The following is a 45,333-nucleotide window of genomic DNA, read 5'->3' as shown; positions in this document are numbered from 1 at the left end:
GCCGCCGCCAATCCTGCAAAATCCCCGGCCAGATCGAGTTCTGCTACGGCTGAGTTTCCCCGGACAGCCCTGCGTAAGAACGGGGCGAGGGAGCGAGAGGGTGGTGCGTCCCTGACGAGGCAACTTCACCTCACCGTAAACTCCACCGGGATCGAAAAGCTCATCGCGCCGTTCTTGATCTCGTCCGGGATCGGCGGAAACGGCGAGGCCTGGCGGATCATCGACATGGCCTGGGCGTCGAAGGCGGCAACGCCCGACGAACCACCGAGACGGCTTGATGTCACCTGCCCGCTGCGGCTGACGGTGAAGCTCAGCCTGGCGACGCCGCGCGCGCCGCCGCCGCCCGATGGATATGAATGGAAGCGCATCAGATGCGCCCGGACGCGTTGATTGTAGGACGCGATTGCTGACGCGACCGCGCCGGCGCTCATGGCGGGTGCCATCGGCGCCTCACGCTCGGCCCGCGGCGGCGCGCTGGTGCGTGGGGCAGGCGTCGCGTCCAACGGCTTCTTCGCCTCGCGACGGACGACCTTCGGCTTCTCTTGCGCGGGCTTTTCGACCGGCACGATCTTCGCCGGCTCCGGCTTGGCCGGCGTCGGCTCCAGCTTCTGCTCAGGCGGCGCCACGACGTCAGGCTTTTCCTGTGGTGGTGTCGGCGTGATGGTTTCCTCGACGGCTTGTCGCTGCACCGGCTCCGGCGGCGAAGCGTCGGCCTCCTGCATCAACGGCCCCGGCGCGACGTCGTCTTGCGTTGGCTGCGGCGCCGACGTCGCCGGCGACATATCGATCATGATCGCCGGCAGGGTCACGCCCTGCTCCGGCTGCGACCTGATCCAGCTCATCGCCAGCAACGCAGCGGCAATGTGCAGCGCCACGATCACCGCCGCCGATACACCCCAGCGCGTAGCCTGGCGTTCGCCGAGCGGCTCGTGCAGCGCAAAGGCGTTCGCCGCGGCCATCAGCTGCGTCCGTCGAGGCCGACGAGGGCGACCTTGAGATAGCCGGCATTGCGCAAAATGTTCATCACCTCCATCAGGTCGCCATAGCTCACCGCCTTGTCGGCGCGGAGATAAATGCGTTCGTCCTTGCGGCCTTTGGTGACGGCATCGAGTGCGGCTGCGAGACCGTCGCGGGCCATCGTGTCTTCGCCGACCGCAATTGTGAGATCCGGCTTGACCGTGACGAACGTCGGCTTGTCCGGCCGCGGCGCCGGCTCGGCGGCGGTCGCCGGCAACTCGACGCCGATGTCGACGGTGGCGAGTGGGGCTGCCACCATGAAGATGATCAGCAGCACCAGCATCACGTCGATGAACGGCGTCACGTTGATCTCATGGGTGACGTCGAGATCGCCGGGGTCGCCGCGCCTCAGCGGCGATCCCCCGCGTGCGCCGAGTTTCGCGCCCATGGCCTACTCCGCCGCCCGCGACAGGCGGAACTCTCTGTGGTCGCGCTGGCGGCTCACCAGCAGCATCAGCTGCGCCGAGGCGTCGCCGAGCAGCGCGCGATAATTGACGATGCCACGGACCAGATGGTTGTAGATCACCACCGCCGGAATCGCGGCGACGAGGCCGAGCGCGGTCGCGAGCAGCGCCTCCGCAATACCGGGCGCGACCACCGCGAGGCTCGTGGTGTGGCTCTCGGAGATGCCGATGAAGGCATTCATGATGCCCCAGACGGTGCCGAACAGGCCGACGAAGGGTGCGGTGGCGCCGATCGTCGCGAGAACACCGGTGCCGCGCGCGATCTGCCGCGACATAGCCGCCTCGACCCGCTCGAGCCGCAGCGCCACGCGCTCCTGAAGGCCGTCATCGACAATGCCGCCGGAGAGCTCGGCTTCCTTCGCGCAGGATTGAATGAGCTGGGCCACCGCATCACGCGCGTCGCCGGCACGTTCGGCAGCCTCGGCTAATTTGATGTTGCCTTCCAGCGCACGCGTGCGCCGCATGGCAAGCGTGCCCTTGCGGCGCAGCTCGATGGACTTGGCGAGCCACACCGTCCACGTCACCAGCGAGGCGATCGCGAGCCCCACCATCACCGTCTTCACGATGATGTCGGCGCCGAGGAACATGCCCCAGGGCGACAAATTGCGCGGCAGCAGCGCTTCGTCGATCGCGAAGGCCGGCGCCGGCACGAAGGCCAGCGCGATTGTTACGATCATTTGCCGAAGCTTCGAAACGCCCTGCATCCTGATCTCCCGACAGATAATAAGCTACACCACGGGCTGCGCCGCGATCCGCTCCGCGAGTTGCTGAAACCGCACGAGCTGATCGCTGCGCAGCGCGCGGGTCTCGTCGCGGCCGACGAACACCTTGAACATGATGCCGCCGTCGGCATTGACGAAGGCGACGAAAGCAGACGTCTTGCCCATGAAGGGACGTTCGACGAAAGCGACGGCCGCACAGCGCTCGTGACGGAGATGGCCGTGCAAGCCCTTCGGCTGCATCAGGTTGAAATAGCCGCGGCCGATCTCGCCCGCGGGAATGGGACCCGTGAACTCGAAGATCGCATCATCGGTGTGGACGATCAGCGTGACCTCGCCCCATTGCGCGATGTCCTGCATGGCGGCGGCGAAATGCTCGCCGCCTCCCATCCGCACCATGGACGACGGCAGCGCCTCGATCACCGCGCGCGGGGCGAGCTTGCGCTCGCGCGCAACGTCCTCGATCACCGCGCCGGGGTTCTCAGCCATGTACGCCTTGAGATCGGCGAGATCGGTGCTCAGCATGTCCAGCTCCTTATCGACGCCATCAGGCGGCCGCGGCCTTGCGCTCGCTCTGGATCACCTCAAAGCCCTCGAACTTGGGATGGCCGAGATAGAGGCTCGCGCCAGTCGGATTGTCGGCGCGGGCATGGGCACGACGGAATTGGTCCGAGCGCGTCCAGGCTTCGAACGCCGCCTTGTCGACCCAAAGCGTGTGCGACGAATAGAGCGTGTGGTCCTCGGCCTCCGGGCCTTTCAACAGATGAAACTCGACGAAGCCCGGCATGCTGCCGAGATAGGATTCACGGGTAGCCCAGACGGTTTCGAACGCGGTCTCCGCGCCCTTCTTCACCTGGAAACGATTCATGGCGATGAACATGAGAGTCTCTCCTTCTGATTAAAACGAAAATGCGTCGAGGCCGCGCTGGAGCATCAGCGCGGCCAGACGGAATTGCTGGTGTTGCGACGCCTATCGGCTACGCACCTCCAAAGTGAATCTTCAGGCCGGCCTTGTAGACCCTGCCCGCCCCTGCGCTCGTCCACAGCACGTCATTCTGCGTGGTGCCGTCGGTCGAGCTGCCGGGAATGGCGTAAGGCCGGTAGTACTGGTTCAAGAGGTTGTCGATCGAGGCCGAGAACACGATGTCCTTGGTTGCGGCGTAGGTCATGTAGAGGTTGACCAGTTCGTAGCCGGTCGAAGGGACATAGCCGATGGGCACATCGTTGTTCGCACCGTACGATGCCCACTGCGCCGACAGGATCAGGGTGCGATCGAGCAGGCGAACACCGCCGGTGGTGACGACCTTGCGCGGCGTGATGGTCGCGAGCCCGATATTGGTCTGGACGTTCTTGCCCTGGATATAGTGTCCGGCAACACCGACGAACCAGTTGCCGGCATCGTACATCGTCTCGGCCTCAAAACCCTGGATGCGGGCGCTGGCGATGTTCTGGTACTGGTAGTACTGGCTCGCCGAGATGCCGAACGGGGTCGGCACCGGCGCCGAAGCGACGAGGTCGATGTAGTCGCTGACGTCGTTGCGGAACAAATTGATCTTGCCGCGGAACGAGTCTGACGCGCTGAAGATGTTGTCGTACTTCAGATTGAAGCCCACTTCCTTGTTCTTGCCGACTTCAGGACGAAGGTTCGGGTTGGGCAGGAAGCAGAACAGGCCAGTCGTTCCATCGGGACAGGGGAAGAATGCCGGGCCGCCGCCGGTCGCATGCGCGCCTGATATCACGGTCTCGGTGATCGAGGGCGCGCGATAGCCTTCGGCGTAGCTGACATAGGGCTGGAAGCCTGCGACCGGCGTGACACCGAGGGTGATCTTCGGCGAGAAGCGGTCGCCGCCGGTGTTGGTGCTGCCCGATTGCAGATTGTAGCGGTCGTAACGGATCGCGCTCACCGCCTCGAACCAGGTGCCGTAGTTCTGCTTCAGCTGGAGGAAGCCACCCGACACGGTACGGATGCCGCTCGGCGTGGTGATGTTGGAGTTGCCGCGGCTGTCGGTCGTGATCACGTCGTCCTGGAACGCATCGACGCCGTAGGTCACGGCATTGCGCCAGTCGCCGACGTTGAAGCGCGTGGTATTATTGGCGTCGAAGCCAAACGTGTCGAGCGAATAACTGCGCTTGTCGCCGACGCAGCCGGAGATGTTGTTGCCGACATTTCCGGCGCCGCAGTAGGCCGCGCCCGAGGTCGAATAGTGATAGGTCTTGGTCTGGTCGTTGTCGGTGCGGTTGCCGTAGACCGACACGTGCGAGTCGAACAGATTGTCGCTCGGCAGCGAATAGTTCCAGGTCACTGTGCCGGTGTAGTTCTTGGCGTCGGACGAATAGACCGACGAGCCCTGATAGAGCGCGCGCTGGGCGGCGGTCGCCACCGGACCGGTGTTCATCTGACCGATCGTGTATTGATAGTCCTGGAAGGTGGCGCCGAACTTGACCTCGTGACCGAGGGCGGGGCGCACCGTGAGCTTCAACAGCCCGGCCTCGACCTGGTTGTTGGTGTTGCCGATCTCGGTGCCGTTGCCGTCCTTGTAATTGCTCTGCGTGCGGTAGACCGCACCGCCGAAGATATCGACATCGGGCGTGGCGCGCACGCCGCCGAATACCGAGCCGAGGCCGCGATTGTTGTTGGAGCCGTAGCTGCCGGAGAGATCGACGCCCCAGCGCTCGCCGGGACGCAGCACGTCGTTGATGTCCTTAGTGCGGAACGAGACCAGGCCGCCGATCGCACCGGAGCCGTAGATGTTCGCGGTCGGACCGCGCACGACGTCGACGCCGCCGATCAATTCAGGATCGAGGAAGAAGGAGCCGTTGGCGTTGTGGCCGGTGCGCTGATAGTTCTGCCGCGCGCCGTCGACGACGACCGCAACGCGGCCGAAATCCTGCAAGCCGCGAACGTTGATGACGGTCGCGGGATCGTCGCCGCGCTCCTGGAACGACACGCCGGGCACGGCATAGAAGATGCCCGACAGCCGGTTCGGCTGAAGCCCCTGGATCTGGTCGAGCGAAATCGAGCTGACCGGCGCGAGCGAGTCGATCGCGCGCTCCCTGGTCTTCGTTGCAGCAACCGTGATGGTGTCGAGCGTTTGAACGGACGCCGTGCCGGCCTGGGCGCGGGCGTTCATGGCGTCGGGCGTCGGCTGCTGCGCAACTAGCGGCTTGGCCTGTTTGCGCTTGGCCTGCTTCGGCCGTTCCGCCGACGCATTATCAGCCTGTGGCTGAGCCGTCTGCGCAAAACTGCTTTCCGTCGCCAATACTGCGATTGAAACCACCGACGCGCCCAAAATCAAGGCGCGCGAATACCTAGCCCCGTCAGCCATAACCCCAACCCAATCATCTATCTTAATTTGGCTGGCGTGCGCCGCACGAGGCGGGCGACTGGCTGGCTATTTGTGGTGCAGGCTCCCCGGCCCGCATTGCCATATTTGGTTACGTGGCAACACTCGGGCGGTCAATGTCATCAGGTTGCAGTTTATATCGATTGTAAATCGCCGCCGTTGGAATGCGCCCGATGCCGCCTGTACAAGCAGGAACCATCTGAAATTTCGAAGGCGCATCACACCAACAATGTCAGCAGCATCCGGAGACAACCACGGCGATGCCGCAGGGCCGACGCAAAGCCCTTCTGCAACAACGAGAACGCTCACCATGCGGGGGAGCCGGATCGACAGCCGCGAGCTGTTTGCGGCCGAGCGCGAGATCATCATCGCGCATGGCGAGGATAGCTATCGCCTTCGCCTCACCTCGCAGAACAAGCTGATCCTGACCAAGTAACCTGCCAAGTAACCTACAATGACATTTTGCCGCACCCTCACGCAGCTCCTTCTTACCGGCACGATTGCGGTTGCCTCTGCCGCGCACGCCGCCGGCATCACGGTGCATGACGCGCGCAACCGCGATGTCACCGTTGCCGACTTCGCCCGCACGGTCTCGATCGGCGGCGCCATCACCGAGATCCTCTATGCGCTCGGGCTGGAAAGCCGGCTGGTCGGCGTCGACACCACGAGCCTCTATCCGGCGGCGGCGCTGCACGACAAACCCAATGTCGGCTACATGCGCCAGATTTCCGCCGAAGGCGTGCTCGGCCTCAATCCGACGCTGATCCTGGCGATCCAGGGATCGGGCCCGCGCGAGACCATGGAAGTTCTGGAGACGGCGAAGGTGCCGCTGGTGCTGGTGCCCGAGACCTTCACCGAGGACGGCCTGATCGAGAAGATCAAGCTGGTCGGTCACGCCATGGGCGTCGATGCGCGCGCCGAGTGCCTCAGCACCGCGGTCGGTGCCGATCTCGCCCAGCTCCGCGCGCTGCGCACCAAGGTGACGAAGCCGGTGCGCGTGATGTTCGTGATGTCGCTCCAGAACGGGCGCGCGATGGTCGCCGGCCACAAGACCGCGGCCGACGAGATCATCCAGCTCGCCGGCGCCGCCAACGCGGTCGAGGATTACGACGGCTACAAGATCATCGGCGACGAGGCGATCGTGGCGGCCAAGCCCGACGTGGTGCTGTCGATCGAACGTGGCAAGGAATCGCTCCAGGCCGACGCGGTCTACACCCATCCCGGCTTTGCGCTGACGCAAGTCGCGGCCAACAAGAGTTTCATCACGATGGACGGGCTCTATCTGCTTGGCTTCGGCCCGCGCACGGCCTCGGCGGCGCGCGATCTCTCCGTCAAGCTCTATCCGGCATTGGCCGACGGCGGCGCGTTCAAATCGGCTCTGTCAGCAGCGAATTGCCGGCAATGAGCGCGGCGGCCGGGACCGAGGCGCGGAGCCCGCGACGCGCGGGCGCGGGACGGCGGTTCACATCGATTGCGATTCCCTTTCTGCTCGCAGTGGTGGTTGTCACCGCCATCGTTGCGCTGACGGTCGGCGCAGCCGGCATTCCCCTCTCCCGCTTACCCGCCGCACTCGGCTTCACCGGCAACACCACCGCCGATGCCATGACGGCGCGCGACCAGCTCGTGCTGTGGTCGATCCGCATTCCCCGGATCGCGGCGACGGCGATGGTCGGCGGCCTGCTCGCCGCGGCCGGCGCGATCATGCAGGGGCTGTTTCGCAACCCGCTCGCCGATCCCGCACTGGTCGGTGTCTCCAGCGGCGGCGCGCTGGCGGCTGCAAGCGCGATCGTCTTCACCGATTCGCAGCTCGGCGAGACGTTACGTTTCCTCCAGGCCGAGCTGTTGCCACTCGCGGCCTTCGCGGGATCGCTGGCCACGACCGCCCTCCTCTACGGCATCTCCAGCCGCGCCGGGCGCACCTCGATTGCGATCTTCTTGCTCGCCGGCGTCGCCATCACCGCCATCACCAATGCCGGCATTGGGCTTCTGGTGTTCATCGCCGATGATCGCCAACTCCGCGACATCACGTTCTGGCTGCTGGGCTCGATGAGCGGCGCGACCTGGACCAAGGCCGCCGTGCTGGCGCCGATCCTCATCGTCGGGCTTGGCGCCTGCGCGTACATTGCCCGCGGCCTCGACCTGCTGGTGCTCGGCGAGGCCGACGCCTTTCATGGCGGTGTCGACGTCGAGCGCCTGAAGCGGATCTCGATCGTCATGGTCTCCGCCATGACCGGCGTCGCAGTGTCGATCAGCGGCGTCATCGGCTTCGTCGGCATCGTCGTGCCGCATCTGCTCCGCCTCGTCATTGGACCTGCGCACCGGCTGCTGCTGCCGGCCTCGGTGCTATCAGGCGCGATCCTCATGGTCGGCGCCGACACGCTGGCGCGCACCATCGTGGCGCCGGCAGAAATGCCGATCGGTATCTTGACCGCCGCGGTCGGCGCCCCGGTCTTTTTGGGCATCCTGCTGCGACAGCGCGGGCTCGGCTCGCTATGAGCGCGGTGATCGAGGCGCGGCGCTTAAGCAAGCGCGCCGGTCGCGCGACATTGCTCGACGGCGTCGGCCTGACGGTTGGAGCGGGTGAGATGGTCGCGATCATTGGTCCGAACGGCGCCGGCAAGTCGACCTTGCTGCGGCTGCTCTCCGGAGATCTCCGCCCGAGCGAAGGCGAGGTGCGGCTGAAGCAGCGCGACATCAAGAGCTACGCGCCGCGCGAGCTTGCCGCACGCCGCGCGATGCTGTCCCAGCACATCAATGTCACCTTCCCGTTCACCGTCGAGGAGATCGTGCTGATGGGGGCGGGCGAGCGCAACGCGCGCGACGCCGGTGCACTCGTCGACGCCGCGCTTGACGAAGTCGGCCTTGCGCATTTCCGCGAACGGCAATTGCCGACATTGTCCGGCGGCGAGCAGCAGCGCACTCATTTCGCCCGCGTGCTGGTGCAGCTTGCCTGCGGCGAAGCCGAGCATGGACCGGGGCTTCTGCTGCTAGACGAGCCGACCTCGAGCCTCGATCTGCGCCACCAGATTGACCTCGTCGAGGCCGCGCGCCGCCGGGCCGCCAATGGCACCGCCGTCATCGCGATCCTGCACGATCTCAACCTCGCGATCCGCTTTGCCGACCGGCTGATCGTGCTGAACGGCGGCAAGCTCGCGGCGGACGGCCCGCGCGCGGACATCGTGACGCGTGAGATCATCCGCGACATTTTCGAGATCGACGCCGTCGTCCATCAGGCTGACGACGGCGTTCCCTTTGTATTGCCGCAATCGATGCGCGCGGCCCCGCCTGCGACGAGACTCTAACCCGCCGGCACGATCACCACGCTCTTGTCCTTCGGCCAGCGGATGCGCCAGGCGAAGTTGATGTCGCGGACCTCGCCGGGCTTGGCGTCGAACGACCATTCCAGCACGCCGCGCTTGTCGCGGATGTTGCTCGCGGTCGGCGGCGTGGTCGCAGGCAGCATCTCGACCGCGATCTCCTCGCTCTCGCTGACCGGCAGCTGATCTTCGATCGCGACGTGAATCGGGAAGTCGTGACCGTTGCGAACGGTCGTCTTGAACGAACGCTCGTCGGTCTTCGATGTCGTGACGATCAGGCCGGCCGAGCCCTCGTTGCGCTTGAGCACGGCACGCTCGACCTTGACCTTGTCATCGGCGCCGAAGCCGAGCCGCACGATGTCGTCCTTGGCTGAAGCCGAGAGCTTGCCGCGGCCGACGAAGACACCGTCGCGATAGATCGCGACCTTGCCCGGCAGCAGCGTCGTATCGTCGGTCTGCTTGAAGCTGGCTTCGAGGAAGGCAGTCGGGTCCATCACCGGCGCCGCGCGCACCATGAGATCGGCGGGCACGGTCATCGCAGCGATCTTCAGGCTCTTGGCGCCCTCGGCGGCGCCGAGGCTGACGCGGCCTGGAATTTTGAAGGTGGCCTGGAAGTCGCCGATCTCCGCGACCGCCTGCTGCTCGTCGGCGCGTACGGGCATATCGGCCTGATCTGGGGGCACGGCCATGGCGGGTGATTGCATCTTTCGCTGCATCGGTGCTGACCGCGCCTGTTCTTGCATCGCGCCCACCGCCATCGGCTTCGGGACTTGCGGATATTGCGCCACCAGCGAATTCAGCTCCGGCGCGCTGCCGCCGCGGCCGATGCGAACCGTGGAGACGCCGAGCGTGACGTTAGACCAGTCTTCGCCGGTCGACTGTGTGACTTCGGCGCGGCGGACCAGCTCAACCTGCGGCTTGCGATCCTTGGCGCCGGTGTCGAGCCGGGCATCATAGAGCGGCAGCCAGCGCGCATTGCGCACGGCGTAAGTCACCCGCAGCGTCGCCTTGGTCGCGGCGGCCGAGGCGACGTCGATCCGCACCTCGAGCTTGCTCGGCGGCTTGGCCGAACGCTCGGCTTCGAGTTGCGCGATCTGGCGATCGATCTCGCGCTGCTTTCGGAAGGCGTCACGAATCGTGGTGTCTGCGGCTGCGACCTCTTCGGCGACCGCGGTAAAGGCCGCGCGCCATTCAGTGATCGGCCGCGCCTCGCCCTTCTCGCCAAGCCCAGCAGGAGACGCCTCGGCAAAATGCTGCGCGAACTTGCGCCGCGCGTGGGCCGCGTCGATCGCACCTTGCAGATCGGCGCGCTGATCCTTGAGTGCTTCGATGCGCTTGTCGAGCTCGGGGAGATTGACGGGCGGGGCCGCGCGCGGCGGCCGCGCATCGATCGTGCCAATGGTCAGCTTGGCACCCGCCTCGCCTTCGACGCGGAGAGAGGACGGATCGAGCGAGAGAGGAAAGTCCTTGGCGACCAGCGTGCTGTCGCCGGAGGCAAGGTCCAGCGACATGACACGGGTGACGGTGGCGCCATCGGGATAGACGGTGACGGTGTCGATGGCCGATGTGGCGTCCACATCGGCGGCCCATGACGGCGACGCCAATGCCGCGGTCACCAGGACCAGACTCGTCGTTGCCAAACATCTTGCGGTGATGCGCATAAAAGTCCCTCCTGCCGTATCGACGCGCCGCCAGCCGAACGCGCGAAAAGATGCCTCGCCAACATGGTTGGACGCGGCAGGGAAGGAACTGGTTCGATTGGGGTTTCCGTGGGGCGCCGCTGCGGCGGCACCATGGCCGCGGAACGTGTCGTGGTCCCGCGGCGGAGCGTCACATTTGAGAGGGCGCCCCCTGGCCGAAGATGCGGCGGAGCAGGTCGGTCACGTTCTTGGCGCCGGCCTTCTTCAGGATACCGGCGCGGTAGCCCTCGACCGTCCGCGCGCTCAGATGCATGCGCCGGGCGATCTCCTTGTTGGTGAGGCCGTCGGCAAGGTGTTCGAGCACGTCGCCTTCGCGCCCTGTCAGTGATCCGCAGCCGGGCAGCCAGCGCTGCCGGCTCGCGCCGGGCTGCGCGACTTCGTCGATGGCGGCATCGATCCGGCCAACGATATCGTGGGTGCGGAACGGCTTTTCGATGAAGTCGGTCGCGCCGCTCTTGATCGCGTCGACCGCCATGGCGATGCTGCCGTTCGCCGACGTCACCAGGACCGGCGCCATGCAATTCTCCTCGCGCAGCCGCTTGAGCACGTCGAGAGCCGAGCGATCCGGCGGCATCTCCAGCAGCACGCAGGCCGGCATTCGCGCCTTCGCCTCCGACAGCAGCGAAGCGCCGTCGGCGAAGCAGATCAAATCATAGGCGCTCTGTTGGAGCGCGCTTGAAAGTTGTTCGCGGGAGGCGGCGTCAGTTTCAATGACGAATACCTCACCCTTGGAAAGCATGTTCCCCGGCATAATCCCGATCCAGCAATGTCTTGGTCAAATGAAAAGAGACGGCCCGGGGGCTCCATCGCGCCCCGCCGTCCATGAGCACGGCATTCACGCCCGTGCTTCTGTCCTCCTTATGTATGTTCCGCGCTGTTCCCGGATTTGACGGATCGGGACAGAAACTTTACATTTCGGGACATCTGCCGGGATGGTTGACGGGAACAGGTCGCATGACCGACCTCATTCGCAGCGCAGGCTTGAGCTGTTACCCGGAGGTCGCCCGGTCGGTCGGGCTCGACCCCAGACAGATGATGCGCAAGGTCAGGCTACCGCTGGCCTGCCTCGACGAGCCCGACACCCTCATTGCGGTCTCAGGCCTGCGTCGCCTGCTTGAATTGTCGGCAGAGGCGTCCGGTGCCGAAGATTTCGGCTTGCGGCTCGCCGAGCGCGGCGGGTTGACCAATTTCGGCGCGGTCGGCCTGATCGTACGCGAACAGGCAACCGTCGGCGAAGCGATCGACGCGTTCTCGCGCTTCATTCATATCCATCACGACGGCATGAAGCTCGACGTTATCAGCAACAAGCAGACGGTGACCATCACGCTGCATCTGCGCGGCCGGCAGCCGACCGCGCCGCGGCAATCGATCGACATGGCCTTGGGCAGCATCCACCGCATCATCCAGTCACTGTTCGGCAGCGATTGGCGGCCTCAGGAGGTGCATCTGCATTATCCGCCGCCGCACGACCGCAAGCGCTATCGCGACTTCTTCGGCTGCCGCGTGACGTTCAACGCCGAGGACGATGCGGTCCTGCTGTCGGCGCATGACATGGAGCGCCGGATTCCGAGCGCGCATCCGCTGATCGCGAGCTATCTGCGCAAGCGGATCGAGGCGATCGAGACCCGCCCCGCAAGCTGGGAGGGGAAGGTCGACGAGGTCGTGCGCAGCCTGCTCGCCACCGGCGACTGCACGGTCGAGCGCGTGGCCGAACACCTCGCCTGCACCCGCCGCACCATCCACCGGCATCTTGCTGAAGCGGACACCAGCTTCTCGGCCATCCTCGACGCACAGCGCGCCGATCTCGTGATCCAGCTGATCGACGATCCCGACAGGCCGCTGGCCGATATCGCCGCGCAGCTCGGCTTCTCTGCGCAAAGCGCGATGGCCCGCTGGTTCCGCGGCCGCTTCGGCTGCACCATCACCGCATGGCGCAAGGGTGTGCGACCGCTGAGCAAGCCCGACAGCGTGCCGTCAGCCAGCGCGGCTTAAGCTCATCTCTGAATCAGGCGTGCTTGAAAGGGCCGACTTCGCGGATGACCTTGCAAATTTGCAGGAAGCCGCTGGAATAAAATTCGGCATGCCCCCGCTTCATGGTCTCGACATGCTCCGGATGAGTCCGCCAGGCTTCGAGCGCCTCCTCCGAGGCGAAGCGAAACACCGTCAGTTCCTCGCCGTCATCCGCCTTGAACGATTTGAGCGACAGAAAACCCGGAAGACCGCTGACAATGCCGTACATGCGCTCGCCAAGCCGGTCATATTCCTCGGCCTGCACGCCATCCCGCAGCTTGAGATCGCCAATCACAACGACTTCGCCAATCATTTTCGATCCATTCCTCAGTCGCGTTTCCACGCCCGGGCCAACGGCCGGCGTGCCTCGATGGGAGTTTCGGATCGACGATGGCGTTTGTTACGCCTGCAGGAATTTCAGCGCGCCGGGGCCGGCACGCCGATGATGGCGAGTGCGCGCCGGGGGCTGCCGGCGAGCAGCGGGCCGAACGCGATCGCAAAGCCGAGGAACGCGACGATCCAGCCGCAGGCGGCGATGTGCAAGAGCGCGTCGCTATGCGTCGAAAATAGGACGGCAGCGACACGCGCCAGGGCCGCGACGATGATCGCGGCATAGATGGCTTGCGTCGCCGGTGAAGCCGTCAGCGCCTGTCCGGTATGGCCGAGGCTTGCGCGCGTCATCACCGCGAGCGTCATGGTCCCGGCAGCCCCCGTCATCCAGGCGTGAATGCCGGCGCTCGGCGGCAGCACGCCGAAGCCGGCCAAGGCGTTCAGCAGGAAACCGAGCGGCACGAAGACGTAGCCAACATGAAGGATCAGCAGCAGCCGCTCGCGCGTGGTGCGGTCGCCGGCCCAGCGCGCAAGCCGAACCAGATGCAGCGCGCCGACAAGCGCCATCCCCACGCCGGTGACCATGTTCAGCGGCGCCGCGATCCATGCGATCAGCGCCAGCGCGCTCAATCCGACCACCGCGCCGTCGAAGCGCCCGAACGGCACCGGCAGGCGGCCGGCATTGAACTTGACCAGCCAGTTGCGGGTGAAGCTCGGAATGATGCGGCCGCCGATCAGCGAGATCATCAGCACGACCACACTGACGCCGACGCGGATGCTGACATCCGCCGCGCCCGCGTAATGCGCTTCGAGATGGAAGCCGACATTGCCGGCGAGCAGCATGAGCACCAGGACCACCACCGGGAGATTGCGCCAGTTACCGCCCGCGATGATCTCGCGCGTCGCGGCGGCGACGACCAGCGCCAGGAATGCGGCATCGACGATCAGTGCAAACGCCCAACCGATCTCGGCAGACAGGGTCACTGCGGCACGCCCGGCGAGCCAGACCACCAGCAGCGCCCCCAGCGAGGCGCCCTGGATCGGCAACCGCCCGGTCCAGTTCGGGATCGCCGTGAACAGGAACCCGGTGATGACAGCCGGCAGGAAGCCATAGAGCATCTCGTGAACGTGCCAGTCGCGCGGCGCGAAGGCCGATGTCACCGACAGCTCGCCATAAAACATCGGCAGCCAGACCAGGATCGACAGCCCGGCCTGGATCGCGGCGAGCAGGAAAAAGGGCCGAAAGCTGTTCGCAAACAGCGGCCAGCCCTCAAAATTGCGGGATCGGGTGCCAGCCATGGGGCAACTCCTGTGAATTCGGACTGTTGCCTGGAAAAATACTGCAGTCCGGCCGGCCCGTTTTGCGCTATCGCAAACACCCTGACGATTGCAGGTGCCATCACACTCCCGAGCGCCGAGGAGACGGAATGGCCAAGGTCGACACATCGCTGGTTGCGCATTTGCCGCTGTTCGCCGGCGTCAAGCCGGAGGACCTCGAGGAGGTCCTGCGCGAGGCCCGCTCGGCGCGCTATCCCAAAAACACCGCCATTTTCGAGCAGGGCGCGGATGCGCAGTCCTTCTTCCTGCTGCTGCACGGCCATGTCCGCGCGGCCAAGACCACGCCGACCGGCGAGCAGATCGTGGTGCGGTATGTCGCGCCCGGCGAGACTTTTGGGCTCGCGATGGCGATTGGCGCCGCGCATTATCCGGCGACCGCGATGGCGGTAGACGACAGCGTGGTGCTGATCTGGCCAGTTTCGGCCTGGCCGCGGCTGATCGAGCGGTTTCCGGCGATTGCCGCCAACACGATGCAGACCGTCGGCAAGCGGCTGCAGGAGAGCCACACCCGCATCCTGGAAATGTCGACCCAACAGGTCGAGCAGCGCGTCGCGCATGCGCTGCTGCGGCTCGCAAAACAGTCCGGCAAGAAGCTCGATCACGGCATCGAGATCGACTTCCCGATCAGCCGCCAGGACATCGCGCAGATGACCGGCACCACGCTGCACACCGTGAGCCGCATCCTCAGCGGCTGGGAAAGCCAGGGCCTCGTCGAGAGCGGCCGCCAGCGCATCATCCTGCGCGACCCGCATGGGATCGTCGTGCTGGCGGAACGAAACCCGGACAGCGGCGCGGCATAAAAATAGGAGTGAGGGCGCTTCCGCTTACGGCGGAAGCTCGCCCTCACCCAGGGATCCGCGCGCGACCCGCGCGAGCCCCAACTCGCCTCACGCCGGCACGCAGTCGCACAGCGCGGAGAGGAATTTGTCGCGATCGATGCCATGCTCGCGGCAGGCGTCGTCCACGGTGTGGAAGGTCGCGATCGGACAGCCGACACAGGCCATCCTGAAAGCGAGAAACACCCGGATCGTGTGCGGCGCCGTACGCATGATGTCATCGACCAGATCGTCGGATCGGAAGGGCATGGACAACTCCGTTCCGAAGCGACGATAGCGGAGCGGGGTTGGGTTTCTTTGTTGAAGCGCAAGCTGTCCGTCGCTTCTCTGGCGGCGAGGCCTGAGCAAGCGCCTCGTCCTTCGAGACGACCGCTCCGCGGTCTCCTCAGGATGAGGCTGACCGGCTACTGTGCCCGTCGAAATTGCGACTACGCGCTCCGTCCTCATCCTGAGGGCCCGCCGAAGGCGGGCGTCTCGAAGGATGCGCCACGGGGTGAACTACACCGCCCGGCTATGCAATTGCCTCGCCGGGTCCAGATGCGCATCGAATGCGGCCGCAACGCTGCGGACCAAAAACCGTGAGTCGTTCGCGACCGCGAGGCGGTCGCCGTCCAGCCTCACCACGCCGTCCGAGATCAGCGGCCTCAGGCGCGAGGCCGATTGCAGCATCGCTTCGGGCTCAGCACCATGACGCGCGCAGATGTCACCGAGATCGGCGCTGAACTCGCACATGATGCGCTCGATGATGTCGGCACGCAGCCGGTCGTCATCGGTGAGGCCATAACCCTTCACGGTGGCGAGGCCGCCGGCGGCGATGCGCTGTGCATAGGCGCCGATCTGCACCTCGTTCTGGACATAGCCCTGCGGCAGATGTCCGATCGCGCTGGCACCGAAGCCGAGCAGGACCTCGCCCTTGTCGGTCGTATAACCCTGGAAATTGCGCCGCAGCGTGCGCTCCGCGAAGGCCACGGCCATGGCGTCGTCGGGACGCGCGAAATGATCGAGCCCGATCTGGACGTAGCCGGCCTCTTTCAGCGCATTGGCGATCGCGCAAGCCTGGTCGTGTCGCGCAAGGCCGTCGGGCAGGACCGCCTCGTTGATCATCCGCTGATGCTTCTTGAAAGCAGGCACATGGGCATAGCCGAACACCGAGAAGCGATCGGGTGCGAGTTCGAGCGAACGCCGCACGGTGTCGAGGCAGGAAGCAACGGTCTGGTGCGGCAGCCCGTAGATGAGATCAAGGTTGATCCCGTTGACGCCGGCACGCTGGAGCATGTCGACAACGGACGCCGTCTGCTCAAAACTCTGCACGCGGTTGATCGCACGTTGTACGACCGGATCGAAACTCTGCACGCCGAGGCTGGCGCGGTTAACGCCCGAGAGCCGCATCGCCTCGACCATGTCTGCGGTCAGCGTCCTCGGATCGATCTCGACCGCGATCTCGGCCGAGGGCAGCACGAAGAATGCGTGGCGCATCGCTGCCATCAATTCCGCAAAGGCCTCGGGCGCCATGATCGTCGGCGTGCCGCCGCCGAAATGGATGTGCTCGACCTTGATGCGGCGGCCGATGGTCTCGGCGACCTGCGCAATCTCGCTGCGCAGCGTCCGCAGATAGGCAGCAATTAACTCGTCGCGGCGGACGATCTGGGTATGACAGCCGCAATACCAGCACATCTCACGGCAGAACGGCACGTGCAGATAGAGCGACGCGCTGGCTCCGGAGGACAGCCCGGACAGCCACCCTGCGTAGGTGTCCGCGCCGATCGCCGGCGAGAAATGCGGCGCGGTCGGATAGCTCGTGTAGCGCGGCAGACGTTCTTCGCCATAGCTCGCTGCGAGATCAGTCCTCATGTCTTACCCATTCGTAAATCGACGCCCGCAAGACGGCGTCGCGGCGCGGATAGCATTGGATTACCCGTTTTCCGGATTGGCGACCTTGCGCTCGCTCAAAGTCTGCGCGCCGGATTTGGCCGATGATGATGTTTAATGATTTGCTTTCTGGAGATAGGCCATGGCGTCGCTCGCGCTCGATCTCGTTCTCTGGCTCACCGACGTTCGCGGCCATATTCCGCACTTTGACGATTTCCGTCCTGTCCCCGCCGCTCCCACCGCCGGCGTCAGCCATACCGTGCGTGTCCTGGCGATCACCGCTGCCGTCCTTGCCGCGCTATCGCTCGCGCTCTGGGGCACGGTCTGGATTGCGATCCAGCTTTTCTGATCGACATAACCATACATTCAAAATCAAGTGCATCTGAACATGCGAACGATTTGCCGCTGGCGCGGCTGATCTCGCGCGATGCGCCGTCCTGTTGCTCGCATCGCCAATGCGAGCCTCGGCATACCTCTTAAGGAATCTACCGGAGGCGAATTCGGCAAAAGCTTGTCGCAGCGCAAACACACTTGCCGGGAACGGCGCACACTGCATCCGTCATCAAAACCCTTTCAGATGAAGGATGCTTTACGATGTTCACCCGCAGAGCCGCATTGATCAGCGCCGCCGCGACCGCCCTGATGCTGGCGACCCCCGCGTTCGCTGCCGACGAACTCAAGCTGCCGCGCCAGAAGGTCGATCTGGTCGCTCCGCCCTTCGTGCATGCGCACGAGCAGGCGACCAAGCAGGGTCCCAAGATCATTGAGTTCAAGCTCACCATTGAGGAGAAGAAGGTCGTCATCGACGAGAAGGGCACCACCTTCCAGGCCATGACCTTCAACGGTTCGATGCCGGGACCTCTGATGGTCGTGCATGAGGGCGACTATGTCGAAACGACGCTGGTCAATCCCGCGACCAATAGCATGCCGCACAATATCGACTTCCATTCCGCGACCGGTGCACTCGGCGGCGCCGCGCTCACTTTGGTCAATCCCGGCGAGGAAGTCGTGCTGCGCTGGAAGGCGACGCGGACCGGCGTGTTCGTCTATCACTGTGCCCCGGGCGGCCCGATGATCCCCTGGCACGTCGTCTCCGGCATGAACGGCGCGGTGATGGTGCTGCCGCGCGACGGACTGAACGACGGCAAGGGCCACGCGCTGAAATACGACAAGGTCTATTATGTCGGCGAGCAGGACATGTACGTGCCGCGCGACGAGAAGGGCAATTTCAAATCCTACGATTCGCCCGGTGATGCCTTCACCGAGACCGAAGAGGTGATGAAGAAGCTGATCCCCTCCCACGTCGTATTCAACGGCAAGGTCGGCGCGCTCACCGGCAAGAATGCGCTGACCGCCAATGTCGGCGAGAACGTGCTGATCGTGCATTCGCAAGCCAACCGCGACAGCCGTCCGCATCTGATCGGCGGCCATGGCGACTATGTCTGGGAAACCGGCAAGTTCTCCAACCCACCGGAGACCGGCCTCGAGACCTGGTTCATCCGCGGCGGCTCGGCGGGAGCAGCGATGTACAAGTTCCTGCAACCCGGCATCTACGCCTACGTCACGCATAATCTGATCGAGGCCGCCGACCTCGGCGCCACCGCGCATTTCAAGGTCGAAGGCAAGTGGAACGACGATCTGATGACCCAAGTGAAGGCGCCCACGGAGATACCGGCCGCAAAGACCAACTGAGGCGACGAGGGGCCGGCCGATCGCCGGCCCCTTCTTCTTTCGGGGGGACGACCATGCTGATCGCATTCAAACTGAAACTGGCACTGGCCTGCGTCGCGGGGCTCGCAGGGCCGATCGCAATGGCGCCGCTGGTCTCGGACATGGCGGTGCATGGCACGACCGCAGAGCCTGCGATCGTCAGCATCGCGCCCGGCAGTTTCTCCTATCGCGAAGCCGGCGATTTCACGCGCGCCGGGCGGCAGGCGGAAGCGCCGCTGCGCGCGATGCGATTTGCGAAGCCGCTGCACATCATGCGCGAGCAGGTTTCTTCGTCGGACTATCAGCTTTGCGTGCAGGACGGCGCCTGCCATGCGCTCGATCGCGGCGTCGCGATTGCATCCGATCGTCCTGCGGTGCAGGTGAACTGGCATGATGCGCAGGCCTATGCGGACTGGCTGTCGCGCAAGACCGGTCACACTTACCGCCTGCCGAGCGACGCGGAATGGGCCTTTGCGGCAGGCACAAGGTTCAGGGATGACGGCGCGCCGGTCGACGTGGACGATCCTGCAAAACGCTGGATCAGCCGCTATGAGCGCGAATCCGAACGCGACCTCTCCGACACCACGGCCTACCCGTTCGGCAAGTTCGGCCTGAACGAGCACGGCATCGAGGATCTCGCCGGCAATGTCTGGGAATGGACCTCGACCTGCTTCGTGCGCTCGCGGATCGACGAAGCCGGCAAGGCCGGCCGTCCCACCGTGAACTGCGGCGTGCGTGTCGCCGAAGGCGCGCACCGCGCCTACGTCACCGACTTCATCCGCGACGCCCGCGCCGGCGGCTGCGCGCAGGGCGTACCACCCGCCAATCTCGGCTTCCGCCTGGTGCGCGAGGAGACCTCGTGGGTCGCGAGCGTGTCGGCGCGGTGGGGCAAGGGATGGGCGGCGAGGACGTAGCAGGCCGTCATTGCGAGCGCAGCGAAGCAATCCAGAATCTCTCCGAGGAGACAGTCTGGATTGCTTCGTCGCAAAAGCTCCTCGCAATGACGATGTGGAGACAGTGTGCGCTGAGCACGTTCAAACGAAAATGGCCGGGACGAAGCCCGGCCATCTCACGATTATCGCGAACGCGACCTTAGGTGTTCTTCAGCGCAACCCGGAATTCGGCTTCGGTCTTGGCCTTGACCTCGTCGATCGAGACGCCGTCGGCGAGCTCGATCAGGGCCATGCCGCCGTCGCCGTGCTTGTCGATGGTGAAGACGGCCAAATCGGTGACGACCATGTCGACCACGCGCTCGCCGGTCAGCGGCAGATTGCACTGCTTCAGCAGCTTCGAACCGTCCTTGGCCGAATGCTCCATCACCACGACGACGCGCTTGACGCCGGCGACGAGGTCCATCGCGCCGCCCATGCCCTTGACCATCTTGCCGGGGATCATCCAGTTGGCGAGATCGCCGTTCTGGGCCACCTGCATGGCGCCGAGGATCGACAGGTCCATGTGGCCGCCGCGGATCATGCCGAAGGAATCCGCGCTCGAGAAATACGAGGTCGTCGGCAACTCGCTGACAGTCTGCTTGCCGGCGTTGATCAGGTCGGCGTCTTCCTCGCCCTCATAGGGGAACGGTCCCATGCCGAGCATGCCGTTCTCGCTCTGCAGGCTGACATCGACGCCGTCGGGGATGAAGTTCGAAACCAGCGTCGGGATGCCGATGCCGAGATTGACGTAATAGCCGTCACGCAATTCCTTCGCGGCGCGCGCAGCCATCTGTTCACGGGTCCAGGCCATGTGGCTCTCCTGATCTTAAGCGGCGTTGCGCGGGCGGGTGTTGCGGAATTCGATGCGCTTCTTGGCCGTGCCGACCTCGACGATGCGCTTCACGAAAATGCCGGGCGTGTGGATATGGTCGGGATTGAGCTCGCCGGCGGGAACCAGATGCTCGACCTCGGCCACCGTGATCCTGGCGGCGGTCGCCATCATCGGGTTAAAGTTGCGGGCCGTCTTGCGGTAGATCAGGTTGCCGGCGGTGTCGCCCTTCCAGGCATGGACGATGGCGAGGTCGGCGTACAGGCCACGCTCCATCAGGTACTTCTCGCCGTCGAATTCCTTCACTTCCTTGCCTTCGGCGATCAGCGTGCCGACGCCGGTCTTGGTGTAGAAGGCCGGGATCCCGGCGCCGCCGGCACGGATGCGCTCGGCCAGCGTGCCCTGCGGGTTGAATTCGAGTTCCAGCTCGCCGGCGAGGAATTGCTGGGCGAACAGCTTGTTCTCGCCGACATAGGACGAGATCATCTTCTTGATCTGCCGGGTTTCCAGCAGGCGGCTGAGGCCGATGCCATCGACGCCGGCATTGTTGGAGATGACCGTCAGGCCCTTGACGCCGGACTCGCGGATCGCATCGGACAGCGCCTCGGCAATGCCGCAGAGGCCGAAGCCGCCCGACATGATCATCATGTTGTCTTTTAGAGTGCCGTCGAGCGCCGACTTGGCGTCGGGATAGACCTTGTTCATGCAAAAACCCTCGAACCTTCGGCTTGCAGGCCGTCGCGCCTTATTGGCGGCGATTATTAGGCGAAATCGTCCGAAGCCGTCAATGATACGGGTTCTCCGCTGCACGGGGTGGTGGTAGAAGCTGCCCACGCGGTGGGCAGAACCGCCCGCGGCCTTGAAAGCGACAAGAAAACCCATCAAGTTGCGGCACTTAACATAACAGGACTTGGACAGGATCTTGGGCGCGAGGGCGCGCAGGTTTTCCGGCCCGCCCTTCTGGCTCCAACGACCAACCCGATCAGGACATGCCATTGACCATGGCCCAAGGAATGAAGCGCCTCGGGACGCCGATCGCGGCGCTGCTCAGCGTTGCGCTGATCGCCCTGATCGCGACCTCCTGGCTCATCAACCGCGACACGTTGCGCAAGGCGGTCGAGGCGCAGATCCGCGACGTCACCGGGCTCGAGCTCAGCGTCGCAGGCAACATCGACATTTCGGTGCTGCCGGCGAGCTACATCTCGTTCCATGACGTCGGCCTGAAGGGCGGCGGCACCAGCGACCCCGCGCTGCATGTCGACGTGCTCACCGCCAATCTGCGGCTGCTGCCGCTGCTGCTCCAGCGCTTCGAGATCGCCGATTTGACGCTGCTGCGGCCCCGCATCCATGTCAGCCTGAAGCCGGACGGCGAGAGCAACTGGACGCCTTTCATCCAGACCATCGCGCGCACGATGAAGCCCGGTGCCGACAGCCAGGTGTCGTTCTCGGAGATCAGGATCCAGGACGGCGTGCTCAATTACGAGGACGCCGCCACCCACGCCACCGAGCAGTTCGACGATATCGACCTGTCGCTGGCCTGGCCCTCGATCTCGCGCTCCTTCGCCGCAACCGGGCAGTTCGACTGGCGCGGCGAGCGTGTCGACGGCTCGATCAGCTTTGCCGATTTCGTCGCCGCGCTCTCCGGCGACCGCTCCGGCCTGAAGGCGCGGATCGCCAGCACCCCGCTCAAGCTCGCCTTCGACGGCAGCGTCGCCAACCGGACCAGTCCGATGATGGAGGGCACGCTCACCATCGACAGCCCCTCCTTGCGCAACGCGCTGCGCTGGACCGGCCAGCCGCAACCCGGCAGCGGCGGCTTCGGCCGCTTCGCGCTGAAGGCGCGCGCCAACGTGGTCGGCGCCTCGATCGCGCTCACCAACGTCAATGTCGAGCTCGACGGCAATACCGCCGAGGGCGTCATGACCTACGCCAATAACGGCCGGCAGACGCTGCAGGCGACGCTTGCCGCCGACGCGCTCGATTTCACGCCCTATATCTCGACCTTCCGCCTGCTCGCGAGCGGCGCACGCGACTGGAACAGGCAGCTGTTCGATCTCAACGGATTGTCGACCACCGACCTCGACATGCGCCTGTCGGCAGCCAAGCTGACGGTCGGGCCGACGAAGCTCGGCCGCACCGCGATCGGCGCCAATTTGCGCAACGGCACGCTGGCGCTTTCGGTGGGCGAAGCCCAGGTCTATGGCGGCATCGCCAAGGGCTCGTTCGGCATCGCGCGCTCCGACACCGTCGCCGACATCAAGGCGCAATTCCAGTTCACCGACGTCGACCTCCAGGCCTGCGCCTCCGAACTGTTCGGCCTCAGCAAGCTGTCCGGCCGCGGCAACATCAACGTCTCGCTTTTCGCCTCCGGCTCGAGCCCGTTCGGCCTCGTGCAGTCGCTCGACGGCAGCGCCACCGTCACCGGGCATGACGGCGCGATCGCGGGCTTCAACGCCGAACAGTTGTTGAAGCGGCTGGAGCGGCGGCCGCTGTCGGGCGGCGGCAATTTCCGCAACGGCTCGACCCCTTACGACAACCTCACGATCGCGGTGAAATTCTCCGACGGCGTCGCCACTGCCGAGGACATTCGCATTGAAGGGCCGGCTGCGAAGATCACGATGACCGGCACCGCCTCCGTGCCGACACGCGAATACGACATGAAGGGTGTGGCGAGCCTCAACACGACGTCCGGCTTCGAATTGCCCTTCGTCGTACAGGGCCCCTGGGACGATCCCCTGATCTTCCCCGATTCGGAAGTCCTGATCCGCCGCTCGCCTTTCGGTGCGCAACTGCTCAAGCCGCAGAAGGACGATAAGACTGGCGACACGGTGCGATCGGTCATCGAGAAGATCACCGGCGTCAAGCGCCCCCCGCCGGCAGACTCGCCGACGGCCGAGAACGCCAGAGAAAACGCCAAGGACACCGCCAAGGACAACGCGAAGTCCAACTGACGACGGCGCTTGTCCGGCGCGGCACGATCAGCTGCGAATTGATCTGCCCGAATTGATGCGGCGATTGGATCGATGCACGCATTAAGCACCTCCTCTCGCCCGACACCCCACGACCGAGGTCTGACAAGATGCGTTGATTGCGCTACCACCATGCGCTAGTGTTTTCTCCGACCGGCTAAAACACCGGCGGCTTGAGGGAGAAAATCGTGAAATCCAAGGTTATTGGCGCAGTATCAATGGCGGTCGCTGCGGCCGGGCTGTTTGCAGCCGCTGCACCCGCATTTGCGCAGCAGAAGACGATTACGGTCTGGTGGGGCAAGGGCTTCTACCGCTCCGAAGACGACGCATTGCTCGACACAATCAAGAAATTCGAAGCCAAGACCGGTATCAAGGTCGAATTGTCGCAGTACGCGATCCAGGACATGATTCCGAAGACGGTCGCAGCGCTCGACGCCGGCACCGTGCCCGATGTCGCCTATTCCGACAGCTACGACGTGCAGGCGCAGGGCAAGTGGGCCTATGAGGGCAAGCTCGAGGATCTCTCCGAAGTCATGGAGCCGATCAAGGGCCGGTTCGTGCAGAACACGCTGGACGCCTCGATCCTCTATAACGACGTCACCAAGAAGAAGGCCTATTACGGCTTCCCGCTGAAGCAGCAGAGCATGCATGTCGAGATCTGGAACGACATGCTGGAGAAGGCCGGCTTCAAGCTCGCCGACATCCCGACCGACTGGGCGGGCTACTGGACGTTCTGGTGCGACAAGGTGCAGCCGGGAATCCGCAAGGCCACCAGCCAGCGCATCTACGGTGTCGGCCAGCCGATGGGCGTGGAATCGACCGACGCCTTCCAGTCGTTCTACACCTTCATGGACGCCTATCACGTCAAGCTGGTCGACGACGACGGCAAGCTCACGGTCGACGATCCCAAGGTGCGCGAGAACCTGATCGGCGCGCTGAAGGACTACACCGACACCTATATCAAGGGCTGCACCCCGCCGTCCTCCACGACCTGGAAGGACCCGGACAACAACGTCGCCTTCCACAACAAGACCATCGTGATGACCCACAACTTCACGATCTCGATCGCGGCGAAGTGGTTCGAGGATTCGCAGAACCAGGCGCTCACCCAGGAGCAGCGCGACGCCGGCAAGAAGGCCTATGAGCAGGACATCGTCACGGCGTCCTTCCCGAAGGCGCCGGATGGTTCGACCATCCGCTACCGCTCCGACGTCAAGACCGGGCTGGTGTTCACCGCGGCCAAGAACAAGACCGAGGCCAAGCAGTTCATCAGCTTCCTGCTCCAGGAAGAGAATGTCCGCCCCTATATCGAGGGCGCGCTCGGCCGCTGGTTCCCGGTGACCAAGGCGAGCCAGGACAGCCCGTTCTGGCAGGCCGACAAGCACCGCAAGGCCGTCCACGCGCAGTTCACCGGTGGCACCGCGGCGTTCGACTTCACCAAGAACTGGAAGTTCACGATCCTCAACAACGAGAACGTCTGGGCCAAGGCGATGAACCGGGTCGTCAGCGAGAAGGTCCCGGTCGACAAGGCCGTCGACGAGCTGATCGCCCGCATCAAGCAGGTTGCAGGCTAAGTTCTCTTTCTTCCTCTCCTCGCTGGCGCGAGGAGAGGCGAAACGCTAATACCGGCCGCCTCGTGCGGCCGGAAGTCCTTTCAAAGAGTCCCGAAGAATGGCGATTACACTCTCTGGCGATCAGTCGATCCCCACTCCACCGCTGTCGTCGCGGCTGACCACGACGCAGATTTGGGGCATCGCGCTGATCGCGCCCTATCTGCTCGTCTTCCTCGCCTTCGTCGTCTATCCCGTCTGCTACGGGCTGTGGCTGGCGCGGGCCCCGTCGAACTATGTCGCGCTCTACAACGATCCGATCTTTGCGCGCGCCGCGGTCAACACGCTGATCTTCCTGGTCATCGGCATCAACATCAAGATGCTGATCGCGCTGTTCCTGTCCGGTTTCTTCGCCCAGCAGCGGACCTGGATCAAATGGCTCTCGGTGGTCTTCATCCTGCCCTGGGCGGTGCCGTCGATCCCGACCATCCTGTCGGTGCGCTTCATGTTCAATCCCGAATGGGGCGTGGTCAACCACCTCATCTTCAATTTCACCGGCGACGACGGCCCGAACTGGCTGAACGACCCGACGGTGGCGCTGACCATGGCGATCGGCGTGCACATCTGGAAGTCGCTGCCGTTCTGGACCTTGATCCTGATGACTGGCCGGCTCGCGATCGCGCAAGATCTGTTCGAGGCCGCCGAGGTCGACGGCGCGAGCTGGTGGCAGAAATTCCGCTTCATCACCTGGCCGTCGATGCAGACCCTTTACATCACCTGCACGCTGCTCTCGATGATCTGGACGCTCGGCGACTTCAACAGCGTCTATCTGCTCACCGGCGGTGGCCCGGCCGACCTCACGCACGTGCTGTCGACGCTCGGCATCCGCTATCTCCGGCTCGACCAGCTGTCGCTCTCGATGGCTTCCATCGTCTGCGCGATGCCGTTCGTCCTGCCGCTCGTTTATTACATGATGAAACGGTTGTCGCGATGAAGCTCCCCACCCTGCGCGAAGTCGGGACCGAAGCGCGGCTCTTGCTGATCGGAATTCCCATCTTCCTGTGGACGATGATTCCGATCTACCACATGTTCCTGTTCGCGATCTCTCCGAAGGAGGACGCGTTCTCGGGCAAGCTGTGGCCGGATCATCCGACGTTGCATAACTTCGAGATCGTGTTCAAGCAGCAGCATTATTTCCTGCGCGACTTCTACGTTCAGTTCTGGAATTCGCTGGTGATCGCGGCTGCCGTCGGCGTCTTGACGCTGGTCATCGCGACCGCCGCGGCGTTCTCGATTTCGCGGCTGCGGGTGCCGGGCGGGCGTATCGTGATGAACCTCGCGCTCTTCACCTATTTCATCCCGGCGGCGTTCCTCGCCGTGCCGATGTACCGCACCATGGGCAATTACGGCCTGCTCAACAATCACTGGTCGCTGATCCTGGCCATGGTGACGATCGCCAGCCCCTACGCGATCTGGGTGCTGAAGCAGGCCTCCGACAAGCTCCCGGTCGAGCTGGATGAAGCAGCCGTGATGGACGGCGCGACGACGCTGCAGATCTTCCGCCTGGTCTATCTGCCGCTGATGATGCCCTCGCTGGTCGCGATCGGCACCTACGCGGTGCTGCTGGCGTGGAACGAATATCTCTACGCGTTCCTGCTGCTCTCGAACGACCGCGAGATCACGCTTCCCGTCGCGCTCGGCAACTTCCTCGCCGCCGACGACTCGCCCTGGGAGCTGTTGATGACGACCGGCTTCATCTACGCGCTGCCGCCGGCCGCGATCTACTACGCCTTCCGCCGCTACATGGTGGGCGGGCTCACGGCGGGTGCGGTGAAGTCCTGAAATTGGCCCGCAGGTCGCGCCCGAGCGGCGCGGCCTGCCGGATCGCCACGATGCGCCCAACGAAGGGCGGCAGCGCGCAAAGATCCTCAGGCCGCCTTGCGCACAGTCTGCAGAAACTCTGCGACAGCTGTCTTGAGGGCGCGGGCCTGATCCTGCAACGCCGACGCGGCTGTGAGTGCGGCTTCGGCGCCGGCATCGGTCTCGCCGGCCACCGTGCGGACGTCGCCGACCTGGTCGGTCACGGCCGCTGTGCCGTTGGCGGCCTGCTCGACGTTGCGCGCGATCTCGCTGGTTGCCGCACCCTGCTCCTCGACGGCTGAGGCAATCGTCGTCGCGATCTCCGTCATCTCGGCGATGGTTCTGCCGATCTGGCCGATTGCAGCGACCGATTGTCCGGTCGACCCCTGGATCTCGGCGACGAGCCCTGCGATCTCCTCGGTGGCGCGCCCGGTCTGGGTCGCAAGGCTCTTCACTTCGTTGGCGACCACGGCAAAGCCCTTGCCGGCATCGCCGGCCCGCGCCGATTCGATCGTGGCATTGAGCGCCAGGAGGTTGGTCTGGCTCGCGATCGCCTGGATCAGCTGGACCACGGTGCCGATCCGCTCCGCCGAATCCGACAGCGCGCGCATCAACGTCTCGGTACGCGAGGCCTCTTCCTTGGCCTGATCCGACACCGACACGGAGCGCGCGACCTGGCTCGAAATCTCCTTGATCGAGGCGGCGAGCTGATGCGTCGCGGCCGCGACGGTCTGCACGTTCGAGGACGCCTGGGCCGATGTCGCGGCGACCTGCTCGGCCAGCGAGCGACCACGCTCGGCGACACGGGCAAGACTACCGGCGCTCTGGCCCATCTCCTCGGCACGGCTCGAGACGCCGCCAATGACGCCCTCCATGCCGCGATCGAAGCGGTCGGCGAGCTGAGCCATCATCGATGCACGTTCGGTCTCGGCTGCGGCACGCTGCGCGGCAGACTCCTGCTCCATGCGTCGGACGGTCTGCGCGCTCTGGCGGAACACTTCGACCGCGCCGGCCATGTGACCGATCTCGTCGCCGCGCTCGCCGCCCGGGATGGCCTCATCGAGCTCGCCCGCCGCAAGGCTCTGCATGCGCAAGGTCATCTGGCCGATTGGCCGCGACACGCTGCGTCCGATCAGCCAGGCCAGCAAGGCGCCGAGAACGAGCGCGAACGCAGCCACTGTGAACACGAGATTGCGGGTCTGATCGACCGATTCAGCCGTCAGCCGGCTCTGCTCGGTGCGCGTCGCGCCGAGCGCCCGGCTGATCTCGGCCGCCTTGGCGTCGATCGCGCTGCTGGACTTGACCAGATCGGCTTGCGCCTTGCGCAGCTCGCCCATCGCCGCAGACAGCTCCGTCAGCGTCGCCGATTGATCCGCAAGCACCTTTTTCAGGGCCGCAACCAGGTTCTTCAGTCGCGGCGCCTCGACATCGGCGATCTCCGCCTCGCTATCGGCCACCGCGGCCAGCGCATAGCCGATCGTCATCCCTGCATCGTCGGCGTCGACCTGGGCCTGGGTGATGGTGAAACGCAGCATCGAGACGCGCGTCGCGTCCACCGTGCCGGCCAGACGCAGCGGCTGGATCAGACGGTCAGGCTGGTTCGCAAGCGCGACGTTGATCGCGCCGACGTCGAGGCCTGCCGAGGCACCGAGTCCCTCGCTTTTGGTGCTTGCGTTGCGCAAACGATCGACTGCGGCGGCGACCGCCGTGAAGGATTTTCGATAGGTCCCAAGCGCATCGACCAGCGCGCTCCGGCCGGCGGCGATGGCCGGCAGGCGGGCGAATTGCTGATCGACCTGGTCAAAGGTCTGGCCAAAGCCGTCGATCGCCTTCATGGCGCTATCGCGGTCGCCGAGATTACGCGTGCGGATGAATTTCTCGACGGTGACATTCGACGAGAGCAGCGCGGCGTGCACCCTCGCCATGCCGGCATCGCCATCGGCGCTGGTGACGAGCTCTCCGACGGTGCCTCCGATCTTGGACAGCCGCATGACGGCAAGCAGCGCCAGCACGCAGAGAAAACCCAGGACCAGCGCGAAGCCGCCGAAGATGCGCGGGCGGATGCCGATGCGCGACAGGATCAATGACAGGTTCATGATGTTTCCCGCGATTACGGCGTAGCCCGGATCCGGGCGAGCAGATCCTTGCCGAAGCGCTTCTCGAATTCAGGCTCCAGGGGCTTCACGGCATCGATGAAGGGTTGGCGATCGACCTTCTCGATGATCTCCATGCCGGCCTTGCGCAGCTCCTCGATCTTTTTTGTCTCTTCCGCGACGCCGCTCTGCCAGGTCGCCTCCGCACCGGCCTTGGCCGCGGCGATGATGGCGGCCTGGTCGGCCGGCTTCAGGGCCTGGAACACGTCGCGATTGGCGACGAAGGCGATCGGTGCGAAAAAATGCCCGGTCAGGCTGGCATATTTCTGCACTTCCTCGAGATGGCTGGTGGCGATCGTCATGACCGGGTTCTCCTGCCCGTCGATGCGGCCATCCTTCAGCGCGGAATACACCAGCGTGAACTCCATCGGCACGACCTCGGCGCCCAGCGCCTTGAAGGTCATCTGATAGACGTCGTTCGGCAGCACGCGGATCTTCAGGCCGCGAAGGTCCGCCGGAGAATGAATCGGCCGCTTCGAGTTGGTGACGTTGCGAAAGCCTTGCTTGCCGATCGCGAGCAGCACCAGACCCTTGTCGGCGAAATGCTTGGCAAACAGCGCGCCGACCGGCCCCTCTGCGACTGCCTTGGCTTGCGCCGCATCGCGAAACAGGAACGGCACGTCGAATACGCCGAACTCCGGCACGGCGGAGCTGACGACCGAACCGGACAGCGTCGCCATGTCGACCACACCACTGCGCATGGCGGCAAGGATCGCCGTCTCGCTGCCTAGCGCGTTGCCGGCACGTGCATCGAGGATGATGCGGCCCTGTGCGAGCTCGCCGAGCTTGCGGCGAAATTCGTCGGAGCCGATCTGCTGCGGCGACTGCGGCGAACCATTGTACAGCAGCGACACCATCTGCGTCGCAGCAGCCGACGGCCGCACAGCGAAACAGAATAAAGCCAGTACCGTGCTGGCCACACCAATATAAAGCCGCTTCATCGCCCTCTTCCCCAAGCGAAGCGACGATAACGAGATAAGCTATATGAATTATTAACTATGTTGGGCGGTGCCTGAGCACCGCGCACACGGATCATCCTTCAGCGCGTTTGCGTCGATACGCGACCAGCAGCGCGATGGTCGAGCCGATGAAATAGCCGGCGGTGGCGCCGGAGATGGCACGTCCGACGATGATCGCGAGCGCGCGGTCACCGGCATCGATCGCCGAGATCACGCCGACCGCGTATTGCGAGGCGAAGACAATGAGATTGCGGATTAGACCAAATGGACTGCCCGGACGGATGATCTGGCCGGTCGTGTGATCTACCTCGAAAGAGCGCGGCGTCAGCACGCCAAGGGGCAGCAGCACCAACGCGGCCGCAGCCCACGCGACCAGCGGCCATGCGCTGTCTTGATGCCCGAACCCGATCCGTGACATTCCCCAGACGATGAACACGACCGGCACGATCAGCGCCCGCCAGATCGGAATCGTCCGCGGCTGCATCGCCTTGATACCCTGCCATACCAGATAGGCGAGCAGCGCCCAGACCCAGACCGGCGTGTGGATCAGGACCTGATAGGCGAACATCACAGCCAGTCTCCCCAGCTCACAGCGGCGCGGCGCTCTCGCCTTGCGAGCTCGACAATTTCGAAGCAAGCGAAGCAATCACGATGACGACAGCGATCAAGCCGATCACCAACGTGCAGATCGCGTTGATCTCCGGCTTCACGCCGAGTCGCACCTCCGAATAGATCCGGATCGGCAACGTCGCCGAACCTGGACCTGTGGTGAAGCTCGCGATCACGAGGTCGTCGAGCGACAGCGTAAACGCCAGCATCCAGCCGGCGACGATCGCGGGCGCGATCAGCGGCAGCGTGACAGCGACGAACGCGCGCACCGGGTTGCAGCCGAGGTCCATCGCCGCCTCCTCCAGCGAGCGGTCGAGCGAGCCGAGGCGGGACTGCACGACGACAGCGACGAAGCACATCGTCAGCGTGGTGTGCGCGATCGTCACCGTCCAGAAACCGCGCTCGGCGTTCAGCGCCACGAACAGCAGCAGCAGCGACAGTCCCGTGATCACCTCCGGCATGACGAGCGGCGCATAGAGCATGCCGGAGAACAATGTGCGGCCACGGAATCGCTCGCCGCGCGACAGCGCCACCGCGGTAAGCGTGCCGAGCAGCGTGGCAATGGTCGCGGAGGAGACCGCCACCTTTACGCTCATCCAGGCCGCCTCGATCATGGCGCGGTCATTGAAGAACTCGTGATACCAGCGCAGCGACCAGCCGCCCCACACTGTCACCAGCCGCGAGGCGTTGAAGGAATAGATGACGAGAATGATGATCGGCAAATAAAGGAACGCCAGCCCCAGCGCGAGCGAGGCGATGTTGAAGCGGGACAGGCGGGAGATGTTGTGCATCGCCTCAGCGTCCCTGTTCCAACTGGCGCTTCTGGAGCCGTTCGTAGAGCAGCAGCGGCACCAGCAGCACCACCAGCAGAACGATGGCTGCGGCAGAAGCGACCGGCCAATCCTTGTTGGTGAAGAATTCGAGCCACAGGGTCTGGCCGATCATCAGCGAATTGGAGCCGGCCAGAAGATCCGGGATCACGAACTCGCCGACGATGGGGATGAAGCACAGGAGCACGCCTGCGCCGACGCCGGGCAGCGACAGCGGAAAGGTGATGAGCCAGAACACCTGCCAGGGCGGCGCGCCGAGATCAGAAGCTGCTTCCTCCAGCACCGGCTCCATCTTGGCGAGCGTGGCATAGAGCGGCAGGATCATGAAGGGCAGATAGGAATAGACGATGCCGATATACATCGCGGTGTCGGTGGAGAGCCATACCACCGGCTGGCTGACGAGATGCAGCGCCAGCAGGATCTGGTTCAGCAGGCCGTCGTGCTGGAGGATGTTGATCCAGGCATAGATGCGGATCAGGAACGAGGTCCAGAACGGCACGATCACCAGCACCATCGCCACCGCCTGCCAGCGTTTTGGCAATCGCGCCATACCGTAAGCAATGGGATAGCCGATCAGGAGCAGCAGCGCGGTCGCGGCGAATGCGACGGTGAGGCTGCGTACATAGGCGAACACATAGAGGTCGTCGGAGACGAGCAGCCTGAAATTGTCAATCGACAGCGCGGCGAACGCCGCCTTCAGCGCTTCCCATCCCGCCGTCAGATCGAACACCGGCTCGTAAGGCGGCTGCGCGATCGCCGTCTGCGACAGGCTGATCTTGAGCACGAAGCCGAACGGCACCAGGAAGAACAGCACCATCCAGACATAAGGCGCCATGGCGGCAAAGCGCGCCGGCCGCGCGAAGATGCGGCGCCCGCTCATGACGTCAGCACCACGCAATCGTCGGGCGTGAACCAGGCGACGACATGCTGGTTCAGACTGTAGGCGTCGACATCGAGGCGCGCGCTGTTGGCGACGGAGGCCTGCACCATCCCGCCGGTATCGAGCTTCACCTTGTAGGTGGTGGTACCGCCGAGATAGCAGATGTCGGCGATGACGCCGTCGAGCCGGTTGAGCGCCGTTTCATGACCGGCCTCGCTCACGGGACCGCGGCGCGACAGCTTGACCTTCTCGGGGCGGATCGCGACCGATAATTTTCCCGCACCCACCGGCTCGCGCGGCTCGGCCACCACCAAGGCCCCGGCACCACTTGTGCCGATGATCAGACGATGACCATCGCGCAATTTGGATTCGGCCTCGAACAGATTGATGTCGCCGACGAACTCCGCGATCCAGCGCGAGCGTGGCGCCTCATAGAGTTCGCGGGGGCTTGCGACCTGAGCGAGCTTGCCGGCCTTCATCACGCCGATCCGGCTCGCCATCGTCATGGCTTCCTCCTGATCGTGGGTGACGATGATGAAGGTCATGCCGAGCCGGCGTTGCAGCTCCATCAGCTCACCTTGCGTGTTTTCGCGCAACTTCTTGTCGAGCGCCGCGAGCGGCTCATCGAGCAGCAGCAATTGCGGCCGACGCGCCAGCGCGCGCGCCAGTGCGACACGCTGGCGCTGGCCGCCGGAGAGCTGATCCGGCTTGCGTTTCTCGAGCCCTTCGAGCTTCACCAGCGCGACCATCTCCGCAACGCGCGTCGCGATCTCGGCGCGCGCCAGACGCGCGCGCTTCAGGCCGAAGGCGATGTTGTCGCGCACGGAGAGATGCGGAAACAGCGCATAGTTCTGGAACATCATGTTGATCGGGCGCTCATGCGGCAGCGCCTGCGCGATGTCCTTGCCGCCAAGCAAAATGCGTCCCTCGTCGGGCGCCTCGAAGCCGGCGAGCATGCGCAGCAGCGTGGTCTTGCCACAGCCGCTGGGCCCGAGTAGCGCAAAGAACTCGCCGGCCTTGATGTCGAGCGAGACACCGTCCACGGCGCGGAACGTCCCGAAGGTCTTGGCGACGCCCTCGATGCGCAGCAGGGGCTGGCCCGCTGCGGGATACGCATCCGCGCCGACCGCATTGGCCGCGGCGTCTGTCCTGGGCAACTCGTCCGTCATGGTCCCTGCCAACCCCGATTCCGCCGCACGCTAGCGGCCGGAGGGCCTTTGCTCAACCGCTTCGCGGCGGATCGTCCCAAATTGGCCTTCATGCCGGACCTCCGAAAGACGTATGATCACAGACATGACCAAGTTGCTGGACGAGGCCTTCGAGATCGCACGCGGTCTATCTACGGAGACGCAGGACGATATTGCCCGGATCGTGCTGCAGCTTGCCGGCGTCAAAGCGGCCGCTCTCATCATCCTCTCGGATGATGAGAGAACGGCAATTGCCGCATCCAAGGAAGCGGCTGCACGAGGCGAATTCGCGACTGAAGCTCAAGTCCAGGCTACTTGGCGCAGATATCTCTAGCTCACACCCGCCATGAACGCGGCCAGCGCGTCACGGTCAGCCGCTAGCATCGTCAGACCCAGCTTGGAACGTCGCCACAGGACATCCTCCGGGAAGCGTGCCCACTCGTGGGCCATGAGGTAGCGCACCTCGGCGCCGGTCAGCTCGGGGCCGAAGGCAGGGCCTAGCTCTTCGCGGGTCTTGGACTCGCCGAGCACCGCCGGCAACCGGGAGCCGTAGGCCGCAACCAGACGCTGGGCCTCTGGCTCCGACAGAAACCGCCAGCGGTCGCGCGCGAGGTCGATTTCGGTGTCGAAGCGGTCCCAAGCAAAGTCTCCGCCGGGCAGCGTGGCGCCGGCGGTCCAGGACGGCGACATCGGATAGAACGGCGTCAACCGCGTCACGGCCCGCTCCGCGCGCAGGCGCGAGGTGGTGACGTCGCCGCCGAACATCGTGATCAGCGGCGCCTTGCGCCGGCGTGCATGAAACAGAGTCGTGCCGTCGCGCCCTCGGGCGGACGCCGGCGTCAGGTTGACGCCAGAGACCGTGCGCACCACGTCGGTCGGCGCAACGCGCTCGCGAAAATAGCGGCTGGCGGCTTCGCAGAGATAGCTGACATCGGCACCCGGCATCGCCACGATCGCGGGATCGCCGGTGAAGGCATGCGTGACCGTACCGATCAGCGTGAAGTCACGCTCGAAGGGCCGGGCGAAGATCAGCCGTCCGTCATTGTTCTGGAAGACGTAGACATTCTCGGATTCGAACAGCCTGGGAACGATGATCTGGCTCATCTGCATCGCCACCATGGCGGGCTGCGGCTGCCGCAGCACGGTGTCGGCGACCATCGACGTCCAGCCGCCTGAGGCGTTGGCCAGCGCCCTCGCCGTGATCGTGCGGCGAAGGCCACGATCGACCACCGCGAGCCGCCAGGTGTCGGTCCGATCGGCCCGGACGCAGCGCGCCCCAGTCTTGATCGCAGCGCCGCGTTCGGCGGCATCCAGCGCCGTGAGCACGACCAGGCGGGAATCATCGACCACGCAGTCCGAATATTCGAACGCGGTACCAAACGGACGCTTCAGCGCGTTGCCAACGGGATGGTGTGTGATGTCGAGCGTGGCCGCGGCAGGCAGTCCGCTCCGGTTCGTCAGGCTGTCATAGACATAAAGGCCGGCGCGCAGCAGCCATGGCGGGCGCTCCTCGGAATGGGCCGGGATCACGAAACGCATCGGCCGCACCAGATGCGGCGCGATGGCAAGCCAGGTCCGCCGCTCGGCCAGCGCCCGTCGCACCCGCCAAAAACCGCGGCGCTCCAGCACCGACAGATCGCCATGGATCAGACGCGGCGTCGCCGACGAGGCCGCGCCACCGAGATCGCCCTGCTCCAACAGGATGACCCTTAAGCCCCGGCCCGCCGCATCGCGGGCGAGGCTGACACCGTTCAGGCCGCCGCCGATGATCGCAAGGTCGTAATCCGCCATGAAGCCGTCGGGTGGGAGCGAAGAAAGCGCCTACACCACTAGAGCCATTTCCGTTCCGATGAAATCGGAACGGGGCTCTAGATTCTTCTTTTGACGCGTTTTCTTGACGCGAACCGGTACCCACTTCGCTCGAAAACGCTTCAGCCGGTCTTGAGCGCAAGCTCCATGGCCTCGGCGCGGCCGACGAGGCCGGCATATTTCCCGATCGGCAACGGCTTGCCGAGCAGATAGCCCTGCACGCCATCACACCCCTCTTTGGCAAGGAAGGCGAGTTGCTCCGCCGTCTCGACGCCCTCGGCGACAATCGACATTTCGAGGCCGTGGCCGAGGCCGATCACGGCGCGCACGATCGCCGCCGACTGCGGGTTGCGGCCGAGATTCATGATGAAGGCGCGGTCGATCTTGATCTTGTCGAACGGGAACGCCTGGAGATAGCTCAGCGAGGAGTAGCCGCTGCCGAAATCGTCCATCGAGATGCGCACCCCGAGCGACTTCAGGCGGCGCAGGAGTGCCAAGCCGCGATCAAAATCCTCGATCAGCACGCCCTCGGTGATTTCGAGCTCGAGCCGTCCGGGCGAAAGCCCCGTCTCGAGCAGGATCGAATGCACGAGCCCGACCACGTCGCCGTGCATGAACTGCGCCGGCGACAGATTGACCGCGACCTGGAGCGGTGTCGGCCAGGACGCCGCTTCGCGACAGGCCTGCCGCAAAATCCACTCGCCCATTTCGACGATCAGGCCGCTCTCCTCGGCGATCGGAATGAATTCGGCCGGCGAGACCTGGCCGCGCACCGGATGCTGCCAGCGCGCAAGCGCCTCGAAACCGATGATCTCGCTCTCGGCGACGCTGTGGCCCGTGGCGCCCTGCGGCTGAAACGCCAGCGACAGCTCGCCGTTCTTGATCGCCATCGACAGGTCCTGATGCAGCACGCGGCGATCGCGAATCTGCTGGTCCATCTCCGGCTGGTACAGGCTGATCGTACCGCGCGACTTCTGCTTGGCGCGGAACAGCGCCGCTCCGGCATTGGCGAGCAGCGAGGCGCCATCGGCACCATTATGCGGAAAGACCGACATGCCGGTGGTGACGCCGGCGCGGACCGGCCGGCCGTCAATCTGGAATTCCCGGGCGACGGCATCACCGATCTGCTGCGCCAGTGAAAGACCCGACTCCGGCTGCTTGCCGTCGATGATCAAGCCGAACTCGTCGCCGGACAGGCGCGCCACCACGCCGCCGCGCGCGGAATCCTGGAGCCGCTGAGCGACTTCGACCAGGAGCTTGTCGCCGAGCGCATGGCCGAAGACGTCGTTGACCTCCTTGAGGCCGTCGAGATCGACGCAGAGGACGGCGAACTCCTCGCTGGTGCCTTCGCAGGCCTCGATCATCTGCGTCAGCGCCTGCAAGAAGGCGGCGCGGTTCGGCAGATCGGTGAGACCGTCGTGATAGGCCATGTGCGCCATGCGCGACTCGGTCTGCCGGCGGTCGGTGACGTCTTCGTGGGTCTTGATCAGATATTGCGGCTCGCCGGCATCGTTCAAAACGGTGGCGCGGCGGGTCAGGAACAACCGCAGCCCGTCCTTGGTGGAGATCGGATGCTCCTCGGTGATCATCCCGCGCTTCTTGATCGCGGCCTCGTCGCGCGCGATGATCAGCTTGGCTTCCTTGGGATTGAAGATATCGGACGCGGTCAGGCCGGTGGCATCCTCGCGCCTGCGGTTGAGGATGGTTTCAGCGCTGCGGTTGGCGAGCAGATAGCGGCCGTCCTTGACCTGCTCCACGATCAGCGCGACCGGGATATTGTCGACCACGAGCTCCAAAAACTTCTTCGTGCTTTCCAGCTCCTGCGACAGCGAGCGGCGGTCGGTGATGTCCTCGAACACCACCAGCAGGAATTCGGGCTTGTTGCTCTCGTTGCGGACGACGATCCGGATCGAGGCGACCATGCGCCGCGACCCGCCGCGCTCGACCTCGAACTCATTGCGATACTGTCCATCGGACGCCAGGAGCGCAGTCCGGTCGGTCGCCTCGATGCTGGCCGCAGAGCTGGGCGCGAACAGCTCACGTGCATTCTTGCCGACGACATGGTCGCGCGAAAAGCCCCAGAACCGCTCATAGGCGCTGTTGGCGAAGATGTAGCGTCCGTCCTCGATGTTCTTGGCGGCGACGCAGGCCGGCACGTTGTCCAGCACCGTTTCCAGAAACTGCTTGGTGGAAGCAAGCTGCCGCGACAGCTTGCGCTGCTCGCTGACATCCAGATGCGTGGCGACCGAGCCGCCGTTCGGCAGCACGAAATATTTCACCAGGATGGCGCGGCCATCGGGCAGTTCGGTGATCAGGCCGTTGGGGCTCGCCGCCTTGTCGTAGAACTCGTCGTCGGAAACGCCGCCGACGACCCCGCGCTTGCGCCTGAGCTCGAGGATGTCGTAGCCGGTCATGCCGGCCCACAGCTCCGAGCGCGCCAGGCCGTAGATATCGAGATAGCGGTCGTTGCAGAAGATGATGCGCCGCTGCGCATCTGTCATCACCACGCCCTGGTTGAGATTGTTCATGGCGGAGGAGACGAAGGCGTTGCGCCGCAGTTGCGACCGCTGGGTCCGGCGCAGCGCGGAATGGATCCACAACGCGACGGCCGCCAGGAACGCGCAAACGACAATGCCCCCGATCAGGGTTTCCCAGATCAGGTTCGGATCGAGCTTGCCGAGATAGCTCGGCGCCTCGAAACTGTCCGACAGCGCAGAGGCACGCGCAGGCGCGACCGCGCCCGCCAGGCACACGGCGGCCTGCACAGCAATCGGAAGCATGCTGCCCGCGTGCCAGTTCTTTTCAGCCATCAGCCACCCGCGATTTCAACGTCGGATTGTCTGGCCTCGCCGGTTTGGATCGGGTAAACGCCTGTACGCGCAACAGAAAAATGTGACGCCAAATACGGCAATTGCCCTGACATGATAAATGCTTCCTTAACGGAAAACGGCCCCGCGCCCTCGTTCTCGCCTCCAATGCCACCGGCGCTTCCAGCGGACAGCCTGCACAACCATGGATAGGGTCGATTGCATCGTCATCGGAGCCGGCGTGGTCGGGCTCGCGGTGGCTCGAAAGCTCGCGCAGGCCGGGCGCGAGGTGATCGTGCTCGAGGAAGCCGAGGCCATCGGCACCATCACCTCCTCACGCAACAGCGAGGTGATCCATGCCGGCATTTACTACCGCGCCGGGAGCTGGATGGCGCGCATGTGCGTCGACGGCAAGCACGCGCTCTACCGCTACTGCGGCGAGCGCGGCATCCCGCACAAGAATTGCGGCAAGCTGATCGTCGCGACCAATTCGAAAGAGACCGAGAAGCTGCAATCGATCAAGGCGCATGCCGAGGCCAATGGCGTGCTCGACATGCAGCTGCTCACGGGCGAGGCCGCACGCGCGCTGGAGCCGGCGCTGGCCTGCGACGCCGCGCTACTCTCGCCCTCGACCGGCATCATCGACAGCCACGCCTATATGCTCTCGCTGCGCGGCGAGGCCGAGGCCGCCGGCGCGGCCTTCGCGTTTCACACCCCGCTGATCCGCGCCAAGGCGGCGGCCGGACTGATCGAGGTCGATGCCGGCGGCGAGGCACCGATGGCACTGCAATGCAGCCTCCTCGTCAACGCTGCAGGGCTCGCGGCGACGAATGTGGCGCGCCACATCGACGGCATGCCGATTGACCGGATTCCACTGGCCTATCTCGCCAAGGGAAATTACTTCAGCTGCAACGCCAAAGCGCCGTTCTCACGCCTGATCTATCCGGTGCCCGAGCCTGGCGGCCTCGGCGTGCATCTGACACTGGACATGGCGGGACAGGCGCGTTTCGGCCCCGACGTCGAGTGGATCGAAACGATCAACTACGAGGTCGACCCGTCACGGGCCGAACGCTTCTATCCGGCGATCCGCAGATATTGGCCGACGCTGCCCGATGGCGCGTTGATGCCGAGCTATTCAGGCATCCGCCCGAAGATCGTGCCACCAGCGGTGGCGACGCAGGACTTCCTGATGCAGGGTCCGCACGATCACGGCGTCGAAGGACTGATCAACCTGTTCGGCATCGAATCGCCGGGGCTGACGTCCTCGCTCGCGATCGCCGATCACGTCGCCGAGCTCGCAGGCATCTAGAGCGTTTTCCATCAGAACGGAAATAGCTCCAGCTCCCGCGCAATAATGATCACACGGGTGCGCACCTTGCAGCAGGGATGAGCGCAATAGCTCTCACCCCTGCCTGAAAGGGTACGATCAACTCTACGCTGTTACGGGGGGTTACTAGTGGAGCGTGTCGCCGTGCCTCAGACGCTCGATCTGGTCCTTGACCATCAACTTGCGGCGCTTCAACTCAACAATTTGCAGGTCGTCTGTTGAAAGGTGCACGAGAGCTTCGTGCAATTCGTGTTCGAGAGTCTTGTGCTTCCGTTCCAATTCAACCAGATGTGCCTGAATTGTCATTCGAAACCTCCTCGGTAGGGTTTGACCTTAGGATTCGATCCGGACGAGGAAGTCTACATCACCGATTCGTTCTGTCGATGGGTATCCGTCGTCGCAGTGTCATTTTTGAAAATTCATATGTAACGAAGCGTGAGTAATGGAACCACGCTGGAAAAATCCATGATATCAATACGCTTGCGCAGCGCTGCCGCGAATCGTCGAAATATCTTGCGGGAGATCGGTGAGCGGCTACCCGAGATCGCTTGCGATCACGGCGCGCAAGGACGATAATTTCCACAGGGCATCCACAGCCTTAATCTCACGCCTATCGGTTTTTCGGCCACCGCAGACATGACCAATGAAGATGCGCGCGAACTCGAATCCGAGCTCGCCCGGTTGCACCAGGAACACCGAGATCTCGATGTCGCGATCGATGCACTGCATCAATCGCCTGCCCCCGACCTATTGCGGTTGCAGCGGTTGAAGAAGCGCAAGCTGTTGTTGCGCGACCGCATCGCATTCATCGAAGACCAGATCACGCCCGACATCATCGCCTGATCCACAGGGCAGATTTCGCGGCGGCTCGCCGCATGTGAATCCGCTTGACTCCAAAAGAACAAAATAGGAACATTTGGCCAGCCCAACGCCCCTGGGAACGCCCGAGAAACACCAAGGACAACGCAGATGTCGGCAACCGCCCTTCTCGACAACAGCCGTTATGAACAGGCCTGCGATCAGGCGATCGCGATGTGCGACGGCAATCTTCGCAGCACCATCAAGGCGCTGATCATGGCCAACGAATATCTGGAAGCAGAGCTGGAAGAATTGCAGGCGGCAATTTCGGCCGGCTGCATTCCGGAGACCTCGCGCAGCAAGATGCGGAGCAAGAGCAGCGCCGCCTGATTTTAGGACCCGGAGCAACGCCATGTCGGACGTGACCTACTACGTTGCAATGCCCTTCCTGATCGATGCCGACGGATCGCCTGTCGCAGGCGCCGCGGAGGAATGCCAGAGCTCGACGGCCGCGTTGCGGCGCGCCGAGATCTTGTCGCACGGTGCCGGCAACATCGGCGCAGTCGCGTTCAGCCGCAGCGGCGATCCCATGACCGGCGAATTCGGTGACGCCACGCTGCTGCGCAAATTCGGCAACGTGCCGGAAGATCTCGCCACGCTGTAAGATCAGCTGCTGACGAGCCTGATCCGCGGCTCGTGCCGCCGGCTGGCTTTGCGCACATACATGGCGGCATCGGCTTCCTCCATGGCACGGGCTGAATCGGACTGCGCTCCCAGCAGCGCGACGCCGGCGGAGGCGCCCGCGGTCACGTGCTGGCCGCGAAAGACGAAGGACAATTCGTCGATCGCCTGCTCGAAGGCCGCCGCCTTCGCCTTGGCATCGGTCTCGCTGAGATTCCAGAGCAGCAGCGCGAACTCGTCGCCGCCGAGCCGGCCGACCACATCCGAGGCGCGGATCTGCCGCGTCAGGGTCGCCGCGATCGCCTTGAGCACCTCGTCGCCGGCGGCGTGGCCGAAGGAATCATTGATCGGCTTCAGCCGGTCGACGTCGAGCACGATCAGTGCGCCGCTGGCGCGATACCGCTTCATGTAGGCGACGGCGCGCGTGAGCTCGCGCTCGAAGCCGCGCCGGTTCGGGATCTCGAGCAGGAAATCGGTGCCGGCGGCAGCTTCCAGCTCGGCGACCCGCCGCTCCGCCGCCTTCAGCTTGCTCCGCAGGCCGCGGATGGTCGCCTTGGTGTCGTCGGCGGTCGACGCTCCGCGCCGCGACGGCTTGACAGAATTCTTGGCCGGATTCCTGGTCGGATTCCTGGCCGGGCGCTTCGGGGCGGTTTTGGATCGGCTCACGCCAGCTTTTCGGCCCTTTTTGGCCTTCGCAGCGCTCGCCCTTTTTGGTTTCTTCATGGGCATCCTGCTCAATTGAAGGCTTGCGGGGATTCACCAAGACAGGATAGTCCATTCCCTTCTCCTTGCCACCGCCTTGCGAGCCACCGGCCGGAACCGTTAATCTGGCCTATCCTTCTGTTTTCCGAGCACAATTGACGTCATGACCGCGCCAATCGCCATCATCATGGGAAGCCAGTCGGACTGGGAGACGATGCGGCACGCCGCCGACACGCTCGCAGCCTTGGGCGTTACCGCCGACACCCGCATCGTTTCGGCCCACCGCACCCCCGACAGGCTGTTTGCCTTCGCCAAGGGCGCCAAGGCGGCAGGCTTCAAGGTCATCATTGCCGGCGCCGGCGGCGCTGCGCATCTGCCGGGCATGGCGGCGGCGCTGACGGAACTGCCGGTGTTCGGCGTTCCCGTCGAATCCAGGACGCTCAAGGGCATCGATTCGCTCTATTCGATCGTGCAGATGCCTGCGGGCATCCCGGTCGGCACCCTCGCCATCGGCAAGGCCGGCGCCATCAACGCAGCGCTGCTTGCGGCCGCCGTGCTGGCCCTGTCCGACCCGGCGCTGTCCGATCGCCTCGCCGCTTGGCGCAAGGCGCAGACCGATGCGGTCGCCGAGCGCCCGGAGGACAAGGCGTGACGGACGCAAAGCAGGTGAAGCTGAAGCCCGGCGACACCATCGGCATCCTCGGCGGCGGACAACTCGGGCGGATGCTGGCGATGGCGGCGGCGCGGCTCGGCCTGCGCTGCCAGGTGTTCTCGCCCGATCCGGACTCGCCCGCCTTCGACGTGGTGCTGAATGCGACCTGCGCCGAATATGCCGACGTCGAGGCCCTCGAGCTGTTCGCCAACGACGTCGACGTCATCACCTATGAATTCGAGAACGTGCCGTCCGCCGCCGCGATGGTGCTGGACGCGCGCCGGCCCGTGCTGCCCAACCGCAAGATCCTCGAGACCACCCAGGACCGGCTCGCCGAGAAGGATTTTGTCACGCGCCTCGGCATCGGCACCGCCGCCTATGCCGACGTCACCTCGGTCGCTTCGCTGCGCGAGGCCATCGTGAAGATCGGCCTTCCGGCGGTGCTGAAAACCCGCCGCTTTGGCTATGACGGCAAGGGCCAGGCCATCATCCGCGAGGGCGACGACATCGCCAAGGTGTGGACCAGCCTCGCCACCAAATCGGCGATCCTGGAAGCCTTCATCCCGTACGAGCGCGAGATCTCCGTGATCGCCGCGCGTTCGGCATCGGGCCAGGTCGAATGCTTCGACGTCACCGAGAACGAGCACCGCGACCACATCCTGAAAATATCCCGCGCGCCCGCGCAGATCCCGGACTCGCTCGCCGAAGAAGCGCGCAGCATCGCCGGCAAGATCGCCAGCGCGCTCGATTATGTCGGCGTGCTCGCCGTCGAGATGTTCGTGCTCGCCAACGGCACCGGACCGAAGGTGCTGGTCAACGAGATCGCCCCGCGCGTGCACAATTCCGGGCACTGGACGCTGGACGGCGCCTCCGTCTCGCAGTTCGAGCAGCACATCCGCGCCATCGCCGGCTGGCCGCTGGGCAAGCCGGTGCGTCACGGCGACATCGTCACCATGACCAATTTGATCGGCGACGAGATCAACGATTACGAGAAATGGCTGACCGTCCCGGGCGCCACCGTGCATCTCTACGGCAAGGGCGCGCCACGCCCCGGCCGCAAGATGGGCCATGTCACCGAAGTCAGGCCGACGAAGGACAAGTAAGGGGACCGCAGCGAATGCCGCGATCCCGCTTGGCAATTACGCCGTCTTCACGCCCGCGACGACGCCCGAGGGCTCATCACTGAGCCAGCGATAGACCACCCCGCCCAGCGCGCCGCCGATCAGCGGTGCGACCCAGAACAACCAGAGCTGCGACAGCGCCCAGCCGCCGACGAACAGCGCGGGGCCCGTGCTGCGCGCCGGGTTCACCGAGGTGTTGGTGACGGGAATGCTGACGAGATGGATCATCACCAGTGCGAGCCCGATCGCGAGCGGCGCAAAGCCCGCCGGCGCGCGACCGTGGGTGGCGCCCATGATGACGAACAGGAACATCATGGTCATCACCACCTCGGTGACGAAGCAGGCGACGAGGCTGTACTGCCCCGGCGAATGCGCGTCGTACCCGTTCGACGCAAAGCCCTTGGTGACGTCGAAGCCGGGGGCACCGCTTGCGATGATGTAGAGCAGCTCGGCGGCGACGATGGCGCCGCAGACCTGCGCGATCACGTAAGGCAGGATCTGGCCGGCCGGAAAGCGCCCGCCGGCGGCAAGGCCGACCGTGACGGCCGGATTGAGATGACAGCCCGAGATGTGGCCGATCGCATAGGCCATGGTGACGACGCTCAAGCCGAAAGCCAGGGACACGCCGACCAGGCCGATCCCGACCTGCGGGAAACCGGCCGCGATCACCGCGCTGCCGCAGCCTGCGAATGTGAGCCAGAATGTGCCGATTGCCTCGGCCGCGTATTTCTTCATATCCATGTGGCGTCTCCCCTGATTCAAGTCTCTCCGGATCAACTTTCCGGAAAACGGCCCGCCTTTTAGCGCCAAATCACCCAAATTGCGTCCGTACAGTGGGTTTTTCACCCCATTTAATGGCGTAACTTGGCCCGAAAGCCCGCTTCACAGGTGGACATGTCTGGGTTTGTCTGATACATCCGCGCCCTCAAGGTTAAGGGCTTGCGCGTTTTCGCCATCCCCTTTGTCTTACCAGAATTCAAATCCGATCCACTGAAGAGGATGCCGCGTGCAGGTTCTCGTTCGCGATAACAATGTCGACCAAGCCCTCAAGGCGCTGAAGAAGAAGATGCAGCGCGAGGGAATTTTCCGCGAGATGAAGCTCCGCGGTCATTACGAAAAGCCCTCCGAGAAGAAGGCCCGCGAAAAGGCCGAAGCCGTGCGCCGCGCGCGCAAGCTGGCCCGCAAGAAGCTGCAGCGCGAAGGTCTGCTGCCGATGAAGCCGAAGCCGGTGTTCGGCGCCGGCCCCGGTGGTGATCGCGGCGGCCGTGGTGGTCCGGGCGCAGGAGCTGGTGCAGGTGCAGGTCCGCGCGGACCGCGCTGATTTTGCCGGACTTGCAAGACTGAGTTTTCGATGACGCGGGCCCTTGGCCCGCGTTATTGTTTTGTGAGCGGTGCCTTTCTGGGACGGGGCACTACCATGCGGCACCAGCGCGAGCGAACCGTAGATGGCCTCCCCTTTCCCTGAGCGCAGCATGGCGCAACTACGCCGGATCTGGCGTCAGCCGCTCGCGCTCGGTTTAATGGGGATTGCGCTATGCGGCTGCTCCTTCGACCTGGGCTCCCTGATGCCGGAGAAGGACAAGCCGCAGGAGGCGCCCAAGGCAGCCGCCGCCGCGGAGAGCGCGGTCAGCGCCGGTAACGTCACCGAAGCCCAGGCCCACACCGCAAAGGCCCAAGCCCTGGCCAAGTCAGGCGAGACGGCCGCCGCGCTGGACGAGTTCAATCGCGCCGTCGGGCTCGATCCTTACAATGCGCAGGCGCTCTATGGCCGCGCGCTGATCTACCAAGGCAACAACGAGCACGATTTCGCGGTCGCCGATTTCAGCGCTGCCAACGGGCTCAATCCGCAAAAGGTCGAGCCGCTGCTCGGCCGCGCCACCAGCTATCTCGCTCTCGGCAAGATCAAGGAAGCGGCGGCCGATCTCGATGAGGCCTCCGAAGCCGATCCGCACAATGCTCAGGTCTGGACTGCGCGGGGACAGGCTTATGAACGGCTGGGCGACAAGGCCAAGGCGGCAGCCTCC

General features: G+C 64.6%; 47 protein-coding genes (1 of these 47 running past the window's edge). 22 read left to right on the top strand and 25 right to left on the bottom strand.

All coding sequences use genetic code 11. From position 1 onward, the window contains the following. Nucleotides 1-125 precede the first annotated feature (125 nt). The 6 genes from BMW89_RS33830 to BMW89_RS33805 all read right to left on the bottom strand — a co-directional run bounded on the left by BMW89_RS33830 (nt 126) and on the right by BMW89_RS33805 (nt 5,526). The gene (locus tag BMW89_RS33830; RefSeq protein ID WP_092034659.1) at nt 126-959 is read right to left on the bottom strand and encodes a TonB family protein; all 834 of its coding nucleotides are present in this window, start codon (nt 957-959) and stop codon (nt 126-128) included. Continuing rightward, nucleotides 959-1,405 (bottom strand): TonB system transport protein ExbD, encoded by a 447-nt coding sequence (gene exbD / locus BMW89_RS33825; RefSeq protein WP_092034658.1) that lies wholly within the window; start codon nt 1,403-1,405, stop codon nt 959-961. Before exbD ends, BMW89_RS33830 begins: the two co-directional genes overlap by 1 nt. Nucleotides 1,406-1,408: 3 nt before the next feature. Next, nucleotides 1,409-2,185 carry a tonB-system energizer ExbB gene (gene exbB, locus BMW89_RS33820; protein ID WP_092034657.1) on the bottom strand — a complete coding sequence of 259 codons (777 nt, stop codon included), beginning with the start codon at nt 2,183-2,185 and terminating at the stop codon, nt 1,409-1,411. 24 nt (nt 2,186-2,209) lie between these two features. After that, nucleotides 2,210-2,725 carry a heme utilization cystosolic carrier protein HutX gene (gene hutX, locus BMW89_RS33815; RefSeq protein ID WP_092034656.1) on the bottom strand — a complete coding sequence of 172 codons (516 nt, stop codon included), beginning with the start codon at nt 2,723-2,725 and terminating at the stop codon, nt 2,210-2,212. A gap of 22 nt (nt 2,726-2,747) precedes the next feature. Then, nucleotides 2,748-3,080: a heme-degrading protein HmuQ gene (gene hmuQ, locus BMW89_RS33810; protein WP_092034655.1), complete on the bottom strand. Its 333-nt coding sequence runs from the start codon at nt 3,078-3,080 to the stop codon at nt 2,748-2,750. 97 nt (nt 3,081-3,177) lie between these two features. After that, nucleotides 3,178-5,526, bottom strand: coding sequence for a TonB-dependent hemoglobin/transferrin/lactoferrin family receptor (locus BMW89_RS33805; protein WP_092034654.1), 2,349 nt, complete (start codon nt 5,524-5,526; stop codon nt 3,178-3,180). A gap of 328 nt (nt 5,527-5,854) precedes the next feature. Between BMW89_RS33805 and hemP the strand changes: the two genes are divergently transcribed. The 4 genes from hemP to BMW89_RS33785 are packed head-to-tail and all read left to right on the top strand — an operon-like array spanning nt 5,855 to nt 8,846. After that, nucleotides 5,855-5,980: a hemin uptake protein HemP gene (hemP, locus tag BMW89_RS38720; protein ID WP_081492870.1), complete on the top strand. Its 126-nt coding sequence runs from the start codon at nt 5,855-5,857 to the stop codon at nt 5,978-5,980. An 18-nt stretch (nt 5,981-5,998) separates the two neighbouring features. Beyond that, nucleotides 5,999-6,949 (top strand): heme/hemin ABC transporter substrate-binding protein, encoded by a 951-nt coding sequence (locus tag BMW89_RS33795; RefSeq protein ID WP_092034652.1) that lies wholly within the window; start codon nt 5,999-6,001, stop codon nt 6,947-6,949. After that, nucleotides 6,946-8,040 (top strand): FecCD family ABC transporter permease, encoded by a 1,095-nt coding sequence (locus BMW89_RS33790; RefSeq protein WP_092034651.1) that lies wholly within the window; start codon nt 6,946-6,948, stop codon nt 8,038-8,040. Before BMW89_RS33795 ends, BMW89_RS33790 begins: the two co-directional genes overlap by 4 nt. After that, entirely contained in the window at nt 8,037-8,846 is an 810-nt protein-coding gene (locus tag BMW89_RS33785; RefSeq protein WP_092034650.1) for a heme ABC transporter ATP-binding protein, read from the top strand. Before BMW89_RS33790 ends, BMW89_RS33785 begins: the two co-directional genes overlap by 4 nt. Here the strand turns inward: BMW89_RS33785 and BMW89_RS33780 are convergent. Next, a complete protein-coding gene (locus BMW89_RS33780) occupies nt 8,843-10,522 on the bottom strand; it encodes a mucoidy inhibitor MuiA family protein (RefSeq protein WP_092034649.1) in 1,680 nt (559 codons plus the stop codon). The genes BMW89_RS33785 and BMW89_RS33780 overlap by 4 nt on opposite strands. 169 nt (nt 10,523-10,691) lie before the next feature. Further along, nucleotides 10,692-11,312 (bottom strand): response regulator transcription factor, encoded by a 621-nt coding sequence (locus BMW89_RS33775; RefSeq protein ID WP_092034648.1) that lies wholly within the window; start codon nt 11,310-11,312, stop codon nt 10,692-10,694. Between the two features lie 203 nt (nt 11,313-11,515). Here BMW89_RS33775 and BMW89_RS33770 point away from each other — a divergent pair, with 203 nt between their 5' ends. Further along, on the top strand, nt 11,516-12,553 hold the full coding sequence (locus tag BMW89_RS33770) for an AraC family transcriptional regulator (RefSeq protein WP_092034647.1): 1,038 nt from the start codon (nt 11,516-11,518) through the stop codon (nt 12,551-12,553). 13 nt (nt 12,554-12,566) lie between these two features. Here the strand turns inward: BMW89_RS33770 and BMW89_RS33765 are convergent, their stop codons facing one another. After that, the gene (locus BMW89_RS33765) at nt 12,567-12,884 is read right to left on the bottom strand and encodes an antibiotic biosynthesis monooxygenase family protein (RefSeq protein WP_092034646.1); all 318 of its coding nucleotides are present in this window, start codon (nt 12,882-12,884) and stop codon (nt 12,567-12,569) included. 104 nt (nt 12,885-12,988) lie between these two features. After that, nucleotides 12,989-14,200 carry an NnrS family protein gene (locus BMW89_RS33760; protein WP_092034645.1) on the bottom strand — a complete coding sequence of 404 codons (1,212 nt, stop codon included), beginning with the start codon at nt 14,198-14,200 and terminating at the stop codon, nt 12,989-12,991. 128 nt (nt 14,201-14,328) lie between these two features. Here BMW89_RS33760 and BMW89_RS33755 point away from each other — a divergent pair, with 128 nt between their 5' ends. Then, nucleotides 14,329-15,039, top strand: a complete 711-nt coding sequence (locus BMW89_RS33755) for a Crp/Fnr family transcriptional regulator (protein ID WP_092034644.1) — start codon at nt 14,329-14,331, stop codon at nt 15,037-15,039. 87 nt (nt 15,040-15,126) lie between these two features. Here the strand turns inward: BMW89_RS33755 and BMW89_RS33750 are convergent, their stop codons facing one another. Further along, nucleotides 15,127-15,324: a DUF1858 domain-containing protein gene (locus BMW89_RS33750; protein WP_092034643.1), complete on the bottom strand. Its 198-nt coding sequence runs from the start codon at nt 15,322-15,324 to the stop codon at nt 15,127-15,129. A gap of 249 nt (nt 15,325-15,573) precedes the next feature. Beyond that, entirely contained in the window at nt 15,574-16,926 is a 1,353-nt protein-coding gene (hemN, locus tag BMW89_RS33745; protein ID WP_092034642.1) for an oxygen-independent coproporphyrinogen III oxidase, read from the bottom strand. A 160-nt stretch (nt 16,927-17,086) separates the two neighbouring features. Between hemN and BMW89_RS33740 the strand changes: the two genes are divergently transcribed. The 3 genes from BMW89_RS33740 (at nt 17,087) to BMW89_RS33730 (ending at nt 19,568) form a co-directional block, all read left to right on the top strand. Continuing rightward, entirely contained in the window at nt 17,087-17,293 is a 207-nt protein-coding gene (locus BMW89_RS33740; RefSeq protein ID WP_092034641.1) for a hypothetical protein, read from the top strand. Between the two features lie 245 nt (nt 17,294-17,538). Next, nucleotides 17,539-18,636 carry a copper-containing nitrite reductase gene (gene nirK, locus BMW89_RS33735; protein ID WP_092034640.1) on the top strand — a complete coding sequence of 366 codons (1,098 nt, stop codon included), beginning with the start codon at nt 17,539-17,541 and terminating at the stop codon, nt 18,634-18,636. 53 nt (nt 18,637-18,689) lie between these two features. Then, nucleotides 18,690-19,568: an SUMF1/EgtB/PvdO family nonheme iron enzyme gene (locus BMW89_RS33730; protein ID WP_092034639.1), complete on the top strand. Its 879-nt coding sequence runs from the start codon at nt 18,690-18,692 to the stop codon at nt 19,566-19,568. A 178-nt stretch (nt 19,569-19,746) separates the two neighbouring features. Here BMW89_RS33730 and BMW89_RS33725 read toward each other — a convergent pair whose 3' ends face one another. After that, entirely contained in the window at nt 19,747-20,397 is a 651-nt protein-coding gene (locus BMW89_RS33725) for a 3-oxoacid CoA-transferase subunit B (RefSeq protein ID WP_092034638.1), read from the bottom strand. A 15-nt stretch (nt 20,398-20,412) separates the two neighbouring features. Further along, a complete protein-coding gene (locus BMW89_RS33720) occupies nt 20,413-21,120 on the bottom strand; it encodes a CoA transferase subunit A (protein ID WP_092034637.1) in 708 nt (235 codons plus the stop codon). Between the two features lie 296 nt (nt 21,121-21,416). Between BMW89_RS33720 and BMW89_RS33715 the strand changes: the two genes are divergently transcribed. The 4 genes from BMW89_RS33715 (at nt 21,417) to BMW89_RS33700 (ending at nt 26,776) form a co-directional block, all read left to right on the top strand. Next, entirely contained in the window at nt 21,417-23,366 is a 1,950-nt protein-coding gene (locus BMW89_RS33715; RefSeq protein ID WP_177196509.1) for an AsmA family protein, read from the top strand. A 206-nt stretch (nt 23,367-23,572) separates the two neighbouring features. After that, nucleotides 23,573-24,958 carry an ABC transporter substrate-binding protein gene (locus BMW89_RS33710; RefSeq protein ID WP_092034635.1) on the top strand — a complete coding sequence of 462 codons (1,386 nt, stop codon included), beginning with the start codon at nt 23,573-23,575 and terminating at the stop codon, nt 24,956-24,958. A gap of 97 nt (nt 24,959-25,055) precedes the next feature. Next, nucleotides 25,056-25,928 (top strand): carbohydrate ABC transporter permease, encoded by an 873-nt coding sequence (locus tag BMW89_RS33705; RefSeq protein WP_092034634.1) that lies wholly within the window; start codon nt 25,056-25,058, stop codon nt 25,926-25,928. Then, on the top strand, nt 25,925-26,776 hold the full coding sequence (locus BMW89_RS33700) for a carbohydrate ABC transporter permease (protein WP_092034633.1): 852 nt from the start codon (nt 25,925-25,927) through the stop codon (nt 26,774-26,776). The genes BMW89_RS33705 and BMW89_RS33700 overlap by 4 nt, the downstream gene beginning before the upstream one ends. A gap of 86 nt (nt 26,777-26,862) precedes the next feature. Here the strand turns inward: BMW89_RS33700 and BMW89_RS33695 are convergent, their stop codons facing one another. The 6 genes from BMW89_RS33695 to BMW89_RS33670 all read right to left on the bottom strand — a co-directional run bounded on the left by BMW89_RS33695 (nt 26,863) and on the right by BMW89_RS33670 (nt 33,394). Further along, entirely contained in the window at nt 26,863-28,890 is a 2,028-nt protein-coding gene (locus BMW89_RS33695; RefSeq protein WP_092034632.1) for a methyl-accepting chemotaxis protein, read from the bottom strand. 14 nt (nt 28,891-28,904) lie between these two features. Then, nucleotides 28,905-29,888, bottom strand: a complete 984-nt coding sequence (locus BMW89_RS33690; RefSeq protein ID WP_244547758.1) for a TRAP transporter substrate-binding protein — start codon at nt 29,886-29,888, stop codon at nt 28,905-28,907. A 91-nt stretch (nt 29,889-29,979) separates the two neighbouring features. Continuing rightward, nucleotides 29,980-30,474 carry a DUF6622 family protein gene (locus BMW89_RS33685; protein ID WP_502686412.1) on the bottom strand — a complete coding sequence of 165 codons (495 nt, stop codon included), beginning with the start codon at nt 30,472-30,474 and terminating at the stop codon, nt 29,980-29,982. Between the two features lie 19 nt (nt 30,475-30,493). Next, nucleotides 30,494-31,306, bottom strand: a complete 813-nt coding sequence (locus BMW89_RS33680; RefSeq protein WP_092034630.1) for an ABC transporter permease — start codon at nt 31,304-31,306, stop codon at nt 30,494-30,496. Nucleotides 31,307-31,310: 4 nt separating this feature from the next. Next, nucleotides 31,311-32,225, bottom strand: coding sequence for an ABC transporter permease (locus tag BMW89_RS33675; protein ID WP_092034629.1), 915 nt, complete (start codon nt 32,223-32,225; stop codon nt 31,311-31,313). Further along, entirely contained in the window at nt 32,222-33,394 is a 1,173-nt protein-coding gene (locus tag BMW89_RS33670) for an ABC transporter ATP-binding protein (protein WP_092034628.1), read from the bottom strand. Before BMW89_RS33670 ends, BMW89_RS33675 begins: the two co-directional genes overlap by 4 nt. Before the next feature lie 124 nt (nt 33,395-33,518). Between BMW89_RS33670 and BMW89_RS33665 the strand changes: the two genes are divergently transcribed. Continuing rightward, on the top strand, nt 33,519-33,746 hold the full coding sequence (locus tag BMW89_RS33665; protein ID WP_092034673.1) for a hypothetical protein: 228 nt from the start codon (nt 33,519-33,521) through the stop codon (nt 33,744-33,746). On the opposite strand, the gene BMW89_RS33660 is transcribed toward BMW89_RS33665, so the two are convergent. Together BMW89_RS33660 and BMW89_RS33655 are read right to left on the bottom strand one after the other, a co-directional pair. Beyond that, on the bottom strand, nt 33,743-35,203 hold the full coding sequence (locus BMW89_RS33660) for a glycerol-3-phosphate dehydrogenase (protein WP_092034627.1): 1,461 nt from the start codon (nt 35,201-35,203) through the stop codon (nt 33,743-33,745). The genes BMW89_RS33665 and BMW89_RS33660 overlap by 4 nt on opposite strands. A gap of 140 nt (nt 35,204-35,343) precedes the next feature. Next, nucleotides 35,344-38,031, bottom strand: coding sequence for a sensor domain-containing protein (locus tag BMW89_RS33655; protein ID WP_092034626.1), 2,688 nt, complete (start codon nt 38,029-38,031; stop codon nt 35,344-35,346). Between the two features lie 202 nt (nt 38,032-38,233). On the opposite strand from BMW89_RS33655, the gene BMW89_RS33650 reads away from it, so the two are divergent. Continuing rightward, nucleotides 38,234-39,337: an NAD(P)/FAD-dependent oxidoreductase gene (locus BMW89_RS33650; protein WP_092034625.1), complete on the top strand. Its 1,104-nt coding sequence runs from the start codon at nt 38,234-38,236 to the stop codon at nt 39,335-39,337. Between the two features lie 144 nt (nt 39,338-39,481). On the opposite strand, the gene BMW89_RS33645 is transcribed toward BMW89_RS33650, so the two are convergent. Beyond that, nucleotides 39,482-39,661 carry a YdcH family protein gene (locus tag BMW89_RS33645; RefSeq protein WP_092034624.1) on the bottom strand — a complete coding sequence of 60 codons (180 nt, stop codon included), beginning with the start codon at nt 39,659-39,661 and terminating at the stop codon, nt 39,482-39,484. A gap of 330 nt (nt 39,662-39,991) precedes the next feature. On the opposite strand from BMW89_RS33645, the gene BMW89_RS33635 reads away from it, so the two are divergent. The 3 genes from BMW89_RS33635 (at nt 39,992) to BMW89_RS33625 (ending at nt 40,817) form a co-directional block, all read left to right on the top strand. Beyond that, nucleotides 39,992-40,198 (top strand): YdcH family protein, encoded by a 207-nt coding sequence (locus tag BMW89_RS33635; RefSeq protein WP_007596255.1) that lies wholly within the window; start codon nt 39,992-39,994, stop codon nt 40,196-40,198. A gap of 126 nt (nt 40,199-40,324) precedes the next feature. Further along, nucleotides 40,325-40,543, top strand: coding sequence for a hypothetical protein (locus tag BMW89_RS33630; protein WP_092034623.1), 219 nt, complete (start codon nt 40,325-40,327; stop codon nt 40,541-40,543). Between the two features lie 22 nt (nt 40,544-40,565). After that, a complete protein-coding gene (locus BMW89_RS33625; RefSeq protein WP_092034622.1) occupies nt 40,566-40,817 on the top strand; it encodes a hypothetical protein in 252 nt (83 codons plus the stop codon). Between the two features lie 2 nt (nt 40,818-40,819). Here BMW89_RS33625 and BMW89_RS33620 read toward each other — a convergent pair whose 3' ends face one another. Then, the gene (locus tag BMW89_RS33620) at nt 40,820-41,557 is read right to left on the bottom strand and encodes a GGDEF domain-containing protein (protein WP_092034621.1); all 738 of its coding nucleotides are present in this window, start codon (nt 41,555-41,557) and stop codon (nt 40,820-40,822) included. Between the two features lie 142 nt (nt 41,558-41,699). On the opposite strand from BMW89_RS33620, the gene purE reads away from it, so the two are divergent. Then, on the top strand, nt 41,700-42,188 hold the full coding sequence (gene purE / locus BMW89_RS33615; RefSeq protein WP_092034620.1) for a 5-(carboxyamino)imidazole ribonucleotide mutase: 489 nt from the start codon (nt 41,700-41,702) through the stop codon (nt 42,186-42,188). Continuing rightward, nucleotides 42,185-43,291, top strand: coding sequence for a 5-(carboxyamino)imidazole ribonucleotide synthase (locus BMW89_RS33610; protein WP_092034619.1), 1,107 nt, complete (start codon nt 42,185-42,187; stop codon nt 43,289-43,291). Before purE ends, BMW89_RS33610 begins: the two co-directional genes overlap by 4 nt. Before the next feature lie 36 nt (nt 43,292-43,327). Here the strand turns inward: BMW89_RS33610 and aqpZ are convergent, their stop codons facing one another. Continuing rightward, nucleotides 43,328-44,050: an aquaporin Z gene (gene aqpZ, locus BMW89_RS33605; protein WP_092034618.1), complete on the bottom strand. Its 723-nt coding sequence runs from the start codon at nt 44,048-44,050 to the stop codon at nt 43,328-43,330. A 265-nt stretch (nt 44,051-44,315) separates the two neighbouring features. Here aqpZ and rpsU point away from each other — a divergent pair, with 265 nt between their 5' ends. After that, complete coding sequence (gene rpsU, locus BMW89_RS33600; protein WP_092034617.1) at nt 44,316-44,630, top strand: 30S ribosomal protein S21; 315 nt, start codon at nt 44,316-44,318, stop codon at nt 44,628-44,630. A gap of 124 nt (nt 44,631-44,754) precedes the next feature. After that, nucleotides 44,755-45,333 carry the 5' portion of a tetratricopeptide repeat protein gene (locus tag BMW89_RS33595; protein ID WP_092034616.1) on the top strand. It continues 72 nt past the right edge of the window, so 579 of the gene's 651 nt are visible here — the first part of the coding sequence; its start codon is at nt 44,755-44,757; the stop codon falls past the right edge of the window.

This window comes from Bradyrhizobium sp. OK095 (assembly GCF_900109945.1).
Lineage (GTDB): Bacteria > Pseudomonadota > Alphaproteobacteria > Rhizobiales > Xanthobacteraceae > Bradyrhizobium.
This window is presented reverse-complemented; position numbering and strand designations above follow the sequence as displayed.

What these genes read in the sequence shown, in the direction of transcription:
- BMW89_RS33830 (WP_092034659.1), bottom strand. Translation starts at nt 959, where the DNA reads ATGGCCGCGGCGAACGCCTTTGCGCTGCACGAGCCGCTCGGCGAACGC.
- exbD (WP_092034658.1), bottom strand. Translation starts at nt 1,405, where the DNA reads ATGGGCGCGAAACTCGGCGCACGCGGGGGATCGCCGCTGAGGCGCGGC.
- exbB (WP_092034657.1), bottom strand. Translation starts at nt 2,185, where the DNA reads ATGCAGGGCGTTTCGAAGCTTCGGCAAATGATCGTAACAATCGCGCTG.
- hutX (WP_092034656.1), bottom strand. Translation starts at nt 2,725, where the DNA reads ATGCTGAGCACCGATCTCGCCGATCTCAAGGCGTACATGGCTGAGAAC.
- hmuQ (WP_092034655.1), bottom strand. Translation starts at nt 3,080, where the DNA reads ATGTTCATCGCCATGAATCGTTTCCAGGTGAAGAAGGGCGCGGAGACC.
- BMW89_RS33805 (WP_092034654.1), bottom strand. Translation starts at nt 5,526, where the DNA reads ATGGCTGACGGGGCTAGGTATTCGCGCGCCTTGATTTTGGGCGCGTCG.
- hemP (WP_081492870.1), top strand. Translation starts at nt 5,855, where the DNA reads ATGCGGGGGAGCCGGATCGACAGCCGCGAGCTGTTTGCGGCCGAGCGC.
- BMW89_RS33795 (WP_092034652.1), top strand. Translation starts at nt 5,999, where the DNA reads ATGACATTTTGCCGCACCCTCACGCAGCTCCTTCTTACCGGCACGATT.
- BMW89_RS33790 (WP_092034651.1), top strand. Translation starts at nt 6,946, where the DNA reads ATGAGCGCGGCGGCCGGGACCGAGGCGCGGAGCCCGCGACGCGCGGGC.
- BMW89_RS33785 (WP_092034650.1), top strand. Translation starts at nt 8,037, where the DNA reads ATGAGCGCGGTGATCGAGGCGCGGCGCTTAAGCAAGCGCGCCGGTCGC.
- BMW89_RS33780 (WP_092034649.1), bottom strand. Translation starts at nt 10,522, where the DNA reads ATGCGCATCACCGCAAGATGTTTGGCAACGACGAGTCTGGTCCTGGTG.
- BMW89_RS33775 (WP_092034648.1), bottom strand. Translation starts at nt 11,312, where the DNA reads ATGCCGGGGAACATGCTTTCCAAGGGTGAGGTATTCGTCATTGAAACT.
- BMW89_RS33770 (WP_092034647.1), top strand. Translation starts at nt 11,516, where the DNA reads ATGACCGACCTCATTCGCAGCGCAGGCTTGAGCTGTTACCCGGAGGTC.
- BMW89_RS33765 (WP_092034646.1), bottom strand. Translation starts at nt 12,884, where the DNA reads ATGATTGGCGAAGTCGTTGTGATTGGCGATCTCAAGCTGCGGGATGGC.
- BMW89_RS33760 (WP_092034645.1), bottom strand. Translation starts at nt 14,200, where the DNA reads ATGGCTGGCACCCGATCCCGCAATTTTGAGGGCTGGCCGCTGTTTGCG.
- BMW89_RS33755 (WP_092034644.1), top strand. Translation starts at nt 14,329, where the DNA reads ATGGCCAAGGTCGACACATCGCTGGTTGCGCATTTGCCGCTGTTCGCC.
- BMW89_RS33750 (WP_092034643.1), bottom strand. Translation starts at nt 15,324, where the DNA reads ATGCCCTTCCGATCCGACGATCTGGTCGATGACATCATGCGTACGGCG.
- hemN (WP_092034642.1), bottom strand. Translation starts at nt 16,926, where the DNA reads ATGAGGACTGATCTCGCAGCGAGCTATGGCGAAGAACGTCTGCCGCGC.
- BMW89_RS33740 (WP_092034641.1), top strand. Translation starts at nt 17,087, where the DNA reads ATGGCGTCGCTCGCGCTCGATCTCGTTCTCTGGCTCACCGACGTTCGC.
- nirK (WP_092034640.1), top strand. Translation starts at nt 17,539, where the DNA reads ATGTTCACCCGCAGAGCCGCATTGATCAGCGCCGCCGCGACCGCCCTG.
- BMW89_RS33730 (WP_092034639.1), top strand. Translation starts at nt 18,690, where the DNA reads ATGCTGATCGCATTCAAACTGAAACTGGCACTGGCCTGCGTCGCGGGG.
- BMW89_RS33725 (WP_092034638.1), bottom strand. Translation starts at nt 20,397, where the DNA reads ATGGCCTGGACCCGTGAACAGATGGCTGCGCGCGCCGCGAAGGAATTG.
- BMW89_RS33720 (WP_092034637.1), bottom strand. Translation starts at nt 21,120, where the DNA reads ATGAACAAGGTCTATCCCGACGCCAAGTCGGCGCTCGACGGCACTCTA.
- BMW89_RS33715 (WP_177196509.1), top strand. Translation starts at nt 21,417, where the DNA reads ATGGCCCAAGGAATGAAGCGCCTCGGGACGCCGATCGCGGCGCTGCTC.
- BMW89_RS33705 (WP_092034634.1), top strand. Translation starts at nt 25,056, where the DNA reads ATGGCGATTACACTCTCTGGCGATCAGTCGATCCCCACTCCACCGCTG.
- BMW89_RS33700 (WP_092034633.1), top strand. Translation starts at nt 25,925, where the DNA reads ATGAAGCTCCCCACCCTGCGCGAAGTCGGGACCGAAGCGCGGCTCTTG.
- BMW89_RS33695 (WP_092034632.1), bottom strand. Translation starts at nt 28,890, where the DNA reads ATGAACCTGTCATTGATCCTGTCGCGCATCGGCATCCGCCCGCGCATC.
- BMW89_RS33690 (WP_244547758.1), bottom strand. Translation starts at nt 29,888, where the DNA reads ATGAAGCGGCTTTATATTGGTGTGGCCAGCACGGTACTGGCTTTATTC.
- BMW89_RS33685 (WP_502686412.1), bottom strand. Translation starts at nt 30,474, where the DNA reads ATGTTCGCCTATCAGGTCCTGATCCACACGCCGGTCTGGGTCTGGGCG.
- BMW89_RS33680 (WP_092034630.1), bottom strand. Translation starts at nt 31,306, where the DNA reads ATGCACAACATCTCCCGCCTGTCCCGCTTCAACATCGCCTCGCTCGCG.
- BMW89_RS33675 (WP_092034629.1), bottom strand. Translation starts at nt 32,225, where the DNA reads ATGAGCGGGCGCCGCATCTTCGCGCGGCCGGCGCGCTTTGCCGCCATG.
- BMW89_RS33670 (WP_092034628.1), bottom strand. Translation starts at nt 33,394, where the DNA reads ATGACGGACGAGTTGCCCAGGACAGACGCCGCGGCCAATGCGGTCGGC.
- BMW89_RS33665 (WP_092034673.1), top strand. Translation starts at nt 33,519, where the DNA reads ATGACCAAGTTGCTGGACGAGGCCTTCGAGATCGCACGCGGTCTATCT.
- BMW89_RS33660 (WP_092034627.1), bottom strand. Translation starts at nt 35,203, where the DNA reads ATGGCGGATTACGACCTTGCGATCATCGGCGGCGGCCTGAACGGTGTC.
- BMW89_RS33655 (WP_092034626.1), bottom strand. Translation starts at nt 38,031, where the DNA reads ATGGCTGAAAAGAACTGGCACGCGGGCAGCATGCTTCCGATTGCTGTG.
- BMW89_RS33650 (WP_092034625.1), top strand. Translation starts at nt 38,234, where the DNA reads ATGGATAGGGTCGATTGCATCGTCATCGGAGCCGGCGTGGTCGGGCTC.
- BMW89_RS33645 (WP_092034624.1), bottom strand. Translation starts at nt 39,661, where the DNA reads ATGACAATTCAGGCACATCTGGTTGAATTGGAACGGAAGCACAAGACT.
- BMW89_RS33635 (WP_007596255.1), top strand. Translation starts at nt 39,992, where the DNA reads ATGACCAATGAAGATGCGCGCGAACTCGAATCCGAGCTCGCCCGGTTG.
- BMW89_RS33630 (WP_092034623.1), top strand. Translation starts at nt 40,325, where the DNA reads ATGTCGGCAACCGCCCTTCTCGACAACAGCCGTTATGAACAGGCCTGC.
- BMW89_RS33625 (WP_092034622.1), top strand. Translation starts at nt 40,566, where the DNA reads ATGTCGGACGTGACCTACTACGTTGCAATGCCCTTCCTGATCGATGCC.
- BMW89_RS33620 (WP_092034621.1), bottom strand. Translation starts at nt 41,557, where the DNA reads ATGAAGAAACCAAAAAGGGCGAGCGCTGCGAAGGCCAAAAAGGGCCGA.
- purE (WP_092034620.1), top strand. Translation starts at nt 41,700, where the DNA reads ATGACCGCGCCAATCGCCATCATCATGGGAAGCCAGTCGGACTGGGAG.
- aqpZ (WP_092034618.1), bottom strand. Translation starts at nt 44,050, where the DNA reads ATGGATATGAAGAAATACGCGGCCGAGGCAATCGGCACATTCTGGCTC.